This window comes from Xenorhabdus szentirmaii DSM 16338, assembly GCF_002632585.1.
GTDB classification, from domain to species: Bacteria; Pseudomonadota; Gammaproteobacteria; order Enterobacterales; family Enterobacteriaceae; genus Xenorhabdus; species Xenorhabdus szentirmaii.
In genome coordinates, this window is record NZ_NIBV01000002.1 from 1,091,956 (window position 1) to 1,149,626 (window position 57,671).

General features: G+C 40.5%; 58 protein-coding genes, 2 pseudogenes, 1 riboswitch and 1 other annotated feature (2 of these 62 only partly in view). Of the genes and pseudogenes, 38 read left to right on the forward strand and 22 right to left on the reverse strand.

All coding sequences use genetic code 11. From position 1 onward, the window contains the following. A protein-coding gene (locus Xsze_RS23350; RefSeq protein ID WP_051462257.1) for a tyrosine-type recombinase/integrase crosses the window boundary here: on the forward strand, window positions 1-21 show its end. The gene continues 219 nt to the left of window position 1, outside the view; only the last 21 of its 240 coding nucleotides appear in the window; its start codon lies beyond the left edge, outside the window; it ends in the stop codon at window positions 19-21. A gap of 4 nt (window positions 22-25) precedes the next feature. On the opposite strand, the gene Xsze_RS14830 is transcribed toward Xsze_RS23350, so the two are convergent. The 4 genes from Xsze_RS14830 to Xsze_RS14840 all read right to left on the reverse strand — a co-directional run bounded on the left by Xsze_RS14830 (window position 26) and on the right by Xsze_RS14840 (window position 2,943). Continuing rightward, window positions 26-286 (reverse strand): helix-turn-helix transcriptional regulator, encoded by a 261-nt coding sequence (locus Xsze_RS14830; protein ID WP_038234044.1) that lies wholly within the window; start codon window positions 284-286, stop codon window positions 26-28. Between the two features lie 154 nt (window positions 287-440). Continuing rightward, the gene (locus Xsze_RS23125) at window positions 441-572 is read right to left on the reverse strand and encodes a hypothetical protein (protein ID WP_255296558.1); all 132 of its coding nucleotides are present in this window, start codon (window positions 570-572) and stop codon (window positions 441-443) included. Window positions 573-1,052: 480 nt separating this feature from the next. Then, window positions 1,053-2,204 (reverse strand): type I restriction endonuclease, encoded by a 1,152-nt coding sequence (locus Xsze_RS14835; protein ID WP_038234041.1) that lies wholly within the window; start codon window positions 2,202-2,204, stop codon window positions 1,053-1,055. Window positions 2,205-2,232: 28 nt separating this feature from the next. Beyond that, a complete protein-coding gene (locus Xsze_RS14840; RefSeq protein ID WP_038234039.1) occupies window positions 2,233-2,943 on the reverse strand; it encodes an XRE family transcriptional regulator in 711 nt (236 codons plus the stop codon). Window positions 2,944-3,647: 704 nt separating this feature from the next. On the opposite strand from Xsze_RS14840, the pseudogene Xsze_RS14850 reads away from it, so the two are divergent. The 11 genes and pseudogenes from Xsze_RS14850 to uhpC all read left to right on the forward strand — a co-directional run. Then, a pseudogene (locus Xsze_RS14850) lies at window positions 3,648-3,830 on the forward strand (tail fiber assembly protein); the annotation flags it as partial. Window positions 3,831-4,906: 1,076 nt separating this feature from the next. Then, complete coding sequence (locus Xsze_RS14855) at window positions 4,907-5,596, forward strand: hypothetical protein (protein ID WP_051462255.1); 690 nt, start codon at window positions 4,907-4,909, stop codon at window positions 5,594-5,596. 437 nt (window positions 5,597-6,033) lie between these two features. Beyond that, window positions 6,034-6,342 (forward strand): Thoeris anti-defense Tad2 family protein, encoded by a 309-nt coding sequence (locus Xsze_RS14860; RefSeq protein WP_038234036.1) that lies wholly within the window; start codon window positions 6,034-6,036, stop codon window positions 6,340-6,342. Window positions 6,343-6,811: 469 nt separating this feature from the next. Next, entirely contained in the window at window positions 6,812-7,309 is a 498-nt protein-coding gene (locus Xsze_RS14865; protein ID WP_038234034.1) for a hypothetical protein, read from the forward strand. Window positions 7,310-7,699: 390 nt separating this feature from the next. Continuing rightward, window positions 7,700-9,082, forward strand: coding sequence for a hexose-6-phosphate:phosphate antiporter (gene uhpT, locus Xsze_RS14875; protein ID WP_038234032.1), 1,383 nt, complete (start codon window positions 7,700-7,702; stop codon window positions 9,080-9,082). Window positions 9,083-9,213: 131 nt separating this feature from the next. After that, complete coding sequence (uhpA, locus tag Xsze_RS14880; RefSeq protein WP_038234031.1) at window positions 9,214-9,822, forward strand: response regulator transcription factor UhpA; 609 nt, start codon at window positions 9,214-9,216, stop codon at window positions 9,820-9,822. Between the two features lie 393 nt (window positions 9,823-10,215). Next, window positions 10,216-10,446, forward strand: coding sequence for a hypothetical protein (locus Xsze_RS14885; protein WP_038234029.1), 231 nt, complete (start codon window positions 10,216-10,218; stop codon window positions 10,444-10,446). Between the two features lie 236 nt (window positions 10,447-10,682). Beyond that, entirely contained in the window at window positions 10,683-10,973 is a 291-nt protein-coding gene (locus Xsze_RS14890) for a hypothetical protein (RefSeq protein ID WP_156935843.1), read from the forward strand. 7 nt (window positions 10,974-10,980) lie between these two features. Then, window positions 10,981-11,133, forward strand: a pseudogene (locus Xsze_RS22820) (helix-turn-helix domain-containing protein); the annotation flags it as partial. Between the two features lie 468 nt (window positions 11,134-11,601). Then, window positions 11,602-13,125 carry a signal transduction histidine-protein kinase/phosphatase UhpB gene (gene uhpB, locus Xsze_RS14900; protein WP_038234025.1) on the forward strand — a complete coding sequence of 508 codons (1,524 nt, stop codon included), beginning with the start codon at window positions 11,602-11,604 and terminating at the stop codon, window positions 13,123-13,125. 9 nt (window positions 13,126-13,134) lie between these two features. Continuing rightward, complete coding sequence (uhpC, locus tag Xsze_RS14905; protein WP_038234023.1) at window positions 13,135-14,466, forward strand: MFS transporter; 1,332 nt, start codon at window positions 13,135-13,137, stop codon at window positions 14,464-14,466. Window positions 14,467-14,527: 61 nt separating this feature from the next. Here uhpC and Xsze_RS14910 read toward each other — a convergent pair whose 3' ends face one another. Further along, window positions 14,528-15,082 (reverse strand): GNAT family N-acetyltransferase, encoded by a 555-nt coding sequence (locus Xsze_RS14910; protein ID WP_038234021.1) that lies wholly within the window; start codon window positions 15,080-15,082, stop codon window positions 14,528-14,530. Window positions 15,083-15,238: 156 nt separating this feature from the next. Here Xsze_RS14910 and rlmA point away from each other — a divergent pair, with 156 nt between their 5' ends. Beyond that, window positions 15,239-16,060: a 23S rRNA (guanine(745)-N(1))-methyltransferase gene (gene rlmA, locus Xsze_RS14915; RefSeq protein WP_038234018.1), complete on the forward strand. Its 822-nt coding sequence runs from the start codon at window positions 15,239-15,241 to the stop codon at window positions 16,058-16,060. Between the two features lie 186 nt (window positions 16,061-16,246). On the opposite strand, the gene mntP is transcribed toward rlmA, so the two are convergent. The 8 genes from mntP to pabB all read right to left on the reverse strand — a co-directional run bounded on the left by mntP (window position 16,247) and on the right by pabB (window position 24,560). Continuing rightward, entirely contained in the window at window positions 16,247-16,846 is a 600-nt protein-coding gene (gene mntP / locus Xsze_RS14920) for a manganese efflux pump MntP (RefSeq protein WP_141557202.1), read from the reverse strand. Between the two features lie 132 nt (window positions 16,847-16,978). Further along, window positions 16,979-17,117: riboswitch (yybP-ykoY riboswitch) on the reverse strand. A gap of 160 nt (window positions 17,118-17,277) precedes the next feature. Next, window positions 17,278-17,736, reverse strand: coding sequence for a DUF986 family protein (locus Xsze_RS14925; protein WP_038234014.1), 459 nt, complete (start codon window positions 17,734-17,736; stop codon window positions 17,278-17,280). 98 nt (window positions 17,737-17,834) lie between these two features. Then, entirely contained in the window at window positions 17,835-18,692 is an 858-nt protein-coding gene (gene manZ, locus Xsze_RS14930; protein ID WP_038234012.1) for a PTS mannose transporter subunit IID, read from the reverse strand. A 13-nt stretch (window positions 18,693-18,705) separates the two neighbouring features. Further along, a complete protein-coding gene (locus Xsze_RS14935) occupies window positions 18,706-19,503 on the reverse strand; it encodes a PTS mannose/fructose/sorbose transporter subunit IIC (protein ID WP_038234010.1) in 798 nt (265 codons plus the stop codon). A gap of 83 nt (window positions 19,504-19,586) precedes the next feature. Further along, window positions 19,587-20,540: a PTS mannose transporter subunit IIAB gene (gene manX, locus Xsze_RS14940; protein ID WP_038234007.1), complete on the reverse strand. Its 954-nt coding sequence runs from the start codon at window positions 20,538-20,540 to the stop codon at window positions 19,587-19,589. Between the two features lie 540 nt (window positions 20,541-21,080). Continuing rightward, window positions 21,081-22,445, reverse strand: coding sequence for an L-serine ammonia-lyase (locus Xsze_RS14945; RefSeq protein WP_038234005.1), 1,365 nt, complete (start codon window positions 22,443-22,445; stop codon window positions 21,081-21,083). A 169-nt stretch (window positions 22,446-22,614) separates the two neighbouring features. Further along, entirely contained in the window at window positions 22,615-23,184 is a 570-nt protein-coding gene (locus Xsze_RS14950; protein WP_038234003.1) for a CoA pyrophosphatase, read from the reverse strand. Then, complete coding sequence (pabB, locus tag Xsze_RS14955) at window positions 23,181-24,560, reverse strand: aminodeoxychorismate synthase component 1 (RefSeq protein ID WP_038234129.1); 1,380 nt, start codon at window positions 24,558-24,560, stop codon at window positions 23,181-23,183. The genes Xsze_RS14950 and pabB overlap by 4 nt, the downstream gene beginning before the upstream one ends. A gap of 149 nt (window positions 24,561-24,709) precedes the next feature. Here pabB and Xsze_RS14960 point away from each other — a divergent pair, with 149 nt between their 5' ends. From Xsze_RS14960 to pip, 3 genes are all read left to right on the forward strand, one after another. Next, a complete protein-coding gene (locus Xsze_RS14960; RefSeq protein WP_038234001.1) occupies window positions 24,710-24,892 on the forward strand; it encodes a YoaH family protein in 183 nt (60 codons plus the stop codon). Between the two features lie 101 nt (window positions 24,893-24,993). Next, window positions 24,994-25,365 (forward strand): protein YebF, encoded by a 372-nt coding sequence (gene yebF / locus Xsze_RS14965; RefSeq protein WP_038233999.1) that lies wholly within the window; start codon window positions 24,994-24,996, stop codon window positions 25,363-25,365. A 78-nt stretch (window positions 25,366-25,443) separates the two neighbouring features. Beyond that, window positions 25,444-26,397 (forward strand): prolyl aminopeptidase, encoded by a 954-nt coding sequence (pip, locus tag Xsze_RS14970; RefSeq protein ID WP_038234127.1) that lies wholly within the window; start codon window positions 25,444-25,446, stop codon window positions 26,395-26,397. Window positions 26,398-26,442: 45 nt separating this feature from the next. Here the strand turns inward: pip and Xsze_RS14975 are convergent, their stop codons facing one another. After that, entirely contained in the window at window positions 26,443-26,673 is a 231-nt protein-coding gene (locus Xsze_RS14975) for a DNA polymerase III subunit theta (protein WP_038233996.1), read from the reverse strand. A 408-nt stretch (window positions 26,674-27,081) separates the two neighbouring features. Between Xsze_RS14975 and ftnA the strand changes: the two genes are divergently transcribed. The 8 genes from ftnA to htpX all read left to right on the forward strand — a co-directional run bounded on the left by ftnA (window position 27,082) and on the right by htpX (window position 34,794). Then, window positions 27,082-27,588 carry a non-heme ferritin gene (gene ftnA, locus Xsze_RS14980; protein ID WP_038233994.1) on the forward strand — a complete coding sequence of 169 codons (507 nt, stop codon included), beginning with the start codon at window positions 27,082-27,084 and terminating at the stop codon, window positions 27,586-27,588. 304 nt (window positions 27,589-27,892) lie between these two features. Continuing rightward, a complete protein-coding gene (gene copC / locus Xsze_RS14985) occupies window positions 27,893-28,279 on the forward strand; it encodes a copper homeostasis periplasmic binding protein CopC (protein WP_038233991.1) in 387 nt (128 codons plus the stop codon). Then, on the forward strand, window positions 28,279-29,274 hold the full coding sequence (locus Xsze_RS14990; protein ID WP_038233989.1) for a CopD family protein: 996 nt from the start codon (window positions 28,279-28,281) through the stop codon (window positions 29,272-29,274). The genes copC and Xsze_RS14990 overlap by 1 nt, the downstream gene beginning before the upstream one ends. Window positions 29,275-29,359: 85 nt before the next feature. Next, window positions 29,360-29,713: a YebY family protein gene (locus Xsze_RS14995; RefSeq protein ID WP_038233987.1), complete on the forward strand. Its 354-nt coding sequence runs from the start codon at window positions 29,360-29,362 to the stop codon at window positions 29,711-29,713. Window positions 29,714-30,260: 547 nt separating this feature from the next. Beyond that, window positions 30,261-30,758 carry a GAF domain-containing protein gene (locus Xsze_RS15000; RefSeq protein ID WP_038233984.1) on the forward strand — a complete coding sequence of 166 codons (498 nt, stop codon included), beginning with the start codon at window positions 30,261-30,263 and terminating at the stop codon, window positions 30,756-30,758. 95 nt (window positions 30,759-30,853) lie between these two features. Next, the gene (proQ, locus tag Xsze_RS15005; protein WP_038233981.1) at window positions 30,854-31,564 is read left to right on the forward strand and encodes an RNA chaperone ProQ; all 711 of its coding nucleotides are present in this window, start codon (window positions 30,854-30,856) and stop codon (window positions 31,562-31,564) included. A gap of 19 nt (window positions 31,565-31,583) precedes the next feature. Continuing rightward, entirely contained in the window at window positions 31,584-33,668 is a 2,085-nt protein-coding gene (gene prc, locus Xsze_RS15010) for a carboxy terminal-processing peptidase (protein WP_038233980.1), read from the forward strand. A 241-nt stretch (window positions 33,669-33,909) separates the two neighbouring features. Then, complete coding sequence (htpX, locus tag Xsze_RS15015) at window positions 33,910-34,794, forward strand: protease HtpX (protein WP_038233978.1); 885 nt, start codon at window positions 33,910-33,912, stop codon at window positions 34,792-34,794. A 167-nt stretch (window positions 34,795-34,961) separates the two neighbouring features. On the opposite strand, the gene Xsze_RS15020 is transcribed toward htpX, so the two are convergent. The 3 genes from Xsze_RS15020 to hxpB form a co-directional block, all read right to left on the reverse strand. Further along, entirely contained in the window at window positions 34,962-36,353 is a 1,392-nt protein-coding gene (locus tag Xsze_RS15020) for an L-cystine transporter (protein WP_038233976.1), read from the reverse strand. Between the two features lie 535 nt (window positions 36,354-36,888). Beyond that, window positions 36,889-37,467, reverse strand: a complete 579-nt coding sequence (locus tag Xsze_RS15025) for a metal-dependent hydrolase (RefSeq protein WP_038233974.1) — start codon at window positions 37,465-37,467, stop codon at window positions 36,889-36,891. A 235-nt stretch (window positions 37,468-37,702) separates the two neighbouring features. Beyond that, window positions 37,703-38,368 (reverse strand): hexitol phosphatase HxpB, encoded by a 666-nt coding sequence (gene hxpB / locus Xsze_RS15030; RefSeq protein ID WP_038233971.1) that lies wholly within the window; start codon window positions 38,366-38,368, stop codon window positions 37,703-37,705. A gap of 206 nt (window positions 38,369-38,574) precedes the next feature. On the opposite strand from hxpB, the gene Xsze_RS15035 reads away from it, so the two are divergent. Beyond that, window positions 38,575-39,102 carry a YniB family protein gene (locus Xsze_RS15035; RefSeq protein ID WP_038233968.1) on the forward strand — a complete coding sequence of 176 codons (528 nt, stop codon included), beginning with the start codon at window positions 38,575-38,577 and terminating at the stop codon, window positions 39,100-39,102. A gap of 237 nt (window positions 39,103-39,339) precedes the next feature. Here Xsze_RS15035 and Xsze_RS15040 read toward each other — a convergent pair whose 3' ends face one another. The 5 genes from Xsze_RS15040 to Xsze_RS15060 form a co-directional block, all read right to left on the reverse strand. Beyond that, on the reverse strand, window positions 39,340-40,203 hold the full coding sequence (locus Xsze_RS15040) for a fructosamine kinase family protein (RefSeq protein WP_038233966.1): 864 nt from the start codon (window positions 40,201-40,203) through the stop codon (window positions 39,340-39,342). A gap of 140 nt (window positions 40,204-40,343) precedes the next feature. Then, window positions 40,344-41,237: a metal ABC transporter permease gene (locus tag Xsze_RS15045; RefSeq protein WP_038233964.1), complete on the reverse strand. Its 894-nt coding sequence runs from the start codon at window positions 41,235-41,237 to the stop codon at window positions 40,344-40,346. A 2-nt stretch (window positions 41,238-41,239) separates the two neighbouring features. Continuing rightward, window positions 41,240-42,109, reverse strand: a complete 870-nt coding sequence (locus Xsze_RS15050) for a metal ABC transporter permease (RefSeq protein WP_038233962.1) — start codon at window positions 42,107-42,109, stop codon at window positions 41,240-41,242. Then, a complete protein-coding gene (locus Xsze_RS15055) occupies window positions 42,106-43,011 on the reverse strand; it encodes a manganese/iron ABC transporter ATP-binding protein (protein ID WP_038233959.1) in 906 nt (301 codons plus the stop codon). The genes Xsze_RS15050 and Xsze_RS15055 overlap by 4 nt, the downstream gene beginning before the upstream one ends. Continuing rightward, the gene (locus Xsze_RS15060) at window positions 43,008-43,880 is read right to left on the reverse strand and encodes a metal ABC transporter substrate-binding protein (RefSeq protein ID WP_244431724.1); all 873 of its coding nucleotides are present in this window, start codon (window positions 43,878-43,880) and stop codon (window positions 43,008-43,010) included. Before Xsze_RS15060 ends, Xsze_RS15055 begins: the two co-directional genes overlap by 4 nt. Window positions 43,881-44,238: 358 nt before the next feature. On the opposite strand from Xsze_RS15060, the gene Xsze_RS15065 reads away from it, so the two are divergent. From Xsze_RS15065 to arnA, 13 genes are all read left to right on the forward strand, one after another. Then, complete coding sequence (locus Xsze_RS15065; protein WP_038233953.1) at window positions 44,239-44,910, forward strand: transglycosylase SLT domain-containing protein; 672 nt, start codon at window positions 44,239-44,241, stop codon at window positions 44,908-44,910. Window positions 44,911-45,434: 524 nt separating this feature from the next. Beyond that, a complete protein-coding gene (gene thrS, locus Xsze_RS15070; protein ID WP_038233951.1) occupies window positions 45,435-47,363 on the forward strand; it encodes a threonine--tRNA ligase in 1,929 nt (642 codons plus the stop codon). A 3-nt stretch (window positions 47,364-47,366) separates the two neighbouring features. Then, a complete protein-coding gene (infC, locus tag Xsze_RS15075; protein WP_071991728.1) occupies window positions 47,367-47,906 on the forward strand; it encodes a translation initiation factor IF-3 in 540 nt (179 codons plus the stop codon). A gap of 94 nt (window positions 47,907-48,000) precedes the next feature. Then, window positions 48,001-48,198, forward strand: a complete 198-nt coding sequence (gene rpmI / locus Xsze_RS15080) for a 50S ribosomal protein L35 (protein ID WP_006118955.1) — start codon at window positions 48,001-48,003, stop codon at window positions 48,196-48,198. A 44-nt stretch (window positions 48,199-48,242) separates the two neighbouring features. Continuing rightward, window positions 48,243-48,599: a 50S ribosomal protein L20 gene (rplT, locus tag Xsze_RS15085; protein ID WP_010847342.1), complete on the forward strand. Its 357-nt coding sequence runs from the start codon at window positions 48,243-48,245 to the stop codon at window positions 48,597-48,599. 135 nt (window positions 48,600-48,734) lie between these two features. Further along, window positions 48,735-48,859: a sequence feature (Phe leader region), on the forward strand. Between the two features lie 81 nt (window positions 48,860-48,940). Beyond that, complete coding sequence (gene pheS / locus Xsze_RS15090) at window positions 48,941-49,924, forward strand: phenylalanine--tRNA ligase subunit alpha (protein WP_038233947.1); 984 nt, start codon at window positions 48,941-48,943, stop codon at window positions 49,922-49,924. Window positions 49,925-49,938: 14 nt separating this feature from the next. Next, window positions 49,939-52,326 (forward strand): phenylalanine--tRNA ligase subunit beta, encoded by a 2,388-nt coding sequence (pheT, locus tag Xsze_RS15095; protein WP_038233945.1) that lies wholly within the window; start codon window positions 49,939-49,941, stop codon window positions 52,324-52,326. Window positions 52,327-52,330: 4 nt separating this feature from the next. Beyond that, entirely contained in the window at window positions 52,331-52,627 is a 297-nt protein-coding gene (ihfA, locus tag Xsze_RS15100; protein ID WP_038233943.1) for an integration host factor subunit alpha, read from the forward strand. 116 nt (window positions 52,628-52,743) lie between these two features. Beyond that, a complete protein-coding gene (gene btuC, locus Xsze_RS15105) occupies window positions 52,744-53,739 on the forward strand; it encodes a vitamin B12 ABC transporter permease BtuC (RefSeq protein ID WP_038233939.1) in 996 nt (331 codons plus the stop codon). A 65-nt stretch (window positions 53,740-53,804) separates the two neighbouring features. Then, window positions 53,805-54,572: a vitamin B12 ABC transporter ATP-binding protein BtuD gene (gene btuD / locus Xsze_RS15110; protein ID WP_038233936.1), complete on the forward strand. Its 768-nt coding sequence runs from the start codon at window positions 53,805-53,807 to the stop codon at window positions 54,570-54,572. A gap of 163 nt (window positions 54,573-54,735) precedes the next feature. After that, a complete protein-coding gene (gene arnB, locus Xsze_RS15115) occupies window positions 54,736-55,881 on the forward strand; it encodes a UDP-4-amino-4-deoxy-L-arabinose aminotransferase (protein WP_038233933.1) in 1,146 nt (381 codons plus the stop codon). Continuing rightward, window positions 55,882-56,859 carry an undecaprenyl-phosphate 4-deoxy-4-formamido-L-arabinose transferase gene (gene arnC / locus Xsze_RS15120; RefSeq protein ID WP_038233931.1) on the forward strand — a complete coding sequence of 326 codons (978 nt, stop codon included), beginning with the start codon at window positions 55,882-55,884 and terminating at the stop codon, window positions 56,857-56,859. Further along, a protein-coding gene (arnA, locus tag Xsze_RS15125) for a bifunctional UDP-4-amino-4-deoxy-L-arabinose formyltransferase/UDP-glucuronic acid oxidase ArnA (RefSeq protein ID WP_038233929.1) crosses the window boundary here: on the forward strand, window positions 56,859-57,671 show its 5' portion. The gene runs 1,200 nt beyond the window's last position; 813 of the gene's 2,013 nt are visible here — the first part of the coding sequence; it begins with the start codon at window positions 56,859-56,861; its stop codon lies beyond the right edge, outside the window. The genes arnC and arnA overlap by 1 nt, the downstream gene beginning before the upstream one ends.

The window sequence follows — 57,671 nt, forward strand, 5'->3', positions numbered from 1 at the left end:
CGAGCGGATATGTTACAGTAATGGGCTAACATGCTTGATTCTTGAAAGGAAGCATACCGTCTCTAAGCATATTGTAGGTGGATTGTGTGGATGGTTGCAGATTGTGCTCTCTGGCTTGATCTCTTACTGCTTTCATCCACTTTTCTACTTCCTCTGCATCCCAGACGACTTTTTGAGATACTAAAGGAAATCGAGTTGGGAAAAGACCAGCCTTTTCTAACCGATCAACTTGTGTCATTGATAATTTTGTTTTCGAAACTAATTCTTTTTTATCCAGAAAATTCATTTTTATTTACTCCTGTATTTATTATTCAACCTTCTAAGAAACAACCTAACCCTCATTCGAATCAACTTGCAGCGATTCGATTGATATTGGCGCAAATAAAAATACGTCTCACACTCTTCACATGCATTCTCGTAGTAATACATTTCTTCAAAGTTCAGCTCCTTATTTCAGACTGGCGAATATGTTCTTCTAAACGGTGATGAGTGACCAGATCGCCACATTCCAAATAATGGCACATCTTGGAACTCAACCGGCTGCCTCTGGGCAAGATAATGATATTTTCCATTTGGCTATCCTCATTAGTAAGTTTTGGGCGCGGTTAATGCACGATGACGCTGTTTGAAATTTGCACCTATACAAGTGAGGATCACAAATTTCTCAGCGACTCTGTGTCTATCCTTAGACTCTGCTAACCACGCCCCAAAAATCACTTTGGGAAGGGATTCTCCACACGGCGGAGCATTCATTGTAAGTATTGCTTGAACTTCTATGGCTTATCGAATCATCCAGTTCTTCTTATGCCACAGGTGGCTGCTTCGTGGGCGTCCTGCCTGTTTGATGAATAGAATACACAAGCAATACTTTATAAAAACAATAAATACTTGCTTTTTGGGGTGAGGGATACTTGCGAAAATTTATATTCACTTGTTTTTAAAATGGATTTATTTTTTCCAATAGCGTGATTTGTGACTAGATAGGCATTTTAGATGAGAGGTAGTAAGAAGAGAAAAGGGGAAAAGCCACCACTAAGCGGTGGCTAATAAGGTTATTGTGCTTTTTTTCTAAAATTATCGTCATTTCTAACAAATTCAAATGCATCAAGAATAATACCTGTAATTCTTAATATATCTTCTGGGGCTTCGATAAAGATCCTTGAGTTATTAGCGGACAACCCTGCTCTATTAACTTCATTGCTTAAGATGTCAGTTAACTCAATAGGTATCTGAATATAGGGTTTATTTTTTTTGTCAAAATACCTTATTATCCATCTATTTGATTTTCCTTGGTAAAGGATACCAAAATAGGATTCTGTATCCTTGTATTGCAAATCAACAGAATCACCAACTATTGATTTTGCTTTTTCATATAGAGTTAGTTCGTTCTTAGTGGTAACGATATTGGGGTTGTCTGGATCTACTATCTCTTCGAATTCTTTCGGAGTATTTTTAGGTTCTATCTCATCGGGAGTGCCATCAATCGGTGCATGTTTATTCGAAAGACCAGAAACCACCATTGCGCTAACAGACTTCTCAACAGCCTGCTTTACTAATGGCGTGATTGATTCAATAAATCGCTGATTTAGTTGGCGTTCAACATTAGATCTGCTAGCTACATATCTTACAAACTCACTATCAACATCCCTCAAACTGGTACTGATAGTTTTGGTAAAAGCAGATAGATAAACGCTCTCTTCTGCTAGGGTTCTTAGTGCTTCTGGTTTGAATTTGTCGTGCCTAAATCGATAAAGCTGCCCTACATCTGCGTCACTAACTTCATCCATTTTGATGCGAAGGAATGGAGTGGGGTCCATGACGTTTTTTTGCTTCAGGTCGGTAAAAAAACGCCACTCGATTCCATTTGTAATTGCCGAAATAGTTACTTCTGGAGTGGAATTAAAATATCTAGATAATTGAGGACAATGGTTATCCAGTTTTTCGCTGTATCCTTTTGCCTCTATAAACATGACTGGAACACCTTGGCAAAACAAAGCATAATCAACACGCTCATTTGCTTTTACTCCGGGGAAATCTGCTCCGTACTCAGCTTTAACCTTTTGAGGGTCATATGGGCTAAACCCAAGAATATCTAAAAAAGGCAATATTAATGCCTGCTTAGTTGTTTCTTCGGTGGTGCAGTGTTGTCCGACATTATTAACGTGATCAACATGATGTTTTATTTTTATCTTAAAATTTTCCATTCCTTAACCTTAGTAATTTAAAATAACCTTAGTAATCTAAAACGGAATACCAGAACATTCTCCCGATAATGTTTACTTGATCCTCATCCGCAATCTCATCTTCGTATTCATTACGGTTGTAGCTTCTGATAAGTAATTTTCCTTTTGGGCGTCGATAAAGACATTTAAGACGCTTTAATCCTTCTTGTTCAATTGCATATACTTTTCCATCGATAATTTTTTTATTAGAAACGTCTATTGCTATCGCTGTACCACTTGGAATAATCGGCTCCATGCTATCGCCTTTTGCAGGAAAGCAGAGAATTGTAGAACCGTCAGTTGATGCACCGATCCTTCTTAAGGTTGCTTTAGAAAATCTCAATTTAAAGCCATTATAACCCACATTAATACATCTGCCATTACCACAGGTAAGTTCGATATCCTTCAGAAACGGGGCTTCCACTTCATCATTGTCTAATGGGGTTTTGCTGTCCCACGGAGAAATATTTGTCCATTCGTTCTTGGATGGAAGTTGTCCTGTATCTTTTTTAAGTGGCTTAATGGACTCGCCAAACAAAAGCCAATTCACATCAGCATCAAGTATAGAGGCTAATGCTGTTAGTCTTGTTTTTCTTGGTTCTGTGCTTGATTCCCATTGCTGTACAGACTGCGGAGTAACACCAAGCATATCAGCCAATTCAGCTTGAGTTAGCTTTTTTGCAAGCCTAGCTTGCTTGATTCGTTCGTGCATAGTTTTCATACCTCAAATATACAAGCAAGGCTTTTATTTTTATAGCAAGTAAAACTTTTCTTTTAAAGCATCTCTTGTATTTTGTTTATTGTTGTTGGTAAAAAAGGAAAATCTTATGAGCATACTGGATGTAACGATAGAAAAAAGCTGGAGGTGTACCAGAGTTAGCCAGAATGTTAAGTATTAAGGATCAAGCAATTCGCCAGTGGATAAAAAAAGGTATATCCCTCTTTCAAGGTATGCACAACTACTTGAAAAATTAGGAATCCCGCTGGATAATTTAATAAAAAGTAAAAACTCTTAATCACCTTGCTCTTTACAATGAATGCTCCGCCCGTGTGGAGAGTCCCTATCGTGGTAGGCTAAACCACAACCAACCCACTTAAAGTGGGTACCCTGTAGCAACTGACCCGATTTAATCGGTACAGTTCAAGTCCCTCGTATTCTGTGGGCATTATTTCCCCATTTTAACCCTCATCTATCTCAGGATAATTAACGTGAAATAGCGGCCAAATATGGCATCAGTGATACCGCTATAAGGAAAAGAGCTAATTCTCAGGGATGGCAAAGGGACCTGACGGATAAGGTAAAAAAGGCCACAAGAACGAAGTTAGTTCGCAGCGAGGTTCGCACGATTGGTTCGCAGTCAGAAGTGCGAACTAATGAAGACTCCGTTTACCTCAGCACAATGGCAGCAACAGGCCGGATATGAAAAGCAGCACCTAATGGGCGTTGCTAAAGAGCACATTGCTTCGCTGCAATATGCCGTTGACCTTAAAATGGCAACAGACGAAGAACAAGCCGCACTGGCAGAATGGAAAAAATATTGTGTGTTATTGAACCGAGTAGACTGTTCTGCTGCTCCTGATATTCAATGGCCGGAACTGCCGTCGTAAAAATAGGGCTTCGTGCCCTTTTTTTACGACGGCGAACCCTGTGATATTCCAAGGGTGTCGCCTAGATGTTCGTGTTCAGATGCTGGAGGATTCGGTGTGGAATATGAAGGGGTAGGAGATGATATGAAGAGACTTTCTATTTCTAATATAAAATAACCAACAAAAAATTCAATTTTCACCCATGAAGGCACTTCTTTCTGATGACGGTATTCTGATATTAAAATAATTTATTTTTATTTAATATCATTATGTTGAGTGCTGTTTTAACCATTGAGTGGAATGATCTAAAGCCTTCCCAAATCTTCATGATTTTATGGGCTTTTTATTCCCAAGTCTCACCAAGCTTCACCGTATCTGCATGACATTTTTGACGGTATCAGATCAATAAAGAGAGAGGTCGTTATACTGACAGATACCAGTCTTTGCCACTCTCTTGTCACCGAGATGCAACTTGAAATCCATTGAGTATAAATAGCTATCGCATATTTACTTCAAATGGAATAATCAAACTTACACCCTAAATCCAAGATTGCACTTCGGCGTGGCCTTTTTCGTATTTGCCACAGTCATATTCATTGCATCATGGATGCAACAATATACAACGTAACACAAATGTATAATGCTTTCTGGCCACGCTATTTTAAGTTAAAGGGTAATATAAAGTTTCAAGTTTGGATATTAACAACAGCATACTCAAATTGTAAAAGACATTATGAAATAGTTGTAATACGTGTCATACAGAGATAGCTATTTTTTTATAAAAAACAAAAGCGGTAATATTATCAACCAGAATAAATATCACCCTAAAATAATTCTATTTTTTGAATAAAAAGCATCTGTAAATAAAAGGAGAAGTGATCGTGTTGTCAACATTATTTTTACTGGTCGGATATATTGATATCCACCACTATGATTGGTTTTTATTTAACAGCATTACTCATCTTCAAAAATAGATAAATTTACCGTAACGTGAACGCCGGGTATTCAAGTGGTGATATTTCATATTCTTTATTCAGGTTATTTTTTCTTGAAGAAAATAATCGTTTTTATCATATATAAATGGTTAAAAGGTAATTATGATTAAGGCAGATAAGTATCAACCCGTTGGAGACAAAAACGTTGGTTATCCACAAATATGTATTCGAACCAATCGTACCGCTGAACGTACGAATATGAAACCAATCATAGAAAAAGCGATTGCTATAGGAGAACAATTTCCTGAAAGTGAAAAAGAGATAATCATTAGAGAAATGTTCAAAAAATTGGGAAGTGATTTTGGTGGTGGTAGTTTTGGTCACGCATGGATTATTTATTTCAATAGCCCGGAAGAGGGTGATAATACATCATATGCTTTTCATTCGGGGTATGGTCTTGTCAAAAACTCAGAACATAGCAATGATTCACCAAAGAGGAAATTTCACCTCCAGCGTTGTGTGAAAGTTGATGAAAAAACGGTAACTCCTGAATTAATAGAAAGGAAACTTATACCTCAATTAATTGACGAGAGTAATCGGTTGTCAAAATTGATGAAGCTTACCTCTGAAGATATGAAAAATGGTGTATATACTCCTATAACCAACTGCTCATGGTTTGCCGGAAAGCTATGGAATCAGATAATGAGTTTGACTTTCGAACAGTCGATTGAAAATGATATCAATATTGATGAGTGGGCAGATGAAATGAATCTTCCATTTTTAAAAGATATCAGAGGGATCGGAGACCCCGGAATGCTTGCTGAAAGTCTTGAAAAGGGATTGGAACTCTAACGGGGTTAATCAAAGATAGAGCATATAATGGAGAGATTGTTTAAAAAGATAAAGAGACTCTCATATTAAATAGAAATTGATACCGCCATTAAATTCGGCTTCAGCCATTATCAGACAGCTGGTACTATCAGTTATTATAGTGATGAGCATTGTCGGGCTACGGCGGTATTTTTTCCTCGAAAAATAATAACAGATTTGAATTCATTGATATTTTTCAAATCGTATTCTATTAACAGCAAGCTTTGAATTTACACTTCAATTGATATTCATGACTGAGAATCATTGGATTTTTGTAGCATATAGCCAGATATTAAATCGTATTCTACCATTGTAACTGCATTGAATTGAAACTTAAACTTCACTTAAGTAAAATTACTTGGCTGTTTATAAGTAAAATTAAATAACCTTAAACTATAATAAATATAAGTGAGGAATTTATGTCTGAAGTGAATAAGCCAGAAAATAAAAAAATGGGATATGAGTGCCAGATTAACCCCGATGATTATAAAATTAAGGCTAAGGTTGAATTAAGTAGTAGTATTACTGCCCCTATAAGTTCTTTTCCGTGGGCTATAATCCAATTGTATTTCGGGAATCAACTGTATCGAAAGGACTGGGATTCTCCTATGCAATATTTATACCTTAAACCTCAATCTTCGGTGGAGCAAACTTATATGCAGGTACACGATAAACATGGTCATTGGAAAGACTGGAAACCCGATCAAGAAGATATGGTGTCTTGCTAGTTATCGTGACCCGGAAGTTAAAAAATTAAGCCCCATTATGAAACAAGTTGGTAAAAAAACGTTTATTGTATTTGGTATTGATAGTAATTTACTTATTAAATTCAGGGTGATACGTCGGTATATCCTTTCAGATAGATTCACAAAAATGCAGAAAACCCTCGATGTTTATCAAGGGAGCTGCTCATAAAAGATAATTTGAAAGATTAAAGAGGAGATATCAGTATTTAATCATATTGGTTGATATATTCTCCTCAACGAATAATGGATTTATTTGATTCGTTTTGAATAATGTGATTTTTGTATGTGCTACTTTTCTACTTAAGTTGCAATCTGCTATTCTTGCCACTCAATTTATCTCGCCTGATTTATCTTTGGTGTCTTTGGTCCCGAACATTTTTTGTCCCCAACATTCCCTGTCGAAAGCTCGTCTATAATTTATTCATCTTCAATACTAAACAAGGAAATACTAATGACGATGTTGAAACAAAGGCAGCTTATGATCATTCGTGCAATGAACGATAAAAATCACCCGATGCAACCCATTAGTGAAGAAAAGTTTAAGTTCCTTGGGGATACTTTTGGGTGGGATCAATTGGCTGATGATATCAATTATTTAATAAAAATCGGGCTGGTTAATCATGATGCCATGTATTTTGATATTGAAGGAGGTTATGGCTTTGATCCTGATGCAATGTCGCTGACTGCCACAGGTATTGATTATGCCAATATAAATACAATCGATAATGAAACCGATTCCATAACCATTGAAATCCATAAAAATATACTCGGGCAGGTTGAAACGGTCATTAATGAAACAAATCTGTCAGATGCTGAAAAGAAAAACCTGCTGCGGTTGATAAAAGAGCATGGAATTGAATCTATTGTCGGCCAGTGTATTGATGCTGTATTCTCCAATGCTGGGTTAGCGACCCCCATTCTTTCTGAAGTCGCTAAAAAAGGATTGTAGCTATTGATACCGTGCTGCCCAACGCTATTCTGTGCTTAAAGGCACTTTTTGGGAGCAAATCTTAAGAACAAGCGATGCCGAGGTGAAAAATGATTTCGGTCTACGGTATTTTCTGTCTGCGGTATTCCATAGTGTGCCAGAGTGTCGCTTGCAGTTTCTATAACTTGGGTATTATTACAGAGTGTGATTCTTTTCACGCTTTACATTCGAATAGAACAAAACTAAGAAATATTCCTAGATTAACTAAGAACCAGACTCAAGCCAATCTCCTCTCAGTTTCTTACACTGCCTGGTAATAAAAATATTTATGAAAACGTTCATCACCTTGCAATTTGCCTTTGTTATTTTTACTAAAAGGCCGGTTTTCTCGTTATCATCTGGGGATTGTATATGCTCAAAATTTTGGAACAAGTTCGTAAACCGACACTGGATCTTCCAGTAGAAGTACGCCGCAAAATGTGGTTCAAGCCATTTATGCAGTCGTACTTGGTGGTTTTTATTGGCTATATGGCGATGTATTTGGTCCGTAAGAACCTCAACGTAGCGCAGAACGACATGATTTCGACTTATGGCTTGTCGATGACGCAGCTAGGGTTAATAGCAGCGGGATTTTCGATTACTTATGGTATCGGTAAAACCGTTGTTGCTTATTATGCCGATGGTAAAAATACTAAACAGTTCCTTCCATTTATGTTGGTCTTGTCTAGCATCGCCATGTTGGGCTTTAGTATGAGTATGGGGCATTCCAGTGTCAGTATTTTTCTGATGATTGCCTTTTATGCATTGAGTGGTTTTTTTCAAAGTGTTGGCGGTCCTGCCAGTTATTCAACCATCACAAAATGGACTCCCCGCAATAAACGCGGAACTTATCTTGGCCTGTGGAATTTATCCCATAATGTCGGTGGTGCAGCCGCAGGTGGCGTTGCGGTATTCGGTGCCCATTATTTCTTTAATGGTCATGTAATTGGGATGTTTATTTTCCCTTCTATTATTGCCTTGATTATTGGTTTTATTGGCTTGAGATACGGTAATGATTCACCGGAAAGCTACGGTTTGGGTAAAGTTGAAGAATTATTTAACGAGCCAGCCAGCACAGAGGATCTTGAAGCCGAAGAAAATCAAATGACCAAATGGGAAATCTTTGTTGAATATGTATTAAAAAACAAAGTCATTTGGTTACTCTGTTTCGCTAACATTTTTCTTTATATCGTCCGTATCGGCATTGACCAGTGGTCACCGATTTATGGGCATCAAGTATTAGGTCATTCAACTAATATGGCGACCCTTGGGTTTACTTTATTTGAAGTCGGGGCGTTAGTAGGAACATTGATGTGGGGCTATTTGTCAGATTTGGCGAATGGGCGCCGTGCCTTAGTTGCCTGTATTTCTCTGGGTCTGATTATTGTCAGCCTTGAATTTTATCAAAATGCTACCAATGAAGCCATGTATTTGGGGTCGTTGTTTGTACTTGGTTTCTTAGTATTTGGCCCACAACTGTTGATTGGTGTAGCGGCGGTTGGTTTCGTACCGAAAAAAGCAATCAGTGTTGCCGATGGTGTGAAAGGAACGTTTGCTTATTTAATTGGTGACAGTTTTGCCAAGATTGGTTTGGGTATGATTGCAGATGGTGTGCCTATTTTTGGGCTGACAGGTTGGAAAGGAACATTTGTTGCTCTCGATACTTCGGCATTTCTTTGTCTTACTTTGCTTGTCTTAGTTGCTATCGCAGAAGAAAGAAAAATCCGCCAAAATAAGAAAATGAATCGTATATAAAAACAATTAAATGCTGCTGTATTTTCTCGGCAGCATTTTGCCATGTTCTGTAACCTAACGTTTAATATTGATTGCTAAGTGATATCAATAGGGGTAGTTTAGCTTAACCCTCTGATTTGATAAAAATAGTGATGATTAAAGTAGCATTAGTTGATGATCATGTTGTCGTGCGTTCAGGATTTGCTCAATTATTGAACTTGGAGCCAGACATTGAAATTGTGGGGGAGTTCAGCTCTTGTGCAGAAGCAAGGCAAGGTTTACCTGGTTCAGGAGCGACCGTTTGTATCCTTGATATTTCGATGAAAGATGAAAGCGGGTTTTTGTTATTGCGGGATCTTCCTTCCGGCATCTCCTGCATTATGTTGAGCGTGCATGATTCTGCCACGATGGTGGAAAGTGCTTTGAAAGCAGGGGCACGCGGCTATCTCAGTAAACGTTGTAGTCCGGATGAATTGGTTCAGGCGGTACGTACAACAGCAAATAATGGGTGTTATCTTACGCCGGATATTGCACTCAATTTGACGTCATCAAAAGATAAAGCAACTCCGTTGGGTCTTCTGACCAAACGAGAACGGCAAGTCAGTGAAATGCTTGCTGGTGGTATGGATGTTAAGGCAGTTGCGGCTGAATTAGGATTGAGCCATAAAACAGTACATGTACATCGAGCTAATGCGATGAGTAAATTAGGGGTAACAAATAACGTGGGACTGGCAAATTATTTTGCATCTAGTGATATTTGATGTGTCAGTTATTTATATGAAAAATATGAATAAGTTCTAGGTTGAGATAGCTCACGTTGCCCATAAATTAAGTTCTCCAAATCTATATACCAAATCTAAGGCTGCGCCCCGGCGTGGCTTTTTTCGTATGATGGCAGTAGCCAGCTTTGAGGTTATAACCTTATGAGGGTAGGGAGCACTATTTTTGATAATGGATAACGATCCCCTGCTCAGCGGTATTTTGCCGGCAGCAAACTTCAAATATACACCTCACTGAATTGAGCATTATCTTTCAAATTATAAGCCTTGCTATAGTCGTAATCCGATTGAGATGAAATTTTGACCTAAGTAAGGTTTCTGGTGAGTTAACAGTAGGCTAAAATGACCTTTAACGAATAATAAAGTGAGGTGTTTATGTCTGACGTTAATATGCTGTATGGTAAATCAGAAATAAAAAATATGCTGACCATTGATATTACCTTGGGGATGGCTAGGTGGAGTCCAGATACTGATGATTGGTCTCATTGGTGGGAATACCAGGATAATACGTATAAAAATGGTAATAGTGGTGTGACATCTTATGGCTCCTTAGTTGCAATAGAAAATAATACGAGCATTGATGTTATAAAAACTGAAGAATTGTGATCACTAAAAGGGAAAGTGCTGTATATAAAAATGTCCGTTTTGCGCTGAAGCTGTAAGAAAGGAAGCTATCAAATGCAAACATTACGGCAGTAACTTACTCAATGCTAATACTATTTATGATAAATAATGATGGAATGAAAAAACTACTAATGGCATGTGCAGTGCTTATCTTAACGGGATGCGGTGAAAACTACAGTGAATATAACGGAATATACACCTGTAGAGTAGGCAGGCTAATGAATTATATAGCAGTAGACCGAGGGAGTGAATATTCTTTTCCGCTGGGGACAGTGAAAGCCAGAGTGACTTTTAACGATAGGGTTATGATCATTCATGGAATGAAGTCAGGTGATTATGTTGGACATGAAATGACTTTAACCTCACTGCCAGGAAAACTAATGTTTAAATATGATAATGATGAGCTTAGTGAAGGCTTTTCTCCTCATGATGGCATAGCAACAATTACGATTGATAACCCGCGTAACGACAGAATAATTCAGCAGCTCACTAACTGCAAAAAAGAGTGAAAACAGTTCTTCTGAAAGTCAGTCAGCATTAATCTCTGTGAGTGTTGGAACACTTCGTAACTGGGAGTAAGAGAGGCGAGAGCCAGCGGGGTCAGCAAAAGCCTTGTTAAGAGCAATAGAGAAAGAGCCTGTTCATGTTTTAAAAGAACTATCTATATAAATGAAATCTCATGAGATTACTAAAGCCCCATCACGGGGCTTTTTGCTGGGGTCTTTATAATTTATTTGTGGCAGATTTTTACTTCTAATATTGTAGAGAAATATGAGGTCACTATCAGATTTTGGCTGTCTGTGAACGATATCCCAGTCTTCTCCAAGCAAAGTGACGAGCAAAGGATTGCCTGCTTTTAAATATATTTACCACCTGATTTAACACCAACGGTACAGCGATAATGGGCAGTACCGTCTGAGTGTAGGCGCTTTTCTATGCTATAGTAGGCCATGTGCAATACTCTCCAGTTCAAATTCTTACGATTTAAAAGGGGGCTGCTTGGGGTGCTGACAATCCAAAAACAGCCTAAAATGTCCTTAATGCACGAAAATCAGCAAAACAAAAATCAAACCAATTCAGTGCAATAGTAAGGTGGGCTGGGGAGTTAGCGTGTTATCTGGGAATTTTTTTCTTTTTATGCGTCGATATCTAATTAATTCGTTTTCGGGCTGGTTGCTGTTTTCTTGTTGGTGGTTTTGCTTATGGGTTATTGCTTATTATTTTGTCAATGATTCAGAATTGGCTATTTTGTTTTTTCCGTTTGCCTTACGTCTTGGTATTGTTCTGCATACTCCGAAATGTTATTGGCTGACTGTTTATGTTGCTGAGTGGGGGCTGACTGTGGGGTTGGCTCTGCTGATGGGGCAACTACAGTGGTTGACAATACTTACTGCCAGTATCGCAAGTTTCCCTGTTGTCTGGTTTGCCAGTCGTTATTATTGTGGCAGTCAATGGCAGCGGTTTGCTGTCATCATCTGTGTGCTTTTACTGACTTCTGTCATTAATGTGTTAGTGGTAAGCAATCATCATTCGGCTCTGGCATTTATATTTTTGGTTAGTCTGACTGGTGGGGTTATGCTGGTTCCTTTGTGTTATTTAGTATGGCACTACCTGTTCCAACATACTTGGTTACCTCTGACGGCAAATTTAGTTTCACAACGAATTCAGTTCCGTTTGCGCCATATAATTTTGTATATCTTGTTGTTCGTGCTGAATATTTTCCTTCAGGTTGGTTTCACGAATGAATTGCGCTATTTTTCTCCGTTTTGCCTGGCCATTCCCATTATTTTGCTGGCTTTTCGTTATGGTTGGCAGGGGGCGGTACTTGGTACGTTGCTGAATAGTATTGCCTTGATTGCTGCACGCAGCGGTGTGTCGAATATGGAGATCACCGATCTCCTGTTGTCACTTTTAGTGCAAACGTTGATGGGGATTATGCTGGGGATGGCTGTTCAGCGTCAGCGTGACCTGAATGAACAGTTACAGCGTCAGTTACACCGTAACCACAATTTATCCCGTCAGCTGGTAAAAGCAGAAGAATCGGTCAGGCGGGAAATTGCACGTGAGTTGCATGATGAAATTGGCCAGAATATTACGGCTATTCGTACACAGGCCAGTATCATACAAAGAGTGGAAGCTGCTCCAGTGAGTTCTAACTGTGCTAAAACAATCGAACTGTTATCTCTTAATGTTTACGATACCACTAAAGGGTTACTGAGCCGGTTGCGCCCTAAAATTCTTGATGACCTTGGCCTCAAAGAAGCCATTGAGCAATTGTTGCATGATATGAAATTTGAATCCCACGGCATACTCATGGATGTTTATTGGGAAACGGATTCTGCTGTGATGATAGAGAAGTTAAGTGATACAACTAAAATTACACTGTACCGCCTCTGTCAGGAAGCCCTGAATAATGCCCTGAAATATTCTCAGGCGGATCGTATTGAGTTGCATTTTTCTGTCGGTGAAATGATCACTTTATTGATAAAAGACAATGGGATTGGTTGTAAGGTAGAAGATCATATGAAGGGATTCGGGTTACGTGGTATGCGGGAACGAGTACAGGCCCTTGGTGGAACGTTTTCAATTTATAGTGAAAAATGGCAGGATAAGCTGACCTGTTCGGGTACAAGTTTATCAATTATTTTGCCTAAACTTTAAGGCAGGGTCATGACATTTTTTTCCCGATCCAAGCCAGTGCATCAGACTCAATTGTCTGATGGTCAAATCAGTGAACAATACCATTATTGGCGTCTGCATATTATGCTGAGCCTTTATGTCGGATATGCCCTGTTTTACTTCACCCGTAAAAGTTTCAACTATGCAATGCCTGCGATGATCACTGAACTCGGCCTCGATAAAGCAGAAGTTGGCCTTATTGGGACTCTGTTCTACATTACCTATGGCTGTTCTAAATTTCTTTCAGGGATTATTTCAGATTGCTCTAATCCACGTTACTTCATGGGCGTCGGGCTGATTGCAACAGGGGTCATCAATATCTTTTTTGGTTTATCCAGCTCGATTGTGATGTTTACCTTTTTATGGATGTTAAATGCCTGGTTTCAGGGATGGGGTTCACCGTCATGCGCCAAGTTGCTGACTAGCTGGTATTCTCGTTCAGAGCGTGGTTTTTGGTGGTCGCTGTGGAATACTTCCCATCATGTGGGAAGTGCGCTGGTTGCGTTGAGTGTCAGTTTTTTGGTGCTTCATTATAGTTGGCAGACAGGGTTTGTTGTATCAGGTTCGTTAGGTGTTTTGGGTGGCATATTTTTATGTTGGAGGCTGCGTGATAAACCAACCTCAATGGGTTTACCAAGCATTGGTCAATTTCGGGATGACCATCTGGAAAAAATTCAAGAAAGCCAGGGACAGGGGTTAACAACCAGAGAAATATTGAAAACTTATGTTTTTCGTAACAAATATATTTGGTTACTTTCAGTAAGTTATGTTCTGGTTTATATCGTCAGAATGGTTATCAACGATTGGGGAAACCTTTATCTGACGGAATATCACCATTATGATTTAGTGAGTGCAAACGCAGTGTTGTCACTTTTTGAGGCCGGAGGATTTATGGGATCGCTGGTGGCTGGTTGGGGTTCAGACCGGTTATTTGGTGGTAACCGTGGGCCGATGAACCTGATATTCGCGATGGGAATTTTCTTATCTGTGGCGGCATTGTGGTTAATGCCTGTGACGGGTTTGATTTTCCAGTCAATTGGTTTTTTTACTATAGGTTTTTTCGTTTTTGGCCCTCAGTTGTTGATTGGCATGGCCGCGGCAGAATGTGCCCATAAAGATGCAGCAGGGGCTGCGACAGGGTTTGTCGGACTCTTCGCTTATACGGGCGCTGCTTTTGCGGGCTACCCTTTTGCCATCATTTTGAAACATTATCATTGGACAGGGTTGTTTATTACTATTTCTGTCTGCGCTGTCATGATAGGTTTATTATTGCTGCCATTCCTGCAGGCCCAGTTTCCTAAAGAGAGAATGCAGGATGGTTGAGTAGTTTGTTTATTTGTGCAGTTGCAAAAATAGTGGTTTGGTGTTGAGAAAGATGTTGTTTTTAAAGAGGATGATTTCGGTTAAGCCATTCTTCTCTGGTTATCTCCCATGTTTCATTGTCATATATTCCTGAAACATAGCGTTTTTTCTCAACTTTTATTATCCTGGCTCCTTGTTCTGATGAGATTTTCTTGGAGCTTTGGTTAATACTGGCTTTTTGCGTTCTGAGAACAGGTTGATCGAGTATGTGAAACCAATAATCAGTGACTTTTTCACAGGCTTCGCGCATTAAGCCCTGACCTTGATACTCAAATGATAACCAGAAACCTCGGTTGTTATTGGGATTATCATATAATCCAATGACACCGATGAGCTCATCAGGATTGTTTTTCATTCTGATAGACCAGATCCATGCTTTTCCTGATTGTATGGCGGGGTGAGCTATGTTGTTGACAAAATATTCTGCGGCATCATCAGGATAAGGCCAGGGAACGGCATTGCTATCCAGATACTTGACTATTTCCCAATGAGGAAATTTTTGCTGAATTTGGGGGGCATCGTCAGAAGCTATTTTTTTCAACAGAAGACGTTCAGTTTCTAAATTATCAAATGGCATTTTACCCTCGATTTGTTGTTTAATTATTTCCATTTGTAAAAATAAAGTTAATTAAGCGAGTGGTCAATGCAATTCAGGAAAATCACGGTGTAAGGTTCGGGCTTCAAAAACATGGTATAGTACGCCCCTGATTTTTTTCCTATCCACCGGTATGTTATGTCTTATCAATGTCCTTTATGTCATTCACCATTACTGTTTACTCACCATCAATGGCGCTGCGGAAACAATCATCAATTTGATTGTGCAAAAGAGGGGTATGTTAATTTATTGCCCGTTCAGCATAAACGCTCAAAAGAGCCGGGGGATAGTGCGGCGATGATGCAGGCAAGAAGAGCGTTTTTGCAATCAGGCCATTATCAGGTGTTACAACAAAAAGCGGTTGAATTGCTTAACCAATATTTACCTGAAAGTGCAGAAACCTTATTGGATATCGGTTGTGGTGAAGGTTACTATACAGCCGCGGTTCAGGAGCAGTTGGGGCTTCTCAGAAATTTATCGGTATATGGGTTGGATGTCGCAAAAGTGGCCATTCGTTACGGCGCCAAACGTTATTCTAATGTTAATTTCTGTGTGGCCTCCAGTCATCGGTTACCATTTGCTGATGGTTCTCTGGATGGCATTTTACGCATTTATGCCCCTTGCAAGGCGTCAGAGCTGGCACGGGTGGTGAAAGCTGATGGGGTTGTATTAACGGTAACTCCAGGTTCCCGCCATTTATATCAATTGAAAGAGCTCATTTATCAGGACGTCCATTTACATCCTGAAAATCAGGAAAGCTGGGAGGGATTTGAATTAATTTCAACGGAAACGTTAGCCTATGCAATGTCACTGGATGGCGAACAAGCCCATAATTTATTGCAGATGACGCCATTTGCTTGGCGGGCATCTGAAGAAGCAAGAACCCATTTGGCATCGCAGGAACAATTTAGCTGTGAAGCCGATTTCACGTTAAAAGTATATCGGCGTATTTCGCTATAATGATTTATAAACAGATGGCGGATTATGTGTCCTATGCCTTTGGGAAATGGTTTCCTTGATTGCTTTGCTGTATCTGGGAATGCATTGGAATGATTTATTGGAATAATTCAGCCATAGATCTGAAATGATGGTTTTAGGCATATCTGTACCATAAGAAATTTCAGATCTTTGGCGAACATTAATGGTTTATTTCGCATACATAAATAAATTAAGATGCTCGAACAGAATATTGAAACCAATGGCTATTAAGACTAATCCTCCGACCATTTCAGCTTTTTTACCCAATAATGGGCCAATATAACGCCCGATTAACATACCAAATGTTGCCATAATCATAGTCGTCAGCCCGATTGTCATGGCAGTATGCAGGATATCAACTTGCAAAAAAGCAAGGCCGATACCGATTGCCATGGCATCCAGACTGGTTGCTATGGCAGTGAGAATTAAACTCATTGAGCTATGACGTTTTGAACCATGATGTTGAGGTGTGGTTTTGTCGGTGGTTTCAGGTTCATGCTGGAAACTTTCGGATATCATTCGACCGCCGAGAATGACCAGCAGTGAAAAGGCGACCCAATGATCCCATTCCATGATGTATTGGCTGGCGTATAGCCCCAGAGACCAACCAATTAAAGGGGTTAACGCTTCGACTAAGCCAAAGATAAACCCGGTCCGAATAGCTTCGCGGAAGTTGGGTTTTTGAAGGCTGGCTCCTTTTCCTACCGCAGCAGCAAAGGCATCCATGGAAAGGGCAAGTGCAAGAATAAGTGTTGCGTGTAAATTCATCAAAATAGCCTCGGTCGGGTGATTCCACATACACATAACATGCCCCCAACCTATGGCGCTATTATGTGTCTATGGTCTTGCCAACCGTTTTATACCTGCTGTCTTTCAGGTTAACTGCCTGACTGAGCGGCTACCTGAGGTTTGCATGATATAAAAAATCAAATTTATTAGATGATTAGGCATTCGTACCACGTTTTATTTTAAACGAGTATGTTGATACGAATTTTCCAGAAGTCCTCTGGAACTGGCTACTCCCCAATGACTGAAGCGGACAATATCATATTCAGAATAAAAGGCAAAAATATTTTGCTATATTTCCCATAATCAAAATCGATAATGATTATTATTATCGATTTTTATTTTCGGGAGAATAATAAGACCAATATGACGTATTGATCTTATTGAATATGATTTGACGGAAATAAGGGAAGCTATTTGTTATTGACGAGAAATTGATAAATTTTTTCCAGATCGTCCAAGTTTGTTACAGAAATATAGATTTTATGTTCTCCGAAACTGACCCTGAGAATCGCATCTTCAGATAAATCCATTGCTGTCATCTTTTCATAAGAAAAAAAACGGTTCATATAATAAAAACCTTCTTTTTTAAAGAGAAGTTTAGGTGACCTGATATAACCTAAATACAGCGTGACTAAAAGGGTAAATGACAATAAACAAGTAAATAATAAGCTGCCTTGCGAAGTAACATTGTTATGAATAATGATGACAATCAAAATAATAAAGATCAGGGCATCAATTCGATGTTTTTTCTTAAGTTTTACGTTTAATAACGTCTTGCCTTTGAGTTGATTGATAATGAACTTATCATAAATCGTAAAAGCGAGCATGATCATAATCAATCCGATCAAGAGGCTATTATTCAAACTCATTTTGTCCCCTGATTAAATAATCAATGTATTGTTTTTATCAAACGGGGAAGAAATTCTCCTTCCCCGAAATGCCTAAATAATGATTTTGGCTAATAAGGTTATTTGGGTTCGGCCAAAATACCAAAGTGACCACCGACAATGCCTATCGCAAAGAAACCGATGATAATCCATAATGGATTGACTTTTTTCCGCAATAGCCACATACAACCAAATGTCAGAAGCAGTGGAACAAGGCCAGGTAATAGCTGATCCAAAATACCTTGAACGGTTGTGACTGTCACGACTTTGGTACTTGGATCTTCAATGCTGGAAATAACGAACGGAATATCGACTTTTGTCCAATTATTCACCAGGGCACCCATGACAAACAGCCCCAAAATTGACGCGCCTTCAGTCATTTTCTGTAGGAAGCCGCCACTCATATCTTTGACAATATCTATTCCTTTTTTATAACCGTAAGCGACGCCATAATAACGGGTCAATAAACGGAGCAGGTTAAACAGGAAGAAAAACAAAAGTGGCCCCATCCAGTTACCGCCCATCGCGATACCTGCCCCCAATGCGGCTAAAACAGTCCTGACGGTTCCCCAGAAAATAGGATCGCCCACACCGGCCAAAGGCCCCATCAGACCGACTTTGATCCCGTTGATGGCAGCATCATCAATAGCGGCGCCATTCGCACGCTGTTCTTCCATGGCCATTGTGACACCCAGAATGGGGGCTGCAACATAAGGCTGTGTATTAAAGAACTCCAGATGGCGCTTGATGGCTTGTTTTCGTTCTTCGGTATTTTCGGGATACAGGCGGCGAATAACCGGAACCATGGAAAAACAGAACCCCAGCGCTTGCATGCGTTCAAAGTTCCACGACCCTTGAAACAGGTTAGAACGGATGAAGACACCACGAATATCGCTTTGCGTCAGTTTTTTCTGATTTGGGTTTATTGTCTCTGACATGTTATTCATCCTCTTAATCTAATTCGTTATCAAGGTGATTTGGATTATTGCCGGCGGGTGCAGCGGCCTGTGATTGGTTGTATTTAGGGTTGAGCTGGATATAGACGATCGCCAAAACAGCCCCGATAATACCGAGTATAACAAGGTTGTGGATATACACCGCAGTAACGAAACCAAGATACAAGAATGGCATCAGATAACCCGCACGCATCATATTAATGACCATCGCATAACCCACCACAACAATCATGCCACCCGCAATATTTAAGCCCGATGTGATGACATGAGGGATGGATTCCAGCATCTCTTTGACTTGGCTTGTTCCGACGGTCAGGGCAACAACTAATGCAGGTAGCGCAATACGCATGGCCTGAAGCATTAAGGCTGAAATATGAATGGTGCTGATAGCACGAAGATTACCGTTTTCTGCGGCTTTATCGGCTGCGTGTTGGAAACCGACAGTCAATGTACGGACAATAATGGTCAGAACCTGACCTGCGGCGGCCAGAGGGATGGCCAGTCCAATTCCTGTACCGATATCTTGCCCACCGGCGATAACCAGAATGGTTGAAATAATGGATGCCAAAGCGGCGTCAGGGGCGACTGCTGCACCGATATTCATCCAACCAAGGGCCGTCATTTCCAGTGTACCACCGATAATAATGCCGGTTTTTACATCGCCGAGCACTAAACCGATTAATGTACAAGCAACCAAGGGGCGATGAAATTGAAATTCATCCAGGATAGAATCCATACCTGCGATGCAGGCAATGATGAATATCAATACAATTTGAACAACGGTAATTTCCATTGTTTTTCTCCTGTAACCAAATCGAATTTGGTAAGAATGTTGTTATTGAGTAACGATGAACAAAATGACATCTATTTTTAGTTTTAAACTTTTTTAAGTAGATCCATCATATTTAAACGGGCATCACTGGCGACTTTACGCGCCTCGAGTTCTATACCGCGCGAATTTAATTTTTCGAAAGCTTTGATGTCATCATTATCAACGGAAATGGCATTGTTGATCTGAGTTTTCCCTTGGCGGAAAGCCATGCCACCGATATTGACAGATTCGAGGGGCACACCACCTTCAACGATGCGCAGAACGTCAGCCGGGTTGGTGAATAACAACATGACGCGCTCACCGGCATATTTAGGGTTGTTGTAAACACGGACACACTTGTCAACATCAACAACATGTGCACTGACCCCCGGGGGGGCAACCTGTTTCAGCAAAGTTGAACGCACAGTATCCTGAGCTACGGCATCGCTGACGACAATAATGCGTTTAACGTTCGTTTCTTTAGTCCAGCGGGTTGCAACTTGCCCGTGGATCAAACGATCGTCGATGCGGGCAAGGGCAATTTTCATATGCCCGCCTTCAGCAGATGTTGGAACGGGAGCAGCAGGTTTTGCGGGTTCTGGCTTGGCGGGCTCTTCCTCTGGTGCTGTTTTCAAGGCCCGGATACCTTCCCTGCCTGTTTCCAGTGCAACAGAAACCAATTCTGCCATTGAGGGATCATCGTCACGGCACATAAAGGCTTCAACAAGCATCGGGACGTTTACACCGGTGATGATCTCGTAATTATCTTTATCAATGGCAATGCGGTTTGCAGCATTGAACGGGCTGCCTCCCCAAGTATCAACGAAAAACAAAACCCCCTGATTTGTATCAAGCGATGTTAGTTTTTCATTGTATTTATCGAATAACGTATCAGCATTTTCACCGGGTACGAAGTCAATGTAAGAAACGTTTTCTTGTTCTCCAATCAACATTTCTGCGGTACGAAGCAATTGTTCCGCCGCTGCCCCATGTGTGCCAATCATAATGGCTATACTCACTTGTCTTCCTCTTTCTGTGAAAATTGAATTCAGACTTACTTCGAATTCACACTCAATATTTCTAATGTATTGCATCTCTCATTGATAAGTAGGATAGTTGCAAACATAGAGTCCTATCGAAAATTAATCTTAATATTTAACTTCTATCAGCGTTATATTCCATTATGAAAGAAAATATTTTGTAGATTATCATTTGAAAGCTTCAAGAAAATTGCTATGAGTCAGAAAAATCAATACAGGCTATTTTAATAGGTAAAAACGAGATATTATATTTAAAATTTACAAATTAGATTATATATAATCTAATTTTTTAATTTAGATTGGATTTTAATGTTGTTATTGGTAACATTATATCGATTTTTGTGTAAAAAAAATGTGATGTTTTTATTGAGAAATGGAAAATAATGTACTCTAGTGATCCGTTTCAGCCAAAAAAATATCCCTACCAAATGGCAGGGATATTGTTTCAGACATACTGTGATTTTATTAAAATTAATCAGTGATATTGTTCATCATAAAATAGATGAATAATGTTTGATATTAATCACACTGAACTTTGATTGCTAATCCACCGCGTGAAGTTTCACGGTATTTCGCGTTCATATCTTTACCTGTTTCGTACATGGTTTCGATAACTTTATCGAGTGAAACACGTGGTTCACTTGTACGACGCAATGCCATGCGAGCGGCATTGATCGCTTTAACGGAAGCAATCGCATTACGCTCAATACATGGAACCTGCACTTGGCCTGCAACAGGGTCACAAGTCAATCCCAGATTATGTTCCATGCCAATTTCTGCGGCAATACAAACTTGTTCAGGACTTGCACCAAATAATTCTGCAATTCCTGCCGCCGCCATTGAACAGGCAACACCCACTTCTCCTTGGCAGCCAACTTCAGCACCAGAAATAGACGCGTTCATTTTGTACAAAATACCGATAGCGCCAGAAGCCAGGAAATAACGGGTATACAGCTCCGGCGTGACTGGTTCAATGCAGTGATTATAATAGGCCAAAACAGCGGGCACGATACCACATGCCCCATTGGTCGGTGCGGTTACAACACGGCCACCAGCGGCATTTTCTTCATTGACGGCCAATGCAAACATATTGATTAAATCAACAACATTCATTGGGTCTTTGGATAGGTTGTTTGAAGATGTCAGCATACGGTGCAGGGCAGCAGCACGGCGAGGAACCCGCAATGGGCCCGGCAATACGCCTTCAGTAGTCAGACCACGCTCGATACAGGCTTGCATGGTTTCCCATACATCAGCGAAATACTCAGCAATTTCTTCTTTGCTGTGTAAGTCTAATTCGTTTTTCATCATCAAACCGGAAACTGACATGCCCGTTTTGCTACAGTTCATCAGCAGTTCAGCCGCAGAGCTATACGGATAAGAAACCGGTCTGGTATCTTGAGATGGTTTGCCAAAATGTTCTTCATCGACGATAAAACCACCACCGATAGAGTAGTAGGTTTTACTGTAGACTTTCTCATCACCTGCAAACGCATGAATCTGCATGGCATTTTCATGCAATGGCAGATTATCACTGCGGAAATTCATACCACCGTCACGAGGGAAATCGACTTCATGTAAACCATTTGCCAGCGGCAAACGCTGAGTGTTCTCAACATCACTAATAAAACCTGGAATTGAATCAATATCAACAGTCGCTGGCATGTTGCCTGCCAACCCCATGATGATGGCAATATCCGTATGGTGACCTTTCCCGGTTAATGAAAGTGAGCCGTATACATCAACAGCTACACGCGTGATAGAGGACATTACTCCTTGGTTTACAAGATCATCGACGAATTGTTTGCCTGCTTTCATAGGGCCTACAGTATGAGAGCTGGATGGGCCGATACCCACCTTAAACATGTCGAAAACGCTAATCACGCCAGACTCCTTTAAGAAGAAAGAGATATAGTTATTTATAATAAAGCGCGCTACTTTACTGTTATTTGGTAGTGTTGATAAAGGAGTTTACAGTTTTTTTTTAATTATAATAGCAATTGATATGATTTAGGATAAAAAACGTTCGTATTTGCCGCATCTTACATCTGTTTCAGAACGTTTTTTGAACTTGTTGTGCCAGCCGATAAATAATGGCAGCCGTTAATCCCCAGATCATTTGTTCTTGATGCCAATAAAAATAGATTCGATGCTGTTGGTTACGACGTTGTATATCTAGATAACTATATCGGGGTAGGGATAAGACATCAAACAGTGGGACCTCAAAAACTTTTGCGACTTCCGCAGGATTGGTCTGAAACGTTACCGGAGATGAAATTAACCCTATAACCGGTGTAACACGATAGCCTCCGCTGCTATCCAATGGGGCTAATTGCCCCAGGATTTGCACTTTGCTTTGAGGGATACTGACTTCTTCTTCGGTTTCACGCAGTGCGGTGGCAATCAGGGAGCGATCTTCCGGATCAGAGACACCGCCGGGAAACGCAATCTGACCTGCATGTGAACGGAGGCTCTGAGCCCTTTGTGTCAATAACAAGGTTGGTTCAGGCTTACATATAATCGGCAATAATACAGCGGCATTCCGTTGATTGTCCGCTAAGGGCTTGGGTTGAGTAGGAAGCTGTAGTTGAAACCGATGAATAAAGTCAGAAAGTTGTGTCATGGTGTATGAAGTTTCCCTAATTGAGGCAAAATTCGCCCAAGTTTATCAAATGTTTCCTGATACTCTTTTTCAGCAATGCTATCAGCAACAATACCACCACCAGCCCAACAATATATTTTCCCGTTTTCTGTCAGTAAGGTACGGATGGTAATATTGCTGTCCATTGTACCGCAGAAACTAATATAACCAATAGCGCCACAATATCCATGCCTGCGGTGTGGCTCTAATTCTTCAATGATTTCCATTGCGCGAATTTTTGGCGCTCCCGTAATAGAGCCGCCGGGAAAGCAGGCGCGAAGTAAATCTGTCGCATGATATTTATCGGGCAAAGTCGCTGTAATGGTGCTAACAAGATGATGAACAGCCGGAAAAGCTTCAACGACAAATAATTCAGGAACTTTGACAGAACCCGGGGCGGCAACCCGGCCGATATCATTTCTCAATAGGTCAACAATCATCAAGTTTTCAGCCCGGTCTTTCCGTGAGCTTGCTAGTTTTTCTGCCTGCAATTGATCTTCGGCAGGATTTTCCAGCCTTGGCAATGTTCCCTTAATAGGGCGGGTTTGGATTTGTTTATCTTCGAGCAAAATAAAGCGTTCAGGTGAAACACTGATAATGCAATGTTCAGGTAAACGGATAAATGCAGAAAAAGGGGCTTGATTACTGTCATTAAGTTGAGTAAAAGCCTGCCATTCGTCACCCTGATAATCGGCATGGAAACGTTGGGATAAATTGACTTGATAGCAATCTCCGTTGCGCAGGTAATGATGAATCCGGGCAATTTTTTCGTGATATTGCTGCTCTGTCATATTGGATTGCCACTGGCTTGTCAGGGTAAAATCCGTTTGTTTCTTTTTCTGCTGGTTTCTTAATGACTCCAACCATGCCAGCCGGTTATCAACATTATTGTAACTCAGTAATGTCGCTTGCTGCTTTTTATGGTCAATGATCAAGCCCCAGTCATATATTCCGATAGCCATATCAGGAAAGTTCAGCTCATTAGCGGCAATTGACGGTAATTTTTCAATCCGTCGGCCAAGTTCATAACTCCACATTCCTAACACGCCTCCTTGAAAAGGCAAGTCCGGATCAAATTGAGGGGAGATATCGCAGGCCGCAAGGTGATTTTTTAACAACAGGAAAGGGTCTTCCTGTGAAATAGAGATTTCGCCAGCATGGTTTATCTCGGTAGATTTTCCGGATGTAACAAAGGTTGTCACAGGATCAGCGACAAGAATGTCAAATCGATTATGAGAATGTTCAGAATTTCCTGAATGTAAAAGCATAGCCCAAGGAAATGAGGAAAGAGGCGTAAAATAATGAGTCGCCAGATCAGGAGAATAAGGTATTTGCTGTTTTTGTAATGCAATCTTCATAATGGGATCAGTGTTGGAGGTTGGTAACTCATGGACAATAATATATGAAGCAGCGGAGATTATCATAGAATCCCACTCCTGACTTGGGGTAAAACAGACTATAATCTGGGTTTGCCATTAATTGTAACGCTTTGTTTGAGGTTATCGTCATGTTTTCAGGTATACCAGCATTATCCCACGAAGAGCAGCAAATTGCGGTGGAAAGGATCCATCAGCTGATTTCAGAAGGAATGGGGAGCGGGGAGGCCATTGCCATTGTTGCTCAGGAATTACGCGATAAGCACCAGAATGATGAGCAGATCCACGTTTTGTTTGAGGATGATGAAAAATAACAGCAACGTATTTTTAACAAAACTCACATAATTACTTCTTACTACATGTTAGGTTAACGCAAATTTTAATCCATATAATTTGGATAGTAATAGGAGGTACTATGAAGATAAATCGGTTGATTCGTCGCGTTGGGTTATTGAGTGCTGGGATTTTGTTTTCTGTTTCATTGACTGCAACGGCTGCCGGAGATGAGCGTGTTGCGAAATTTATTTCTTGTGAAAATTTAACAAAAGATCAAGTGGCTGCACAAGTTAAACAAGATTTTTTACAGAACCGTATTAATCATTGGGAAAAAGACAGAAAACAATTAGGAACTTCAAAACCGATTGCATGGGTAAACGTCAATGATATTATCGGCGATCAGAATGTATTGCAGGTCCCGCTCAATGTCCGGGGCTCCAAAAAAGACAAAAGTTACAATGTCACAATTGATTGCCATGAAGGGACTATCAGTTATAGTGAGTCTAAGTAATTAGTTTGTCATGCTACCTTTAAATATAGGCGGGATACTGGAATGTATCCCGTTTTTTTTAAAAAAGTGAGAGGAATTATGTCGGAGCTACGAAAACTTTATCCCCCTTATGATGCATACCAAACAGGGTACTTAGATACCGGAGACGGACACAAGGTTTATTGGGAGTTATGCGGTAATCCGAAAGGCAAGCCGGCAGTATTTCTTCATGGCGGCCCCGGTGGTGGTATTGCAAATTATCACCGCCAGCTATTTGACCCCGAACGCTATCATATTATGTTGTTTGATCAGCGTGGTTGTGGGCGCTCTAAGCCTCATGCCAGCCTGGAAAATAATACAACTTGGCACCTGATTGATGATATTGAAAAACTGCGTAATTTAATGGGAGTTGAAAAGTGGCTGGTTTTTGGCGGTTCATGGGGATCTACGCTGTCTTTGGCCTACGCTGAAAAACATCCGGATCGGGTGTCAGAGTTAGTTTTAAGAGGCATTTTTTTGCTACGGCCACAAGAGCTTCATTGGTATTATCAGGACGGTGCTTCCCGTTTTTTCCCAGAAAAATGGGAACGTATGCTATCAATTTTGTCGGAAGAAGAGCGTAAAGATGTTATCTCAGCCTATAACAAACGGTTGTTGAGCCATGATCCACAAGTGCAGTTGGAAGCCGCACGTTTATGGAGTCTTTGGGAAGGTGAAACGGTTACATTGTTGCCTTCTAAAAATGCAGATTTATTTGAAGAAGACGCATTTGCACTGGCGTTTGCGCGTATTGAAAACCACTATTTTATTAATAATGGCTTTATGGATGAAACCCAGCAACTGTTGGATAATATTGATGTGATTCGACATATTCCGGCGGTTATCATACATGGACGCTATGACATGGCATGTCTGATTCAGAATGCATGGGATTTGGCGCAGGTATGGCCAGAAGCAGAATTACATATTGTGGAAGGTGCAGGACACTCTTTTGATGAACCCGGCATTTTGCACCAGTTAATCAAATCGACAGACAAATTTGCTGAACAATAGTGGAAATAACCACCCATAAAACGGTGGTTATTTTTTACTGTCTTCTCAGCGACTTTTGGGTTCATAAGGTAAACGGGATAAGAACCTTGATTGTTGGCGGTAATGCTGTAAACGCTGCTGAAAATATTCTCTTAAATGAGAGGGTTGTGATTGTTCAACGCTATCCGGCATGACAGGCATGTTATAGCGTTCTTTAAAAGCTACGCCAGATGCGGCTAAATCAACGTTGATTTTATCCATCTCTTCTTTAGGTAATCTGGCTAAATTATACTCCATAATGACCTCATCAAAAGCTCAGCGCCTTTTATGCCCGTTATCTTTCAAGTTGCGGCTTTGTTGACTGCATTTTGAAATCCAATGGCTATCGGCTATTTCATTTTCCAGAAGAGGAAATTAGTCGACTCTTTTTTGATAATCAAGCAATTTAATGGGTTAAAAAAGATACGATAAAATTTAAATAATATTGATTATCATCTTTATTTAAATTTATTTTTTCTGTGATTGAATTTAATTAAATAAAACTGATTCTTATTTACTTATATTTAATGAGATTTACTCGTGTCTCCTTGTTAAATAAAGTTATTAATTATCAATGTGTTAAATATTTTATTTTTATTTTTGTTTTATTCATTTTTAATTGGCATAATACGCAAAATTGAATTAATTAATAGGGAGAGTAGGGCGATGTTAAAACAAGAAATGATCAAAAAATTAAATGAGCAATTAAATCTAGAATTTTATTCTGCTAATTTATATCTGCAAATGAGTGCATGGTGCAGCGATAAAGGGTATGAAGGAGCCGCCGCATTTCTGAAAGCGCATTCACATGAAGAAATGCAACATATGCAGCGCCTGTTTGATTATTTGGATGATACCGGTTCAATGCCTGTATTGGGTGCGATTCAGGCTCCCCCTGTTGAATTCAAATCTATTTCAGATGTATTTCATCAAACTTATGAGCATGAAAAACTGATCACCGAAGAGATCAATAAACTGGCTCATGTCGCCATGATGACTCAGGATTATTCCACTTTCAATTTCCTTCAGTGGTATGTCTCTGAACAGCATGAAGAAGAAAAACTGTTCAAATCTATTCTGGATAAGCTGGGTATGGTGGGCGAGAGTGGTAAGTCACTCTTCTTGCTGGATAAAGACCTGAAAAATTTATCCACAGCACCTGCACATGCCTGATAGGGTATCTCCTGATATCTGTCTACTATCTTTCATTGGTTATGTTTACTCACCCCAGAAACATTAATGACTATGTCGCTGGGGTTAATGGATAACTGCCTTGCACGGTATTTTTATCGTAATTCTTGCTTGTTTGGTCGTTTTTGAAGCAAGGATTACGGTTCTTTTCATTTTTGCCTCTAATTTTGAGTGATGCTTCACAGGTCAGGACATTGCTTGCTGAATATCGCAGATTAAACACATTTTTTGATATAGAATCCCCATATAATTTTAAAAATCACCTTAATATTAAAGGGTTATCTATATGTCTACTCTTAAAGTTCGTTCATTTTGGACCAAATTATCGGCTCTTATGGTTCTGTTTGTGGGGATATCCTGCCAACAAGCTTTGGCTCATGCCCATTTAAAAGACCAGACGCCTGCTGAAAACACCACAGTTGAAGCAGCTCCTCAAGCAATAACCTTGAGTTTTTCAGAACGCATTGAACTTGGGTTCAGCAAGGTAAAATTAATTGGCCCAGAAAAAGTAGCCATCAAAACAGGTAAGTTAGAACTTGATCCTGAAACAAAAACTAAATTGATCCTGCCAGTTGAGGGCAAACTTGCTGCGGGAGAATATAGTGTCGACTGGAGTGTACTCTCTGTTGATGGTCATAAAACAAAAGGCGTTTATAACTTTACTGTAAAATAATGATCTCGCTAGAGGCGCTATATATATTCTGCCGTTTCTCTCATTTTGTGGTTGTGATGCTCATGTTTGGCTTTAGCTTATTCATGGTCATGCTTGATTCCGGGCATTTTTCAACGTTAATGAGAGAACGGCTAAAAATTGGTATTTCAATCAGCACAACATTGGCTTTGGTCACGTCTGTTGTTTGGTTTCTTGTACAGGCTGGATTAATGGGAGATGGCTGGAGTGATGTTTATATGCCAGCTGTCTGGTCGGCTGTATTGGGGACGGCTTTCGGGCAAGTTTGGAAATGGCAGCTACTGGTTGCGATATTTGCTTTTGGCGGGCTGTTCTTTCTCCATGCAAAAATGCGACAGCTTTTTTTGTTGAGTTGTTCGGTTATTTTGCTCTCTAGCCATGCTTTTATTGGTCATGCAGCCATGTATGAAGGAGGAATGGGGCTGTTGCTTCAGGTCAATCAAATCGTTCATTTACTCAGTGCGGGTTATTGGTTTGGTGGATTGTGGCCATTTTTATTGTGCTTACATTTTTTACATTTCAGGAAAGGAGCGGAAGAAAATTTATACCATAATAATTTATCTACCGATAATCGGCTGAATAATATAGAAAAGGAAAGTATAGGGAAAACCGAAATCCCAAAAAATGCACCAAATCTGTTTGAAGAAAGTATTACTGCCATGAAGAGATTTTCTTTCTATGGTCATTTTGCTGTTTTTATGGTGATTGTAACGGGGGTTATCAGTAGTGTGATTCTGGTTCCCGATTGGCCTATTTTTAGCCGCGTTATTTCTGAATATCAATCAATGTTATGGCTGAAAATAGTTTTAGTCGTTGGCATGGTACTTTTGGCATTGATTAATCGCTACATTCTAGTTCCCAAGCTAAAGCAGAAAGGAAGCTATCAGTTACTGATAATCAATAGTTGGCTGGAAATTATCCTTGGTGCTTCCACATTATTATGTGTGGCAATTTTTGCAACTCAGCCTCCTGCATAACTTCTGGATAATAGGTTCAAATCAAGGTACATAAATCAGGAAATTAGCGATAAAATCTAGTTTTGCGTTTATTAGGGGAATCATAATGAAACGAGTGTTTTGGGTTTTGTCTTTTTCGCTGCTTTCTTTTCAGGGTATGGCTGCACCGATAGAAACTGTCAGTAAGTTGCAGTTTGGGAAAGAATGGGCATTTACTCGAGAAGAGGTGATGCTTGATTGCCGCTCAGGAGGGGCATTGTTTGTGATAAACCCCAGCACATTGGTGCAGTATCCCTTGAATGATAAAGCAACACAACTTGTAGAGTCTAATAAGGTTATTGCTAAATCGCTAAATACTATCCTGCTGGATGATCCTGAACATCCGAATCAAAAGATGAGTATTAAACCATTCCAGAAAGCAGCCTTGGCATTATGCGGGCATGCAAATAATAAAAAGTAATCGTGTTCCGGAAAAGAACAAAATTTGGTAAATCAAAGCATGTCAACTACGCTTACAATAGTTAGTTGCTCAATGTCTCAAGAGTAACCGCTATAGGTGGTTCTTTGATGGAAACCAATTTCCCTAGGCCGAGTAGAGGAATAGACTCGGCCTTTTTTTGTTTATGATAGAAAAGGTTATTTTTACGTTCTTTTCAAGAAATTATTTCATTTCCTCATACATATAATGAACAGATAAGAATAAAACAATTATTAAGAATATTGTTAAGGTGTTTTATAATAAGAACATGAGAAAGAGCACAGTGATGACTGCAATATAGTATTTTTTTTGATATAAGTTGTGACTTATCCCTAAAATCGATAGGTGAATACTGGTAAAAATAATTAAAGAAAATTTAAATTTCAAAAGATCAGAGCATATCGTGAAAAAATTTACGTTATTCCGCTCTGTTTCTTCTAAAAATAGTTTTTAAAGGTGATAATGGCAATTTTATGTAATTTTTTTGATGCCATTTTGTTAAAGAGTGACTTATAGAAAATAAAGGTATATGGATAAGAGTAAATTTTATCAAGAGATAACAGATAGCTTAATGGCATTGTTATCAGGTGAATATGACTTCATTGCGACTTTGGCAAATACGAGTGCATTGTTATATGAATGTTTGGATGATGTTAATTGGGTTGGCTTTTATTTAGTTGAAGATGATACCCTGTTACTAGGACCATTTCAGGGTAAAATCGCTTGTGTTCGCATTCCTGCCGGGAAAGGTGTCTGTGGAACGGCTGTTTCAACTAAAAGTATTCAACGTATTTCAGATGTACATGCTTTTCCTGGTCATATCGCTTGTGATACTGCCAGTAATGCTGAAATTGTCCTTCCTTTAGAAATTAATGGGCAAATTATTGGTGTTTTAGATATTGATAGCGCGGCTTTTGACCGGTTTGATGAAAGTGACGAAAAGGGCTTGAAAGCGCTTGTTATCAGGCTTTGCCAGCATTTGGAACAATGTGTGGTTTCAAAATATCTAAAACAGAATGTAACTTAACATACGTATGACGTGGCATTTATTAGCAACACCATTATAATGTCGCCTGTTCATGCCTGCGCTGGTTGGCAAAACCGTTGTAATCAGGAAATTTCATGGAAAATCAACCTCAGTTGAACAGTAGTAAAGAAGTCATTGCTTTTTTGGCAGAGCGTTTCCCGCTGTGTTTTGCAGCAGAAGGTGAAGCTCGTCCTTTGAAGATCGGGATCTTTCAGGATATCGTTGAGCGTATCCAGAGTGAAGGATGTTTAAGTAAAACACAGCTTCGCTCTGCTTTGCGCTTGTATACTTCCAGTTGGCGTTACCTCTATGGTGTAAAAGAGGGCGCCCAGCGTGTTGACCTCGATGGAAATGCTTGTGGTGAGCTGGAAATTGAGCATATCGAACATGCTCGTCAGCAGCTGGCAGAAGCGAAAGCACGTGTACAAGCTCAGCGAGCAGAACAGCGTGCCAAAAAGCGTGAAACCGAAAACGTCTCTGAAAAGAGCAGTGAACGACCGGTAAATAAAAAACCAACTCCTCATCGTCAAAAGCGATCGGGTGATGGTGAAAAAAAACCACCTCGTTCACAAAATCGTCTGCAACAATCGCGTAAGCCTGCAGATAAAACCACAAAGAAAGCTGCACAACCTGAACTAACTTCAGTCACAGATGTTTCCTCTTTGAAAGTCGGACAGACTATCAAAGTTAATGTAGGGAAAAGCCTAATGGATGCTTCTGTGCTTGAAATAGCAAAAGATGGTGTAAGAGTGCAGTTACCGACTGGTTTAGCAATGATTGTACGCGCAGAACACTTAAAGTTCTGATACGGAGGCCAACTTGGGCATGAACAAACTCATTATATTGGCTTTCGTTTTAAGTCTATCATTTTCAGGCATAGGGTATGCAGATGTTGTTAGCGACAATGCAAGCAGCAATACCGCCAATGCCGGTGCCGTTAATAATACAGGCGTCGTTAGTCAGAGCCAGTTGCCTGTTCTGAAACCGGAACCGCAACATACCACTGTAAGCAAACGGATAGTGTCCCGTTTTTTACGTTCTCATTATCGCCAATTTAATTTGGATGAGGATTTTTCAGGAAAAATTTTTGATCGTTACCTGAATACATTAGATTACGGACACAATATTTTTCTGGCTTCAGATATTGCACAATTTGAAGCTCAAAAGGGTTCTTTAGGTAAAGAACTTGAAAAGGGCGATTTAACACTTCCTTATGCTCTATTTAATTTGGAGCAAAAGCGCCGTTTTGAGCGCTTTCAATATGTTCTTTCTCGCTTAGAGCAACCTATCGATTTAAATGGCAATGATTCAATTGATACAGAGCGTTCTAAAGCACCGTGGCCAACGAGTGTTGAGGAACTGAATAAGCTCTGGGATGCTAAAATTAAATCTGATTGGATAAATCTTAAGCTATCCGGGAAAAGTGATAAAGAAATTAAAGAAATCTTGACCAAACGTTATAGAATGCTTTTGAAACGCCTCACGCAAGTTAAAAGCGAAGTGGTTTTTAAAAACATCATGAATGCGTTTGCTCGCGAAATAGACCCTCATACCAGCTACTTATCCCCTCGCGATACTGAACAGTTTAACTCAGAAATGAGTCTTTCCCTTGAAGGGATCGGAGCTGTTTTACAATACGACGATGAATATATCACTATTCGTTCACTGATTGCTGGTGGCCCGGCCGCTAAGAGTAATTTACTGAAAGTCGGAGATAAAATCATTGGTGTGGGGCAGGCTGGTAAACCTATTGTTGATGTTGTTGGATGGAGTCTGGATGATGTTGTTGCTCTGATAAAGGGGCCAAAAGGGAGCAAAGTTCGCCTTGAAGTCATCCCGGGTACGAAAGGGGCAAAAAATCATATTATTACCCTGACTCGTGAGAGTATCCGCCTTGAAGACAATGCAGCCAAGATGTCAGTAGAAACAATGGGTAAAGAAAAAGTTGGTGTTATTGATATACCAAGTTTCTATGTAGGATTGACTAATGACGTAAAAGTACAGTTACAGAAACTTAATAAGAAAGACGTTTCTGCGATTGTGATTGATTTACGCAGTAATGGTGGTGGAGCGCTAACAGAAGCAGTGTCTTTATCTGGTTTATTTATTCCTACCGGCCCAATTGTTCAAATTAGGGATAACACAGGCAGAATTAAAGAAGAATCAGATACCGATGAGGCTGTATATTATAAAGGGCCTTTGGTAGTTCTGGTTGATAACAGAAGTGCTTCTGCGTCTGAGATTTTTGCCGCAGCAATGCAGGATTATGGCCGTGGGCTAATTGTTGGTGAGTCAACCTTTGGTAAAGGTACTGTTCAGCAATATCGTCCTTTAAGCCGGATTTATGATCAAATGCTGAAACCCGATTGGCCGGAAGTTGGCTCTGTGCAATATACTATTCAGAAATTCTATCGTGTGAATGGTGGCAGCACTCAGCTCAAAGGGGTTACTCCTGATATCACGATGCCAACAGGAAATGGGCTGTTTGAAATTGGTGAAAGTCAAGAGGACAACGCATTGCCTTGGGATAGTATTCCGCCTGCGAATTATGCTTCCTCAAAGGTCATTTCAACGTTAATCGCACTACTGAGTAAATTGCATAACCAACGCATAGCTAACGATCCTGAATTTAAGTACATTAAGCAGGATATTGCCTATTATAAAGTGATAAAAGATCGTAATGGTGTGTATTCTTTGAATTATTCTCAAAGGGAAAAAGAGAATAAAGAATATGAAACATCCAAATTGAATCGCATTAATGAGCGTTTTAAGCGAGAAGGCAAAAAATTGCTTAAGTCACTTGATGATTTACCAAAAGATTATAAAGGGCCAGATCCTTACTTAGATGAATCGGTAAAAATTGCATTGGATTTAGCACACCAGCCGGCAGAGATAGCGGCTACAAAGTAGGTTAAAGTTTATTGTATACTTGATGCATATCAAATTTCAGCTGACAACGCTGTAGTTTGAAGGCAAAAGAACTCATTATAAATAAAGGGCTGGCTTAATAGCTGGCCCTTTTGACATATTGTAAAGTTATGTTGATTCTGTCGATTAACATCTTAAAAAGTTTGAATATTATAAGCTTAACCCCCATTTTATGTTCTAACTCTTGGTTGAATTGTTCGATTATTAAAGGAAGCTAATTTATATGATGAGAATAGCCTTGTTCCTCCTAACTAACCTTGCTGTCATGGTTGTTTTTGGAATAATACTTTCACTTACAGGAATTCAGCGGAGCAGTGTTGCTGGCCTCATGATTATGGCTGGTTTGTTTGGTTTTGGTGGTGCATTCATTTCTTTATTAATGTCGAAATGGATGGCTTTGCGTTCTGTAGGTGGTCAAGTTATTGAAAATCCTTCTAATGAAACGGAAGCTTGGTTGATGGAAATTGTGCGCCGTCAGTCAGAACAGGTTGGAATAACGATGCCACAAGTGGCGATTTATGATGCTCTTGACATTAATGCTTTTGCGACAGGAGCGCGCCGTAATGCTTCCCTGGTGGCTGTTAGTACTGGCCTGTTGAACAATATGAGTCGCGATGAAGCTGAAGCGGTAATTGCCCATGAAATTAGCCACATTGCAAATGGCGATATGGTAACCATGACGCTGTTGCAGGGTATTGTGAATACATTCGTTATATTTATTTCACGAATCATTGCACAAGCGGCTGCGAGTTTCCTTTCCAGCAATGATGAAGAAAGTGAAAGCAGCAATAATGGCAACCCAATTGTTTATATGGTGCTCTCTATGGTACTGGAGATTGTCTTTGGTATTTTGGCAAGTATCATTACTATGTGGTTCTCTCGTTATCGTGAATTCCATGCGGATGCCGGCTCCGCGAAACTTGTTGGACGCGAAAAAATGATTGCTGCGTTACAGCGCCTTAAGACAAGTTATGAACCTCAGGAAGAGGGCCAGATGATGGCATTTTGTATTAATGGTAAGTCTAAGAGCTTTAGTGAATTGTTCTTATCCCATCCGCCATTGGATAAGCGTATTGAAGCTCTTCGTAGTGGTGAATATATACGATAATGCTATCGATTTTATGGTAGGCGGTTTCGGCTACAATGTAGATCATCAATGATAGTAGACAGAAAGAATAGTAAATAAAAAGCGGGGGATCATCATGATCCCCCGCTTTTTTAATCTTGATTTCTAGCTTTTTTTAAAATTTTTTTACTTAAACAATGTCGTGGAACTTAAGAGTGGCTTAGCGCAGCATCTTCATTTTGTTCGAGTATTTCTTTATTGGTTGCACCCATTAATTGACTGGTGATAGTACCGGCTGTCATAGCACCACTAACATTTAATGCTGTACGGCCCATGTCAATAAGTGGTTCAACAGAAATCAGCAAGGCAACTAATGTAACTGGCAGTCCCATAGCGGGTAACACAATTAATGCAGCAAATGTTGCTCCACCACCAACACCAGCAACTCCGGCTGAACTGATAGTGACAATTCCCACAAGCGTAGCAATCCACAGAGGATCAAAAGGATTAATTCCTACAGTTGGTGCAACCATAACGGCTAACATGGCAGGGTAAATACCTGCACAACCATTTTGACCGATTGTGGCACCGAAAGATGCGGAGAAGCTGGCAATAGACTCAGGTACCCCAAGACGGCGGGTTTGTGTTTCAATATTTAATGGAATACTGGCTGCACTTGAACGGCTAGTAAATGCAAATGTTAATGCCGTTCCTGCTTTTCTGAAGAATCTAAATGGATTGATACCAGTAAATGCCAGAAGCCCGCCATGTACGACAAACATCAAACCAAGGGCGATATAAGAGGCAACAACAAAATGGCCTAATTGTTTAATATCATAAATATTAGAACTCGCAACAACTTTGGTCATTAACGCCATAACACCATATGGTGTTAGGCTCATAACCAATCGAACTAATTTCATTGCCCATGCTTGCATAGTATCGATGGCAATGAGAGCTTTTTCCCCTCTTTCATGATTATCTTTGAGCAGTTGCAATGCTGCAATTCCTAAGAATGTCGCAAAGATCACAACACTAATAATGGAAGTAGGCCGTGCTCCAGTCAGGTCGGCAAAAGGATTCTTAGGGATGAAGGAAAGAATAATCTGCGGCACACTCATATCAGAAACTTTACCAATATAATTGCTTTCAATCACAGATAAACGAATAGTTTCTTGAGCGCCTTGAATCAATCCAGAAGCGTTCAGCCCGAACAAATTAGCAATGACGATACCAATTAACGCTGAAATAGCGGTCGTTAGCAGTAGCGTACCGATTGTCAGAAAGCTAATTTTTCCTAAAGAAGAGGCTTTGTGTAAGCGTGCGACTGCACTCAAGATAGAAGCAAAAACCAATGGCATAATGACCATTTGCAATAATTGCACATAACCATTTCCGACGATGTTAAACCATTTAATTGATTCTTTGACTGTAGTACTGTCTGTACCGTAGATGATGTTGAGTGCAAGTCCGAAAGCAACGCCGATAATTAGAGCGATCAGAACTTTTTTGGATAAGCTCCACTTATTTGAACTTGTTTTTGCGAATAGAATAAGTAGTGCCACGAAAACAAGCACATTAATTGTGAGTGGTAAATTCATCCCTAGTCTCCAAAACTTCTGATTATTATATGTCCAATCTAATTGTCAGGGTTATTATCATTCTGATTCATTAATAACCAGATTGATTCACATAGCGGGTTATATGCCACCAAATGTTACTGTTAAGCTATGACCTGAAATCTATTGGATATATGATTTTTCTGTATGACATGTAATTGCATTAGGTGATGACCAATTCTTTCTCTAAGCTGCTGCTTTATGGGCTGTATGGCACCTTGGAGCTTATTGGGCACATGCAATGAAATGTGTAATGGAGAATGGTATCAGTATAAGTAATAGCTTTCTTATAATTAAATGGAATTTAATATAATTATTTTTCACTACATAGTTTAATTGATTATATGTGTTAAACTATTTTTTATTAATTAAAATATTGTTTTGCTAATTCTTTTGTATATCAGCTGGTTGGGAGTTCATTGGGGATCAGTAAGTAATAATTGGACAATATTATTTATGTGATTTTATAACCCCTTTGAAAAGAGGTTATAAAATTATATGGTGCAGAATAAATTAATTATTTATAGAAATTTTGGATTTGATCAATTTGCAGTTTATTGAACTCAAATTTGTCAATATATTGATTAAATGAAAAATTGATGTGCTGTGGTAGGATAATAGCTGTCACCATGACGAGTACAGCAATAAACCGCTCAGCTTTTTTGCGTTCTTTTCCTCTCAGAATTGGTATGCAGAAACGGAGCCGCAGAGGCCATAGAAGTGGAATGCCGGCAGGAGTCAGCATATCAGCAATAAGATGACTGATATAACCGATGATCATGGAATGGAAAAAATCTGTAGGGATAGGCCAGTCTGACGGCATTTCTGTCTGGAACAAGGTAATGCCGACGATAAGTGCTAGCAAACTGTGCGTAAATCCGCGATGTCCACACAATTTCGCAATGGGTATTGAGATAAAACGAAATAACCTGCCTAAAGTTGAGTGTGGATGATCAATATCAGGTAATAATGAGGCGAGAAGCACACCAGGAAGCATATGGAGCCAATCCCCCTGTGCTATTTCTGGTGTAATTTCGAGTTTATGGGCCAATACAAGGCTGGCGACTGAAAAAAGAAGATGTCCTTCTGCTGTCATAATGGTTTTACTAATTATTTATGCTGATTGCTGTTTATATATACAGTGAGTAGTATAGAGGGTTTTACATAAGGATGATAGAGGGTAAATAAGGAAAATCTGTTATTTATTAGTATATAACATTATGATTTGACCGACAGTGATCTATAACAGATAAAGAAAATTAAAATGCGGTTAATATTTGCGCTGCCATATACAAGGTAATATGTATGACAGAATGGCAGCGCAGTGGCGATTAAGTAATGTTTTCCAGTGTGAGTTCTTCCAGCGAATTTAATTTAATGTCAGCTAATGACCAACGAAGGTCATTAAAGTGGTGGCTGGCAGGAACGACAATAGAACGCATTCTTGCCGCTTTGGTTGCTATCATGCCATTAAATGAATCTTCAAATGTAAGGCAATTTACCGGGTTAACGCCAAGTTGGTTTGCGGCTTGTAAATAAACTTCGGGGTGAGGTTTGCTGTAAGGCAGAAGTGCGGCAGAAACAACTGTGTCAAAATAATGCCGTAAATTAAATAATTCAAGCACTTGTTCGAGCATTCCATGAGGGGATGCGGAGGCAAGACCGATTTTCAGGCCGTTATTGCGGCAGAGATTTAAAGCATATTCTACGCCGGGTAAAAGAGGACGATGTTCTTTAACTAATAGAATGACGTAATCAACAATGCGTTGTGCTACTTCTTCCTTTGTTGCATTTTGCCAAGGTGAAGCTTGATACCATAATTCAACAACCTTATCGATTCTCAGCCCTAGAGTATCCGGTAAATCTTTTGCTAAGTTTATATCCAATCCTAATTCACCAAATACGTTCTTTTCCCCTTGTTCCCAGTAGGGTTCAGAATCAATGATTAGGCCATCCATATCAAAAATAACGGCTTCTATAGGCAAATAAAATGACATCTCATATTTCTCCGCAATAGTAAAAGCGTTTGAGGAGAACTTATTGTAGCAATAATAGTGACTTAAATCTCTTTATAGTGTGCTAACAAAGAAAGAAATTCTTTTTTAAAGAAAATTAAAGTATTGCGCTATAAATAAAGTTAAAGTTGGTTATTTATGAGCTACTATTGATTAAATAAAATAATTTATCCTAATGAGGAATGCTGATGACATATCAACAAGTTGGGTATTTTTCTATTGTAAAACGGATGTTAGGTTGGCTCATTTTTGTACCCGCTTTTTTGTCAACTTTTGCTTCAGTAATCAATTTAGCATGGCAACAGGGTATTCAAGGTGATGGCATTCATGCCATATTCAACGATTTTATCAAAATGATGGTAGAGATGGTTAAGTTTAATACACCATTTTTGGATTTTTTTTGGAAGTATTCTCCAGTTCCGAGCAGTACTGCGGGGATATTGGGGTTTATTGTGATCTATCTTTTGATATTTGTTGGTTTGGCAATGAGCGCTTCTGGTTTGAGAATGTACCGTCAGTATAAGTACATTAAAGAAAATATTGAAGATCAGTTGATCCTCGAAAACGCGAAAGAAAGCGGGGTGACCAAAGAGCAATTGGAGTCTAAAATTCAATTCCCTCGCCACTCTTTGTTTAGCCAAGTTTTTACCCTTTATATATCACCAATCATTATAGGTATACTTGCTTATTTATTATCGAAACTATTGGGTTGGTAAAATTTTTTTAATTTATTAATGCAATGATATTTTATTTTTCTTTACAAAACTGGATTTATTGGCAATGACATGAATATTTGCCTTAGTCAGCCAATATCTTGTATTGATAAATCTAATTTAATTTTTGATTAAAAAATTAAATTGTTAACTCTGATTTCTTCAATATGATCCGTTCAGAGTTAACAATCATAATGATATTTTCACTTATCATTTTGAAAAATTTTTTAGGGCTAATCGTTAATTGGACAAGATTTTGTTAATCGCATTTTGTGCTTTAGTAAAATGATCACCTCCAAAAAGATGACACCGATTAATCAAATAGTAAAGTTGATAAATGGGTTGGCGTTCAAGAAAACCATTTGGCAATGGCCAGACACTTTGGTAACCATCAAAAATTTGCATAGGAAGTTCAGGATAAAGTGGCAGCATCGCTAAATCACATTCGCGATCTCCCCAATAACAAGCAGGGTCAAATGTGACGGCGCAATCATCACCTAATGATGCGCAATTTTGTGGCCATAAGTCGCCATGAAGGAGAGAAGGCTGAGGCTGATGAGAGTGCAGTTTATCACTGATTTTCTGAACAATCAGATTGATATCCCCGAATCTTATTCCTTTATCAGCGGCAAGCTGTAATTGCCATCCGATACGTTTTTCTGCATAAAAGTGGTTCCAACGTTTTTGCCATCCATTTGGCTGTATCGTAGTTGCGAGCATGTTATCAAAATCAAAACCAAATTTAGGTTGTTCACCCCATTGATGAAGCCTTGCCAGATACTGACCAAAACAGTATGCACTGTGGGCGTTAAATGGTTTTAAAGGCAAATATTCCAATAAAAGGCAGCTGGTATCACGATCGTACCCCACGCCGTAGACAGTGGGCACGCGGGTTGTTTTACTACGATCAAGTAACTCTAGTTGTTCTGCTTCTGCTTTAAAAACAGGCAACATTTCTTTCGTATTGGATTTGATAAAAATATGCTGTTCACCATATTTAATGGACCAGGAACAGTGGATATCGCCTCCTGCTAATTCCGTCTTGTCGTGAATTTCAGCTTCACCAAAATGATCACTTAATAGACGTTTCACTGTTTGCCACATGATTCACCTCATTAAGTTGACAATTGCTCTACATATAGTACAGAGAGATGTAACCTTTGAACAGGTAAAAGGACTATTTTAACAGCAATTAATAAAGCCATATCTAAAATTAGATACGGCCCTTACTGTTATTACGCGGGTTATTCTGGATTTGGCAGTATCTGAGATTGTATTTTTCCCGAGGATTTTTTGTTTGTTCTTGTTTTCTTGCGTGTCAGTTTTATTTGGTTGTAAATAAGTGCAATTGTGAAGAAAATTGCCTGAATAATGACGATGCAAGGACCTGTTTCGCCATCAATATGAAAACTGATAATTGTTCCGAGTATACTTGAGGTTATTGAAGCAATCATGGCTATTATAATCATGCGATCAAAACTTCGGCAGAGCATGAAGGCGATAATACCGGGTGAAATGAGCATGGCAATAACAAGAATAATACCAACGGCTTGAAGTGACGCTACAATGGTGAGGGCCAACAGTGATAATAATCCGTAATGAAGCAATTTCACGGGTAGCCCGACAACTCTTGCCTGGTTGGGATCGAAGCAATAGAGCATAAAATCTTTCCGCTTAAGTAGCACGATGGCCAAGGTAATTCCTGCAATACACAAAGTTTGGATCAATTCATGCTGGGTAATACCGAGTATGCTGCCGAATAGAATATGCGTAAGATGTTGATCGGTATCTATCCGGGTAAACAAAACTAAACCAAATGCGAACATGCCAGAGAAAACTATTCCCATGATAGTATCTTCTTTGATTCTGCTATGATCTTTGAGGTATCCGGTTGCGAACGCACAAAATATCCCAGAAAGGAATGCGCCGATAGCCAGTGGAATACCTGTTACAAAAGCCAGAACAATTCCTGGCAGGACAGCATGGGATATTGCATCTCCCATCAATGACCAGCCTTTTAAGACAAGGTAACAAGAAAGTACTGCACAAACTGCACCGACCATAATGGCGGCAAAAATGGCCCGCTGCATGAAATCGTACATAAAGGGTTCGGTAATGAATTCAATAAATGCATTCATGATCAGCCCTCCTGAGTAAGTGCCAGTGATTCTTTTCTGGCTCGTTTACGAGAAGCCAGCATGCCATGCTTGGGGGCAAAAAAGAAAGCCAGCAAGAAAACAACTGTCTGAAGGGTAACAATAACACCACCTGTTGCACCATTAAGAAAATAACTCAGGTAGGCACCAACAGCACTTGTGAGTGAACCAATGGCAACAGCGATGATTAACAAGTGTTTAAATCTATCTGTTAGTAAATAAGCAGTTGCGCCCGGTGTGACCACCATAGCGATAACTAAAATAGCACCAACAGTCTGTAATGCGGCAACAGTACAGGCACTTAATAAAGTAAAGAAAATGATTTTTAACCGCAATGGTGATAAACCAATAGATCGTGCATGGGTTTCATCAAAGAAAACGACCAATAAATCTTTCCAAAGTAACATCAAAATAATAAAGGAAACGGCGATAATAATTTCGACCTGAAGAACATCTTCATCAGCAATTCCCAGAATATTGCCGAGAATAATGGTTTGCACATTGACGGAAGTCGGGTTCAAAGAAACGATGAGTAGACCAGCGGCAAAAAATGTAGAGAATATAAACCCGATAACGGCATCTTCACGTAACCGTGTAATATGGCGCACCAATGTCATTGATAATGCCGCCAGCATACCTGTAAAAAAAGCGCCTCCTGCATAAGGAAGTCCGAGAGCATAAGCGCCTGCGACACCGGGTACAACAGAGTGGGAGAGGGCATCCCCCATTAGAGACCACCCTTTCAACATTAAATAGGCGGATAAAAAAGCGCAAACAGCTCCGACAATGGCACTTACCCACATGGCTTTAACCATGTAGTTGTAATTGAATGGCTGTAAAAGCAGTTCAATCATGGTTGATTTTCCTTATGTTTTGAGCTTTGTCGCGGCGGAACATGATGGTCATATCCATAAAAGACAGCCGCACGTTCATCATCAGTGATGACGGTCAGTGAGCGTGGATCATCATCTTTGTGTAGTTCAGGTCCTGAAAGATTAATATGGCGTAAAACACCACCAAAAGTAATTTCGAGATTTTTCTGGGTAAAAGTCGTTTCAGTCCGACCACTGGCTAATACTGTGCGGTTAATCAAAATGACATGATCACAAAACTCAGGCACACTGCCGAGGTTATGCGTTGATACTAAAACTAAATGCCCTTCATCTCGTAACTCACGGAGCAAATCAATAATGGCATTTTCTGTTTTTACATCAACACCGGTAAAAGGCTCATCCAATAGCAATACTTTTCCTTCTTGGGCAAGTGCCCGAGCCAAAAAAGCTCTTTTTTTCTGGCCTCCGGAAAGTTCACCAATTTGACGATCACGCAGTTCAGCTAACCCTACGCGCTCAAGTGCTTCGTTTACGATTTCATGATCCCGTTTACTGGGGCGGCGCAGGAAGCCCATTTTTCCATAACGCCCCATCATAACGACATCGGAAACTAAAACAGGAAAATTCCAGTCGACTTCTTCGGTCTGTGGCACATATGCGATGATATTTTTTTTGAGTGCGGCTTTGATCGGCTGTGAGTTCAGTGTGACTTTCCCTTGAGTTGGGGTAAGTAATCCCATGATTGTTTTAAATAACGTAGATTTCCCACTGCCATTCATGCCAACCAATGCACAAATTGTGCCTCCGGTAATATCAAAGCTGGCATCATGAATGGCTGTATGTCCGTTGTTATAAGTCACTGTAGCGTTATCAACAAGTAAATGGGGATGTTCAAAGGATTGGAGATTTGGTGATTTATTCATTGATTAAATCCTTTTGCAATGGTGTCTACAGTCGTATTAAGAAGATCAATATAAGTCGGTACAGGCCCTTTGGCATTGGAGAGTGAATCAACATAAAGCACTCCGCCATAACGGGCGCCGGTTTCTTTACTGACTTGTTTTGCCGGTTTATCTGAAACAGTACTTTCACTGAAGACAACAGGAATTTTATTGATTTTTACTGTATCAATGACGCGGCGAACTTGTTGAGGAGAGCCTTGTTCTTCAGCATTGATAGGCCATAAGTAGACTTCTTTGAAACCATAATCTTGTGTGAGATAGCTGAAAGCGCCTTCACTGGTTACGAGCCAGCGTTGTTCTTCTGGAATACGGGAAAGGCGTTCTCTGAGTGGTGTATCCAGTTGCGCTATTTTTGCAGCATAGTCTTTCGCATTGCGATTATAAATTTCGGCATTTTTAGGATCGTGCTCAACGAGAGCCTTGCGGATATTCTCAATGTAAATCAGGGCATTTTTAGGTGACATCCAGGCATGGGGGTTAGGGTTTTTATTGTAAGGTCCTTCACGAATGGGTAAGGGAGTAATACCTTCAGTAACAATCGCAGCAGGGATGTCGTTCAGATTTTCAAAAAAGCGTTCAAACCAGCGTTCAAGATTTAAGCCATTCCAAAGAATAAGGTCAGCTCGTTTTGCTTTAATAATGTCTTTTGGTGTTGGTTGGTAATCATGAATTTCTGCACCGGGTTTTGTGATGGAATCTACAATTGCTGCATCCCCAGCGATGTTTTGTGCCATATCTTGAATAATAGTGAATGTCGTTACAACCCGGAATTTTTTATCTGCACGGGCTTGTTGACTAAATAACATTATTGTTAATAGTACAATGCTCATACTGAATATCATGAGATCAAAGAGATAACGTTTTTTGTTCATTATGGCAAACCTTAATTGTTATACATATTATCATTGATAATGATTATCAGTATCATCTGTGTAAAGTCAAGGTAGTATCGAACGAAATTGATAATAGATTAGGTAATCACTCCTTGGTTTTCTGCTAACTGGCATGTGACGGTATATGATTGGCATGATAGTAGTCTGTTTCATGCGAACAAAAAAACAGCATCTTGTCCAGCGATATCAAAGGTAAATTGATCAATTTATTTTGATAAGCAGTAGAAAATATTTTTCTCTTATCAGTAAAATTATATATCCTTTATAAAATTAATTTTATTTTAGGGGTAATAATGTGAAATCAAAATTCAGCTATATTATATTGGCGTTGTTATTAAGCGGATGCGCGGGTAGAGAAGTACCTCAATTGAACGCTAGCAGTCAGCATGTAGCAAAACGAATGCTTGATAAGCATAATGCCCTAAAAACTCAAGAGATTATAAATAATCCAACACCATTTGATAGCTTTATTGCACAGGCTGCAAAGCGTTATGGCGTTGATGAAATGCTTATCAAAGCAATTATTCAGGTAGAATCTGATTTTCGTCCAGAAGTTGTGAGTAAATCAAATGCCGTCGGGCTTATGCAAATTAAGGCCTCTACAGCAGGGCGGGATGCTTATCGAATGAAGGGGAAATCAGGGCAACCAACGATACGTGAATTGAAAGATCCTGAAACTAACATTGACCTCGGCACTGCCTATATCAGTATCTTGAAAAAACAGCATCTAAGCGGCATTTCTAATCCGGAAACGTTATATTATGCAACGATAGTTGCTTATGTGAATGGTGCAGGAGCACTGCTGCGGACGTTTGATTCAAACCGAAATTTAGCAATTAATAAAATCAATCGAATGACGCCAAATGAGTTTTATCAATATGTTCAAAACAACCACCCAGCACCACAGGCTCCACGTTATTTATGGAAAGTGAAGAATGCCTATCGGGCTTTGGCGTTTATTAATTAAGATTATTGCATAATGGTTAATTTTTATGACTTGTGAATAACGGTTTTTCTTGTCACGATGCTCAAATTTTTACTTATATTTGGGCAAGCCGTAATTTCTTAACCTCAAATAGTGGTGGGTATATTCAAGAATTATTGGGACTGTGCCGAAAATAATGAAATCTAATTTATTGTCCGATAGATAAATTGAAATGTTTTTTTGCTCTATATATGTACTAATTTTTCTATTTTTTAATCGAATGTCAGGGTTAGTTCACTTAAGCGATTTTATTCTCAGATTATGACCAACTGCTTGATCAACTTGATTCAATGTCAAGTTGAACTGTTTAAATACTTACTCTATGTGATAGTATGTTGAATGAGTTAGGGCAAATGTACCGGGTACTTTTGAAAATGGTGTCCATAAATGTGTACAGATCTTGCGGAGTGAAGCAAGAGTTTGCTTTTAGCGTGTTAATCAATAATAAATTTTATTTAATACAAGTGATCTTTCGTGTGGGTCACCACTGTATATAAGGATTTAAAATGCCTGTAATTACTCTTCCTGACGGTAGTCAACGTCAATTTGAGCATGCTGTTTCTGTAATGGATGTCGCGCGTGACATCGGTGCTGGTCTGGCAAAAGCGTGTATTGCTGGCCGTGTTAACGGTGAATTGGTTGACGCTTGTGAGTTAATCGAAACTGACGCTAATCTTGCGATTATCACCAGCAAGAATGAAGAAGGTTTGGAAATAATCCGTCACTCATGCGCTCATTTGTTGGGACACGCAATTAAGCAATTGTGGCCTAATACGAAAATGGCGATTGGTCCAGTGATTGACAATGGTTTCTATTATGATGTCGATTTGGATCGCTCTTTGACCCAGGAAGATATCGAGCTGCTTGAAAAGCGCATGATGGAGCTTGCCAAAAAAGATTATGACGTCATTAAGAAAAAAGTGACATGGCAGGAAGCTCGTGATGCATTTGCGGCTCGTGGCGAAGAATACAAAATCCAAATTTTGGATGAGAATATCAGCCGTGACGATCAACCGGGCTTATATCACCATGAAGAATATGTTGATATGTGTCGTGGCCCTCATGTACCTAACATGCGTTTCTGTCATCATTTCAAATTGCAGAAAATAGCAGGGGCATACTGGCGCGGCAATAGCGACAACAAAATGTTGCAACGTATTTATGGTACTGCATGGGCCGATAAAAAACAGCTGAGTGCTTATTTGCAGCGTCTGGAAGAAGCGGCTAAACGCGATCACCGCAAAATTGGTAAGCAGCTTGATTTATACCACATGCAAGAAGAAGCACCTGGCATGGCGTTTTGGCACAATGATGGTTGGACGATTTTTCGTGAGCTGGAAACATTCTCTCGCGTTAAATTAAAAGAATACCAGTATCAAGAAGTGAAGGGCCCATTCATGATGGATCGCATCATGTGGGAAAAAACAGGTCACTGGGAAAACTACAAAGAGAACATGTTCACGACTTCATCAGAAAACCGTGAATATTGTGTCAAACCAATGAACTGCCCGGGACATGTCCAGATTTTTAATCAGGGCTTGAAATCCTATCGTGATTTACCGCTGCGTATGGCAGAATTTGGTAGTTGTCACCGTAACGAGCCGTCAGGTGCATTGCATGGATTAATGCGTGTGCGCGGTTTTACGCAAGATGATGCGCATATTTTTTGTACTGAAGAACAGATCAACCAAGAAGTTAGTAGCTGTATCAAAATGATTTATGATGTCTACAATACTTTTGGTTTTGACAAAATAGTTGTTAAACTATCGACTCGCCCTGAAAAACGTATTGGTACAGAAAAACAGTGGGATGAGGCTGAAGCAGATCTGGCTAAGGCATTGGCCCAAAATGGCATTGAATTTGAATACCAACCGGGTGAAGGGGCGTTTTATGGCCCTAAAATTGAATTTACTCTACATGATTGTTTGGATCGCGCGTGGCAATGTGGTACTGTGCAACTGGATTTTTCACTGCCAGCGCGTTTGAATGCGTCATATGTAGGTGAAAACAACGAACGTAAGGTTCCTGTAATGATTCACCGAGCGGTTCTGGGCTCACTGGAACGGTTCATCGGTATCCTGACAGAAGAATATGCGGGCTTCTTCCCGACATGGTTGGCGCCTCAGCAGGTCGTCATCATGAATATTACTGATGGTCAGGCAAATTATGTACAAGAATTGGTTAAAAAACTTCAAGATGCAGGCATTCGTGCAAAAGCAGACTTGAGAAACGAGAAGATTGGTTTTAAAATCCGTGAACACACTCTGCGTCGTGTGCCTTACATGCTTGTTTGTGGCGATAAAGAAGTCGAGTCAGGTAAAGTATCTGTCCGCACTCGCCGAGGTAAGGATTTAGGTAGCATTGACGTCAATGAGTTTACAGAGAAACTGCTGACAGAAATACGCAGTCGTAATCTTCATCAATTGGAGGAATAAGGTATTAAAGGCGGAAAAAGAATTCAACCGGCGCGCCCAAATCGCATTAATGAAGAGATTCGCGCCTCTGAAGTTCGTTTAACTGGATTAGATGGCGAGCAGATTGGTATTGTCAGTCTGAGAGAAGCTCTTGAGAAAGCTGAGGAAGCTGGAGTTGATTTAGTTGAAATCAGCCCAAATGCCGAACCGCCGGTTTGTCGTATCATGGATTACGGCAAGTTCCTCTATGAGAAGAGTAAGTCAGTCAAAGAACAGAAAAAGAAACAAAAGGTTATTCAGGTCAAGGAAATTAAATTCCGTCCTGGTACAGATGAAGGCGACTATCAGGTCAAACTACGCAACCTGATTCGTTTTCTGGAAGATGGCGATAAAGCTAAAATCACCCTGCGTTTCCGTGGGCGTGAAATGGCGCATCAGCAGATTGGTATCAGTATGCTTAACCGCATCCGTGACGATCTGAGTGAACTGGCTGTGGTCGAATCCTTCCCATCGAAGATCGAAGGCCGCCAGATGATCATGGTGCTCGCTCCTAAGAAGAAATAGTCAGGCAGACAAGTAATAGGCTTCAGCCAATTTCGGCTGTTGTCTATTCGCCTTACTAATTCGTTGTAATTAACAATGCGAAGTGGAAATTAAAATGCCAAAGATTAAAACAGTACGCGGCGCAGCTAAACGCTTCAAGAAAACCGCAAGCGGCGGTTTCAAGCGTAAGCACGCTAACCTTCGTCACATTCTGACTAAAAAATCAACCAAGCGTAAGCGTCACTTACGTCCAAAAGGCATGGTCTCTAAAGGAGATCTGGGTCTGGTTGTTGCTTGCCTGCCTTACGCATAAGCAAATTTTTTTAGATTAGAATTTAGAGACGATAGGAGAAGTATATGGCTCGCGTAAAACGTGGTGTTATTGCCCGTGCACGTCACAAGAAGATTTTAAAACAAGCGAAAGGTTACTACGGTGCTCGTTCGCGCGTTTATCGTGTTGCTTTCCAGGCTGTTATCAAAGCTGGTCAGTACGCTTACCGTGACCGCCGTCAGCGTAAACGTCAATTCCGTCAACTGTGGATTGCACGTATCAACGCTGCTGCACGTCAGAACGGCATGTCTTATAGCCGTTTCATCAATGGCCTGAAAAAGGCTTCGATTGAAATCGACCGTAAGATTCTGGCTGACATCGCTGTATTCGACAAAGTAGCATTTGCTGCTCTGGTTGAAAAAGCGAAGGGCGCTCTGGCATAAGTCAGGTTAAAAGAGGGAGCTTGCTCCCTCTTTTACTTTTTCCCAAAATGTGGCTTACTGTTGTTTGAATATAATTCCAATATAATATGTTCAAAATTAATAGCGATAAATTTAAGAGAATGCAGTGAGAGCATGAAAATGATCAAATTAGTCTTTTTTCGTTTCTTTTTTTACTTTAGCGCCTGAAATCAGGGGGCTTTGCGCGTAAGAAAAGAAACGAAAAACAGCGCTTGAGCCTCCAGTGTGGAGGCTTTTTTATTTTTATGGCCTCAGGAACAGATTGCTGAGGAAATAGTCGATAACAACTAAAAGGGCCATCTGGCCGAAGGAAGAGGAAAACGATGTCACATCTTACTGAGCTGGTTGCAAAGGCTAAAGCAGCCGTAAAAGAAGCCCAGGATGTTGCCGCGTTGGATTTGGTGCGAGTTGAATACCTGGGAAAAAAGGGCCATTTAACCCTCCAAATGTCATCGCTGCGTGACTTACCTGCCGAGGAACGTCCAGCGGCAGGGGCTGTTATTAATCAGGCGAAACAAGAAGTTCAAGAAGTATTGAATGCACGGAAAGCAAGCCTGGAATCAGATATTCTCAATGCACGCCTGGCAGCAGAAAAAATTGATGTTTCATTACCTGGTCGCCGAGTGGAAAATGGTGGATTGCATCCAGTTACCCGCACCATTGAACGAATTGAAGCTTTCTTTGGGGAGCTGGGTTTTTCTGTGGAATCAGGCCCTGAAATCGAAGATGACTACCATAATTTTGATGCACTGAATATCCCTGCGCACCACCCTGCGCGTGCTGATCATGATACTTTCTGGTTTGATACAACACGTTTGCTACGTACCCAGACTTCTGGAGTACAGATCCGTACGATGAAAGAGAGTCAGCCCCCTATTCGGATCATTGCACCGGGACGTGTATATCGTAATGATTACGATCAAACACATACCCCAATGTTCCATCAGATAGAAGGTTTGATTGTTGATAAAAATATCAACTTCACGAACCTGAAAGGCACGTTGCATGATTTTTTGAATAATTTCTTTGAAGAAAACATGCAGGTTCGTTTCCGTCCTTCCTATTTTCCATTCACAGAGCCTTCTGCGGAAGTTGATGTAATGGGTAAAAATGGTAAATGGTTGGAAGTATTAGGCTGCGGCATGGTGCATCCAAACGTATTGCGCAACGTTGGTATTGATCCTGAAGTTTATTCTGGTTTTGCCTTTGGCATGGGAATGGAACGTCTGACTATGCTTCGTTATGGTGTGACAGATTTGCGTGCATTTTTCGAAAATGATTTGCGTTTCCTCAAACAATTTAAATAAAGCGGGTATATCTCATGAAATTCAGTGAACTCTGGTTGCGCGAGTGGGCAAACCCCGCCATTAGCAGTGAAGCATTGTCTGATCAAATCACCATGGCTGGTTTGGAAGTTGATGGTGTTGAAAAAGTGGCGGGTCAATTCCATGGTGTGTTTGTTGGCGAAGTTGTTGAATGCGGACAACATCCAAACGCAGATAAATTGCGTGTTACAAAAGTCAATGTAGGTGGTGAACGCCTGCTTGATATTGTTTGCGGTGCGCCAAATTGCCGTCAAGGCCTTCGTGTGGCTGTAGCTACTGTCGGAGCTGTACTGCCGGGTGATTTTAAAATTAAGGCTGCTAAATTGCGTGGAGAGCCATCTGAAGGGATGCTATGCTCATTTTCCGAACTGGGTATTGCAGTCGATCAGGATGGTATTATCGAATTGCCTGCGGATGCTCCAATCGGTGCTGATTTGCGTGATTACATGAAGTTAGATGATAGCGCGATTGAAATCAGTATTACACCAAACCGCGCAGATTGTCTGAGTATTGTGGGAGTTGCCCGTGATGTTGCAGTCATCAATCAAATTGCGATGACAGCGCCGGATATTGAGGCTGTAAAACCAACGACAGGTGAAGTATTCCCTGTTCGTGTTGATGCTTCAGAAGCCTGCCCACGTTACTTAGGGCGTGTTATCAAGAACGTGAATGTGAATGCAACTACGCCATTGTGGATGCGTGAAAAACTGCGTCGTGGCGGTATTCGCTCTATTGATCCTATTGTTGATATTACCAATTATGTCTTGCTTGAGCTGGGACAGCCAATGCATGCATTCGATCTAGAATGTTTAAGTGGTTCAATTATTGTTCGCTTGGCAGAGCAGGGCGAAAAAATCACACTGCTGGATGGTCGTGAAGCCGAACTTTCTACTGACACACTTGTTATTGCTGATGAAAAACAATTGCTTGCTATGGCAGGGATTTTTGGCGGCGAATATTCTGGTGTTGGCGCAGAAACTCAGCATATTATGCTGGAGTGTGCATTCTTCTCACCTATGGCAATCACAGGGCGTGCTCGTCGTCATGGTTTGCATACTGATGCCTCTCATCGTTTCGAGCGCGGTGTTGACCCACAGCTTCAGCATAAAGCGATGGAATATGCTACTCAGTTAGTGCTTTCTATTTGTGGTGGTGAAGCTGGTGAAATCGTGGATGTTACCAGCGAATCCCATTTACCAAAGCCTGCAACCATTGTCCTTAGCCGCAAAAAATTGGATCGCTTGATTGGTCATCACATTGCGGATGAACAAGTTGCAGATATTTTGACTCGTTTAGGTTGCCAGATCACAGTTCAAGATAATGGTTGGGAAGCTATTGCCCCTAGCTGGCGTTTTGATATGCAAATCGAAGAAGATTTGGTTGAAGAAGTTGCCCGTATTTACGGCTATAACAATATTCCTGACGTGCCAGTATGTGCAGATCTTGTGATGACCTCCCATCGCGAGGCTGACTTACCATTAAAGCGTGTTAAAACCATGCTGGTGGACAAAGGTTACCAAGAGGTAATTACTTATAGCTTCGTCGATCCTAAGATTCAGAAGTATCTGCATCCACAGGAAGAAGCGCTGATTTTACCCAATCCGATTTCGGCGGACATGTCCGCAATGCGTTTATCGCTACTGACCGGGTTACTGACGACTGTTGTATATAACCAGAATCGTCAGCAAAGCCGTGTTCGTTTATTTGAAACAGGATTGCGTTTTGTACCCGATGAAAACGCAGAAAATGGCATCCGTCAGGAATTGATGCTTGCTGGTGTTATTACCGGAAACCGCTTTGAAGAACATTGGTCAATTGAAAAAAACTCAGTTGATTTCTTTGATTTGAAGGGTGATTTAGAATCTGTTTTAGAATTAACGGGTAAACTATCTGGCATTTCCTTTAAGGCGGAAGAACATTCTGCTTTGCATCCTGGGCAAAGCGCCGGGATCTATTTGGAAAATAATTATATTGGTTATATCGGCGTTGTTCATCCAGAACTAGAGCGCAAACTTGACTTGAATGGCCGTACCGTGGTATTCGAATTAGTGTGGAGTGGTTTAGCTGACCGCATTATTCCTGATATGAAGGAGGTTTCTCGCTTCCCTTCTAATCGCCGTGATATCGCTATAGTTGTGCCTGAAAATGTAGCTGCAGAAGATGTTCTTGTAGAATGTAAGAAAGTTGGCGTAAATCATATAGTTGGCATAAACTTATTTGACGTGTATTGTGGTAAAGGTGTCGCAGAAGGTTACAAGAGCCTTGCTATTAGCTTAATCTTACAGGATACCGTGCGTACACTGGAAGAAGAAGAAATTGCTGCGGCCGTCAACAAATGCGTTGCTGCATTAGAACAGCGATTCCAAGCATCCTTGAGGGACTGAACTTATGGCGCTTACTAAAGCTGAAATGTCAGAAAATCTATTTGAGAAACTGGGGATTAGCAAGCGTGACGCTAAAGATCTAGTGGAAATGTTCTTTGAAGAAGTGCGTCGTTCTTTGGAGAATGGGGAGCAAGTTAAATTATCTGGGTTTGGCAACTTTGACTTGAGGGACAAAAATCAACGTCCAGGCCGTAATCCGAAAACGGGTGAAGATATTCCGATTACAGCCCGCCGCGTTGTCACGTTTCGGCCAGGCCAGAAACTGAAAAACCGGGTGGAAAAAGCGTTACCAAAAGAATGAAATATAAAAGGCCGTACTTGTACGGTCTTTTTCTTATATTTCGTTCCCCACTTATACGTACACCCTATTTATATAATGGGGATGCATTCTTCTTTTCAAATGATTTTCATACCCTCATGAATTCTGTTTATGACTTACTCTCTTATCAAAAAAGACGTGATTATCGAGTAATCGCCGTTTTATCTGTTTTTCTCGTGGCCCTGTTTATTTTTTCATTATGTGCCGGAGAGATTTGGTTTTGGCCTACTGAATGGTTTTCTGAATCCGCCCAATTGTTTATTTGGCAACTGAGGTTTCCCAGAATCATGGCAGTGGTGATGGTAGGAGCAAGCTTGGCGTTATCGGGTGCAATTATGCAAGCATTATTTGAAAATCCTCTGGCTGAGCCGGGATTGCTTGGGATCAGTAATGGTGCAGGCGTTGTTGTGGTGTGCTTGATAATTGCCTTTCATGGCATTGCTCCATTGTGGCTATTGAGTATAGGGGCAATACTTGGGGCGCTTTTTATAACCGCTATCCTATTGGGATTTTCAAGAAGACGTCAGATCACTAATACCCGTTTGTTATTAATTGGTGTTGCTTTTGGCGTTATATTTGGCGCCATGATGACATGGATGGTTTATTTCAGCTCGAGTTTGGATTTGCGTCAATTAATGTACTGGATGATGGGAAGTTTCAGTGGTGTTGACTGGCGTCAGAAATGGCTGGTTATTGCACTGATACCTGTTATTTTGGGATTAAGCCGTCAGGGCCGTGTTTTAAATTATTTGTCACTGGGTGAATCACAGGCTTACCAATTAGGTATATCTCACCATAAATGGCGTAATTTATTTGTATCCATGGTTGGGTTGTTGGTAGGCCTGAGTGTCGCTTTAGCGGGGGCGATAAGCTTTATTGGGTTAGTCATCCCTCATATTTTACGATTGGTTGGGCTTACGGATCATAAAACTTTATTGCCGGCATGTGCACTGACAGGCGCATGTGGCCTTTTACTGGCAGATTTATTTTCCCGTCTATCATTATCTCATGCAGAAGTTCCCATTGGTGTTGTTACCGTAACGCTAGGGGCACCCATCTTTATATGGCTGCTTATCAGAACAAATCATAGATAAAAATTTAACCTATTGACCAGGATAATTGAGGCCATCTATTAAGGCTATTTATTAAGGTAAGAAACATGACAGAACAACCCATTTTGATACTGAAAGATGTGGCTGTGGCCCATAGGCTGACGGCATTATCTGAATCGATAGTAGCCGGGGAACAAATACATTTGGTTGGGCTAAATGGTTCAGGGAAGAGTACGTTGCTTTCAGTCATTGCAGGAATGTTACCCTTTAGCGGTAGTGTGGACTTAAGCGGTCAAAATTTGTACGCTTATCGGCAATACGAACTGGCAAAGCAACGTGCTTGGTTATCTCAATCCGCGTCTGTTCCTATTATGCCTGTTTTCCAGTACCTCGATATGTTTCGCCCTGGCTCCGCCTCCTTGGAGGATAGTGAGCGTGTGTTATATGAGCTTTGCCAGCAAATGAAACTTCTTCCTCTCCTTTCTTCATCAGTTGGAAAACTATCTGGGGGAGAATGGCAACGAGTAAGATTGGCCGGCGTTTTTTTTCAAGTCTGGCCTGAATTGAACCCGGATGGAAAATTACTCCTGCTTGATGAACCAACAAATAATCTTGATATTATTCAACAAGCTATTTTGGATAATTTAATTGATCGATTTTGTTCATTAGGAGGGGCGGTGTTATTGAGCAGCCACAACCTTGACCATACATATGAGCGAGCCAGCAGGGTATGGTTGCTTTTGCATGGCGCATTATTGGCATCAGGAATTCCACAAGATGTTATGACAGAAAGAAATTTATCAGAAAACTTTGAAGCAAATATTAGACATATCCAAAATACCAGCTATAAATTATGGAGAGTCAGTTGTGAATAGTTTCTTTTGGTGAAATATACTGTAATGAATTGTTTTTAAATTTTCTCTGAAGTTTGGTTGATCGAGATCTGTTTTTCGTTTGTTTATGTTTCATTGAATAGTTTCTGTTTAGAATTTTTTATCAATAAAAAATGAATTAGACTACGCAAGGCATAAGGCGATTATGGATAATTTTCTGCCATTCTCTCGTCCAGCGATTGGACATGAAGAAATAGAAGCAATAGAAAGAGTTTTACAGTCAGGCTGGATTACGACAGGGCCACAAAATCACCAGTTGGAGCAAGATTTTTCACGTATGTTTGGATGCAAGCATGCGATTTCCTTATGTTCAGCAACGGCCGGAATGCATTTGGTTTTGTTGTCGTTGGGAATAGGTCCCGGAGATGAAGTAATCACTCCCTCCCAAACTTGGGTTTCCACGATTAATATGATTTGCCTGCTGGGTGCTGAACCTGTCATGGTTGATGTTGACCGTGATACGTTGATGGTAAATGCAGATACAATCAAAAAAGCAATTACACCAAGAACCAAAGCCATTATTCCTGTTCATTACGCGGGGGCACCTTGTGATCTGGATGCATTACGTGCAGTTGCCCAAGCGGTGAATCTTCCTTTAATTGAAGACGCTGCCCATGCTGTAGGTACCCGTTATAAAAATGAATGGGTCGGGGAGCAGGGTACGGCTGTCTTCTCTTTTCATGCGATTAAAAATATGACTTGTGCAGAGGGGGGAATGTTCGTTACAGATAATGACGAACTTGCCCAGCGCATTCGGTGCCTGAAATTTCATGGATTGGCCGTTGATGCTTTTGATCGGCAAATTCAGGGAAGAAAGCCTCAGGCAGAAGTGATAGAGCCGGGTTTTAAATATAACCTCTCCGATATTCATGCAGCAATGGCGGTTGTACAGCTAAGCAAACTGGCATCAATGAACGCTCGTCGTCGTGATTTGGTGTCACGTTATTCTGCTGCTCTTGCTGATTCCTCCCTGCAAATGTTAAGTGTTCCTGAATATGAACATTTGCATTCTCACCACCTTTTCATGGTGCGTGTCGACAAAAATGTCTGTGGTATTGACCGAGATACTTTCATGGCACGCTTAAAAGATAAAAACATTGGTACAGGATTACATTTCAGGGCAGCGCATACGCAAAAGTACTATCGGGAACGTTACCCGCAACTTTCTCTGCCTGAATCTGAATGGAACTCATCAACACTCTGTTCGTTACCGCTGTTCCCCGATATGGGCAATGATGATGTTGATCGTGTCGTGAAGGCGATAACTGAAATTCTTTCGGAGCATAATTAAGTGACATTTGAGAAGATCAAAAAAGTTTCGGTCGTAATTCCTGTTTACAACGAAGAAGAAAGTTTGCCTCAATTACTGGAAAGAACCGTTGCCGCCTGCCAAAAAATTGGGCAAAGGTATGAAATTATTCTGGTCGATGATGGCAGTCGTGACAGATCCGCAGATATTTTGACTCAGGCGGCTGAAATTCCTGAAAATCATGTGATAGCCATTTTACTCAATCGCAATTATGGTCAGCATTCGGCGATTATGGCCGGATTTCATCAGGCTGATGGTGACTTGATCATTACGTTGGACGCGGATCTGCAAAACCCGCCGGAAGAGATTTCCCGATTGGTTAAAGCGGCAGAAGAAGGGTATGACGTTGTGGGAACGCGCCGGGCCAATCGTCAGGATTCTTGGTTCCGCAAAACAGCATCCAAAATCATCAATGCAATGATCACCAAGGCAACAGGGCGTTCAATGGGGGATTACGGTTGCATGCTGAGAGCCTACCGCCGACATATTGTTCATGCCATGTTGCAGTGTCATGAACGCAGTACATTTATTCCCATTTTGGCTAATACATTTGCGCGCAAAACGATAGAAATCGATGTAGCTCATGCAGAACGTGAATTTGGGGATTCTAAGTACAGTTTTATGAAACTGGTAAATCTTATGTATGACCTGCTGACATGCTTAACAACTGCGCCATTGCGATTATTGAGTGTAGTGGGAAGTGTGATTGCCATGACCGGCTTTCTGCTGGCGGTATTGCTGATTGCTTTGCGCCTTATTTTTGGCGCGATATGGGCCGCCGAAGGTGTGTTTACACTGTTTGCTATTCTTTTCATGTTTATTGGTGCACAGTTCGTCGCAATGGGATTACTCGGTGAATACATTGGCCGGATATATAATGACGTTCGTGCCCGCCCACGTTATTTTATTCAAAAAGTGGTCGGAGTTAAAAAGACCAACGACAATCAGGAAAAAAGCTAATGAAAGCAGTTATCTTTGCCTATCATGATATTGGTTGTGTCGGACTTAATGCGTTAGTTAAAGCGGGTTTTGATATTCAGGCTGTGTTCACTCATATTGATGATCCAAATGAAAATCACTTTTTTTCATCTGTTGCGCGCACGGGTGCCGAGTTGGGGTTGCAAGTTTTTGCGCCAGAAAATGTCAATCATCCACTTTGGGTTGAACGCATTCGTGAAATGAAGCCGGATGTTATTTTCTCCTTTTACTATCGCAACATGCTTAGTCTGGAAATTCTTTCATTGGCTGAAAAAGGTGCATTTAACCTCCATGGTTCTTTATTGCCAAAATATCGTGGTCGCGCTCCGGTTAACTGGGCTGTGTTGAATGGGGAAACTGAGACAGGTGTAACACTGCATAAAATGCTGGTGAAGCCCGACGCAGGGGACATCGTCGCCCAGAAAGCGATACAAATTGGTGAGACTGATACGTCATTGGACATTCACGGGAAAATGTGCGAAACCTCAGTTGAGCTACTGAATGACATTCTTCCTCAAATAAAATCAGGGCAATATCCATCCATTCCACAAGATGAAAGCCAGGTAACTTATTTTGGTCGCCGCACGGCTGAAGATGGAGAAATCGTCTGGAGTAAATCGGCCACGGAAATTAATAACTTGGTCAGGGCGGTGACAGAACCTTATCCGGGCGCATTTACTTTTTTAGGGGAGCGCAAAATTATCATCTGGCGTTCTCGGCCACTCGATCAGGCTCATGGCAAACGTCCGGGCACGGTTATTTCTACGGAACCCTTTGTTATTGCTTGTGGGGAA

Coding starts and splice junctions, on each gene's coding strand:
- Xsze_RS14830 (WP_038234044.1), bottom strand. CDS start 286: ATGAATTTTCTGGATAAAAAAGAATTAGTTTCGAAAACAAAATTATCA.
- Xsze_RS23125 (WP_255296558.1), bottom strand. CDS start 572: ATGGAAAATATCATTATCTTGCCCAGAGGCAGCCGGTTGAGTTCCAAG.
- Xsze_RS14835 (WP_038234041.1), bottom strand. CDS start 2,204: ATGGAAAATTTTAAGATAAAAATAAAACATCATGTTGATCACGTTAAT.
- Xsze_RS14840 (WP_038234039.1), bottom strand. CDS start 2,943: ATGAAAACTATGCACGAACGAATCAAGCAAGCTAGGCTTGCAAAAAAG.
- Xsze_RS14855 (WP_051462255.1), top strand. CDS start 4,907: ATGATTAAGGCAGATAAGTATCAACCCGTTGGAGACAAAAACGTTGGT.
- Xsze_RS14860 (WP_038234036.1), top strand. CDS start 6,034: ATGTCTGAAGTGAATAAGCCAGAAAATAAAAAAATGGGATATGAGTGC.
- Xsze_RS14865 (WP_038234034.1), top strand. CDS start 6,812: ATGACGATGTTGAAACAAAGGCAGCTTATGATCATTCGTGCAATGAAC.
- uhpT (WP_038234032.1), top strand. CDS start 7,700: ATGCTCAAAATTTTGGAACAAGTTCGTAAACCGACACTGGATCTTCCA.
- uhpA (WP_038234031.1), top strand. CDS start 9,214: ATGATTAAAGTAGCATTAGTTGATGATCATGTTGTCGTGCGTTCAGGA.
- Xsze_RS14885 (WP_038234029.1), top strand. CDS start 10,216: ATGTCTGACGTTAATATGCTGTATGGTAAATCAGAAATAAAAAATATG.
- Xsze_RS14890 (WP_156935843.1), top strand. CDS start 10,683: ATGAATTATATAGCAGTAGACCGAGGGAGTGAATATTCTTTTCCGCTG.
- uhpB (WP_038234025.1), top strand. CDS start 11,602: ATGCGTCGATATCTAATTAATTCGTTTTCGGGCTGGTTGCTGTTTTCT.
- uhpC (WP_038234023.1), top strand. CDS start 13,135: ATGACATTTTTTTCCCGATCCAAGCCAGTGCATCAGACTCAATTGTCT.
- Xsze_RS14910 (WP_038234021.1), bottom strand. CDS start 15,082: ATGCCATTTGATAATTTAGAAACTGAACGTCTTCTGTTGAAAAAAATA.
- rlmA (WP_038234018.1), top strand. CDS start 15,239: ATGTCTTATCAATGTCCTTTATGTCATTCACCATTACTGTTTACTCAC.
- mntP (WP_141557202.1), bottom strand. CDS start 16,846: ATGAATTTACACGCAACACTTATTCTTGCACTTGCCCTTTCCATGGAT.
- Xsze_RS14925 (WP_038234014.1), bottom strand. CDS start 17,736: ATGAGTTTGAATAATAGCCTCTTGATCGGATTGATTATGATCATGCTC.
- manZ (WP_038234012.1), bottom strand. CDS start 18,692: ATGTCAGAGACAATAAACCCAAATCAGAAAAAACTGACGCAAAGCGAT.
- Xsze_RS14935 (WP_038234010.1), bottom strand. CDS start 19,503: ATGGAAATTACCGTTGTTCAAATTGTATTGATATTCATCATTGCCTGC.
- Xsze_RS14950 (WP_038234003.1), bottom strand. CDS start 23,184: ATGACACAACTTTCTGACTTTATTCATCGGTTTCAACTACAGCTTCCT.
- pabB (WP_038234129.1), bottom strand. CDS start 24,560: ATGAAGATTGCATTACAAAAACAGCAAATACCTTATTCTCCTGATCTG.
- Xsze_RS14960 (WP_038234001.1), top strand. CDS start 24,710: ATGTTTTCAGGTATACCAGCATTATCCCACGAAGAGCAGCAAATTGCG.
- yebF (WP_038233999.1), top strand. CDS start 24,994: ATGAAGATAAATCGGTTGATTCGTCGCGTTGGGTTATTGAGTGCTGGG.
- pip (WP_038234127.1), top strand. CDS start 25,444: ATGTCGGAGCTACGAAAACTTTATCCCCCTTATGATGCATACCAAACA.
- Xsze_RS14975 (WP_038233996.1), bottom strand. CDS start 26,673: ATGGAGTATAATTTAGCCAGATTACCTAAAGAAGAGATGGATAAAATC.
- ftnA (WP_038233994.1), top strand. CDS start 27,082: ATGTTAAAACAAGAAATGATCAAAAAATTAAATGAGCAATTAAATCTA.
- copC (WP_038233991.1), top strand. CDS start 27,893: ATGTCTACTCTTAAAGTTCGTTCATTTTGGACCAAATTATCGGCTCTT.
- Xsze_RS14990 (WP_038233989.1), top strand. CDS start 28,279: ATGATCTCGCTAGAGGCGCTATATATATTCTGCCGTTTCTCTCATTTT.
- Xsze_RS14995 (WP_038233987.1), top strand. CDS start 29,360: ATGAAACGAGTGTTTTGGGTTTTGTCTTTTTCGCTGCTTTCTTTTCAG.
- Xsze_RS15000 (WP_038233984.1), top strand. CDS start 30,261: ATGGATAAGAGTAAATTTTATCAAGAGATAACAGATAGCTTAATGGCA.
- proQ (WP_038233981.1), top strand. CDS start 30,854: ATGGAAAATCAACCTCAGTTGAACAGTAGTAAAGAAGTCATTGCTTTT.
- prc (WP_038233980.1), top strand. CDS start 31,584: ATGAACAAACTCATTATATTGGCTTTCGTTTTAAGTCTATCATTTTCA.
- htpX (WP_038233978.1), top strand. CDS start 33,910: ATGATGAGAATAGCCTTGTTCCTCCTAACTAACCTTGCTGTCATGGTT.
- Xsze_RS15020 (WP_038233976.1), bottom strand. CDS start 36,353: ATGAATTTACCACTCACAATTAATGTGCTTGTTTTCGTGGCACTACTT.
- Xsze_RS15025 (WP_038233974.1), bottom strand. CDS start 37,467: ATGACAGCAGAAGGACATCTTCTTTTTTCAGTCGCCAGCCTTGTATTG.
- hxpB (WP_038233971.1), bottom strand. CDS start 38,368: ATGTCATTTTATTTGCCTATAGAAGCCGTTATTTTTGATATGGATGGC.
- Xsze_RS15035 (WP_038233968.1), top strand. CDS start 38,575: ATGACATATCAACAAGTTGGGTATTTTTCTATTGTAAAACGGATGTTA.
- Xsze_RS15040 (WP_038233966.1), bottom strand. CDS start 40,203: ATGTGGCAAACAGTGAAACGTCTATTAAGTGATCATTTTGGTGAAGCT.
- Xsze_RS15045 (WP_038233964.1), bottom strand. CDS start 41,237: ATGAATGCATTTATTGAATTCATTACCGAACCCTTTATGTACGATTTC.
- Xsze_RS15050 (WP_038233962.1), bottom strand. CDS start 42,109: ATGATTGAACTGCTTTTACAGCCATTCAATTACAACTACATGGTTAAA.
- Xsze_RS15055 (WP_038233959.1), bottom strand. CDS start 43,011: ATGAATAAATCACCAAATCTCCAATCCTTTGAACATCCCCATTTACTT.
- Xsze_RS15060 (WP_244431724.1), bottom strand. CDS start 43,880: ATGAGCATTGTACTATTAACAATAATGTTATTTAGTCAACAAGCCCGT.
- thrS (WP_038233951.1), top strand. CDS start 45,435: ATGCCTGTAATTACTCTTCCTGACGGTAGTCAACGTCAATTTGAGCAT.
- rpmI (WP_006118955.1), top strand. CDS start 48,001: ATGCCAAAGATTAAAACAGTACGCGGCGCAGCTAAACGCTTCAAGAAA.
- rplT (WP_010847342.1), top strand. CDS start 48,243: ATGGCTCGCGTAAAACGTGGTGTTATTGCCCGTGCACGTCACAAGAAG.
- pheS (WP_038233947.1), top strand. CDS start 48,941: ATGTCACATCTTACTGAGCTGGTTGCAAAGGCTAAAGCAGCCGTAAAA.
- pheT (WP_038233945.1), top strand. CDS start 49,939: ATGAAATTCAGTGAACTCTGGTTGCGCGAGTGGGCAAACCCCGCCATT.
- ihfA (WP_038233943.1), top strand. CDS start 52,331: ATGGCGCTTACTAAAGCTGAAATGTCAGAAAATCTATTTGAGAAACTG.
- btuC (WP_038233939.1), top strand. CDS start 52,744: ATGAATTCTGTTTATGACTTACTCTCTTATCAAAAAAGACGTGATTAT.
- btuD (WP_038233936.1), top strand. CDS start 53,805: ATGACAGAACAACCCATTTTGATACTGAAAGATGTGGCTGTGGCCCAT.
- arnB (WP_038233933.1), top strand. CDS start 54,736: ATGGATAATTTTCTGCCATTCTCTCGTCCAGCGATTGGACATGAAGAA.